Annotated in this window: 58 protein-coding genes and 3 pseudogenes (2 of these 61 only partly in view); 41 read left to right on the top strand and 20 right to left on the bottom strand. The window is 45.6% G+C overall.

Annotated elements, in window-relative coordinates:
• From MHI44_RS09635 to MHI44_RS09625, 3 genes and pseudogenes are all read right to left on the bottom strand, one after another.
• Positions 1 to 306 (bottom strand): annotated as a pseudogene (locus MHI44_RS09635) (YbaK/EbsC family protein) (it extends 145 nt beyond the left edge of the window).
• A gap of 115 nt (positions 307 to 421) precedes the next feature.
• The gene (locus tag MHI44_RS09630; protein WP_339203382.1) at positions 422 to 541 is read right to left on the bottom strand and encodes a PhrC/PhrF family phosphatase-inhibitory pheromone; all 120 of its coding nucleotides are present in this window, start codon (positions 539 to 541) and stop codon (positions 422 to 424) included.
• A pseudogene (locus tag MHI44_RS09625) lies at positions 525 to 1669 on the bottom strand (Rap family tetratricopeptide repeat protein). Before MHI44_RS09625 ends, MHI44_RS09630 begins: the two are co-directional and overlap by 17 nt.
• Before the next feature lie 2 nt (positions 1670 to 1671).
• Between MHI44_RS09625 and MHI44_RS09620 the strand changes: the two are divergent.
• The 3 genes from MHI44_RS09620 to MHI44_RS09610 are packed head-to-tail and all read left to right on the top strand — an operon-like array spanning position 1672 to position 4670.
• Positions 1672 to 1902 (top strand): hypothetical protein, encoded by a 231-nt coding sequence (locus MHI44_RS09620; protein ID WP_033883387.1) that lies wholly within the window; start codon positions 1672 to 1674, stop codon positions 1900 to 1902.
• The gene (locus MHI44_RS09615) at positions 1899 to 3254 is read left to right on the top strand and encodes a YncE family protein (RefSeq protein WP_069322965.1); all 1356 of its coding nucleotides are present in this window, start codon (positions 1899 to 1901) and stop codon (positions 3252 to 3254) included. The genes MHI44_RS09620 and MHI44_RS09615 overlap by 4 nt, the downstream gene beginning before the upstream one ends.
• A gap of 39 nt (positions 3255 to 3293) precedes the next feature.
• Complete coding sequence (locus MHI44_RS09610) at positions 3294 to 4670, top strand: YncE family protein (RefSeq protein WP_339203378.1); 1377 nt, start codon at positions 3294 to 3296, stop codon at positions 4668 to 4670.
• A 5-nt stretch (positions 4671 to 4675) separates the two neighbouring features.
• On the opposite strand, the gene albG is transcribed toward MHI44_RS09610, so the two are convergent.
• From albG to sboA, 9 genes are read right to left on the bottom strand one after another with little or no spacing between them, the layout of a single operon-like run.
• Positions 4676 to 5377 (bottom strand): antilisterial bacteriocin subtilosin biosynthesis protein AlbG, encoded by a 702-nt coding sequence (albG, locus tag MHI44_RS09605; RefSeq protein WP_339203377.1) that lies wholly within the window; start codon positions 5375 to 5377, stop codon positions 4676 to 4678.
• Complete coding sequence (locus MHI44_RS09600; protein ID WP_128740808.1) at positions 5374 to 6654, bottom strand: pitrilysin family protein; 1281 nt, start codon at positions 6652 to 6654, stop codon at positions 5374 to 5376. The genes albG and MHI44_RS09600 overlap by 4 nt, the downstream gene beginning before the upstream one ends.
• Before the next feature lie 4 nt (positions 6655 to 6658).
• Positions 6659 to 7819 carry an antilisterial bacteriocin subtilosin biosynthesis protein AlbE gene (gene albE / locus MHI44_RS09595; protein ID WP_339203535.1) on the bottom strand — a complete coding sequence of 387 codons (1161 nt, stop codon included), beginning with the start codon at positions 7817 to 7819 and terminating at the stop codon, positions 6659 to 6661.
• Positions 7809 to 9119 carry an antilisterial bacteriocin subtilosin biosynthesis protein AlbD gene (gene albD / locus MHI44_RS09590; RefSeq protein WP_038829818.1) on the bottom strand — a complete coding sequence of 437 codons (1311 nt, stop codon included), beginning with the start codon at positions 9117 to 9119 and terminating at the stop codon, positions 7809 to 7811. Before albD ends, albE begins: the two co-directional genes overlap by 11 nt.
• Positions 9112 to 9831: an ABC transporter ATP-binding protein gene (locus MHI44_RS09585; protein WP_003227564.1), complete on the bottom strand. Its 720-nt coding sequence runs from the start codon at positions 9829 to 9831 to the stop codon at positions 9112 to 9114. The genes albD and MHI44_RS09585 overlap by 8 nt, the downstream gene beginning before the upstream one ends.
• Complete coding sequence (gene albB, locus MHI44_RS09580) at positions 9828 to 9989, bottom strand: antilisterial bacteriocin subtilosin biosynthesis protein AlbB (protein ID WP_003222006.1); 162 nt, start codon at positions 9987 to 9989, stop codon at positions 9828 to 9830. The genes MHI44_RS09585 and albB overlap by 4 nt, the downstream gene beginning before the upstream one ends.
• Positions 9990 to 10001: 12 nt before the next feature.
• Positions 10002 to 11348: a subtilosin maturase AlbA gene (gene albA, locus MHI44_RS09575; protein ID WP_085185524.1), complete on the bottom strand. Its 1347-nt coding sequence runs from the start codon at positions 11346 to 11348 to the stop codon at positions 10002 to 10004.
• Positions 11349 to 11372: 24 nt separating this feature from the next.
• A complete protein-coding gene (sboX, locus tag MHI44_RS09570; RefSeq protein WP_010886632.1) occupies positions 11373 to 11525 on the bottom strand; it encodes a bacteriocin-like protein SboX in 153 nt (50 codons plus the stop codon).
• The gene (sboA, locus tag MHI44_RS09565) at positions 11482 to 11613 is read right to left on the bottom strand and encodes a subtilosin A (RefSeq protein ID WP_003222002.1); all 132 of its coding nucleotides are present in this window, start codon (positions 11611 to 11613) and stop codon (positions 11482 to 11484) included. The genes sboX and sboA overlap by 44 nt, the downstream gene beginning before the upstream one ends.
• 312 nt (positions 11614 to 11925) lie before the next feature.
• Here sboA and MHI44_RS09560 point away from each other — a divergent pair, with 312 nt between their 5' ends.
• The 4 genes from MHI44_RS09560 (at position 11926) to fnr (ending at position 16159) form a co-directional block, all read left to right on the top strand.
• Positions 11926 to 12354 carry a DUF1934 domain-containing protein gene (locus MHI44_RS09560; protein ID WP_339203374.1) on the top strand — a complete coding sequence of 143 codons (429 nt, stop codon included), beginning with the start codon at positions 11926 to 11928 and terminating at the stop codon, positions 12352 to 12354.
• Positions 12351 to 14021: an arginine--tRNA ligase gene (argS, locus tag MHI44_RS09555; protein WP_003227570.1), complete on the top strand. Its 1671-nt coding sequence runs from the start codon at positions 12351 to 12353 to the stop codon at positions 14019 to 14021. Before MHI44_RS09560 ends, argS begins: the two co-directional genes overlap by 4 nt.
• A gap of 135 nt (positions 14022 to 14156) precedes the next feature.
• Positions 14157 to 15344 (top strand): nitrate transporter NarK, encoded by a 1188-nt coding sequence (gene narK, locus MHI44_RS09550; RefSeq protein ID WP_014478287.1) that lies wholly within the window; start codon positions 14157 to 14159, stop codon positions 15342 to 15344.
• A 98-nt stretch (positions 15345 to 15442) separates the two neighbouring features.
• Positions 15443 to 16159 (top strand): fumarate/nitrate reduction transcriptional regulator Fnr, encoded by a 717-nt coding sequence (fnr, locus tag MHI44_RS09545; RefSeq protein WP_339203372.1) that lies wholly within the window; start codon positions 15443 to 15445, stop codon positions 16157 to 16159.
• Between the two features lie 31 nt (positions 16160 to 16190).
• Here the strand turns inward: fnr and MHI44_RS09540 are convergent, their stop codons facing one another.
• Positions 16191 to 16910: a YwiC-like family protein gene (locus MHI44_RS09540; protein ID WP_277710306.1), complete on the bottom strand. Its 720-nt coding sequence runs from the start codon at positions 16908 to 16910 to the stop codon at positions 16191 to 16193.
• A gap of 143 nt (positions 16911 to 17053) precedes the next feature.
• On the opposite strand from MHI44_RS09540, the gene arfM reads away from it, so the two are divergent.
• From arfM to MHI44_RS09495, 9 genes and pseudogenes are all read left to right on the top strand, one after another.
• Positions 17054 to 17530 (top strand): Crp/Fnr family transcriptional regulator ArfM, encoded by a 477-nt coding sequence (gene arfM / locus MHI44_RS09535; protein ID WP_003243032.1) that lies wholly within the window; start codon positions 17054 to 17056, stop codon positions 17528 to 17530.
• A 218-nt stretch (positions 17531 to 17748) separates the two neighbouring features.
• Positions 17749 to 21435, top strand: a complete 3687-nt coding sequence (locus tag MHI44_RS09530; RefSeq protein ID WP_153940019.1) for a nitrate reductase subunit alpha — start codon at positions 17749 to 17751, stop codon at positions 21433 to 21435.
• Positions 21425 to 22888 carry a nitrate reductase subunit beta gene (gene narH / locus MHI44_RS09525; RefSeq protein WP_015250997.1) on the top strand — a complete coding sequence of 488 codons (1464 nt, stop codon included), beginning with the start codon at positions 21425 to 21427 and terminating at the stop codon, positions 22886 to 22888. Before MHI44_RS09530 ends, narH begins: the two co-directional genes overlap by 11 nt.
• Before the next feature lie 25 nt (positions 22889 to 22913).
• Positions 22914 to 23468 (top strand): nitrate reductase molybdenum cofactor assembly chaperone, encoded by a 555-nt coding sequence (narJ, locus tag MHI44_RS09520; protein WP_015250998.1) that lies wholly within the window; start codon positions 22914 to 22916, stop codon positions 23466 to 23468.
• Entirely contained in the window at positions 23465 to 24136 is a 672-nt protein-coding gene (gene narI / locus MHI44_RS09515) for a respiratory nitrate reductase subunit gamma (RefSeq protein ID WP_029318704.1), read from the top strand. Before narJ ends, narI begins: the two co-directional genes overlap by 4 nt.
• Before the next feature lie 158 nt (positions 24137 to 24294).
• Positions 24295 to 24512 (top strand): annotated as a pseudogene (locus MHI44_RS09510) (YitT family protein); the annotation flags it as partial.
• A 130-nt stretch (positions 24513 to 24642) separates the two neighbouring features.
• On the top strand, positions 24643 to 26145 hold the full coding sequence (gene cls / locus MHI44_RS09505; protein ID WP_003227591.1) for a cardiolipin synthase: 1503 nt from the start codon (positions 24643 to 24645) through the stop codon (positions 26143 to 26145).
• Positions 26146 to 26233: 88 nt separating this feature from the next.
• Positions 26234 to 27961 (top strand): ABC transporter ATP-binding protein, encoded by a 1728-nt coding sequence (locus MHI44_RS09500; RefSeq protein WP_003227593.1) that lies wholly within the window; start codon positions 26234 to 26236, stop codon positions 27959 to 27961.
• Between the two features lie 9 nt (positions 27962 to 27970).
• Complete coding sequence (locus tag MHI44_RS09495) at positions 27971 to 28495, top strand: dihydrofolate reductase family protein (RefSeq protein WP_003227595.1); 525 nt, start codon at positions 27971 to 27973, stop codon at positions 28493 to 28495.
• 41 nt (positions 28496 to 28536) lie between these two features.
• Here MHI44_RS09495 and MHI44_RS09490 read toward each other — a convergent pair whose 3' ends face one another.
• The 3 genes from MHI44_RS09490 to cls (MHI44_RS09480) form a co-directional block, all read right to left on the bottom strand.
• A complete protein-coding gene (locus MHI44_RS09490; protein ID WP_003227597.1) occupies positions 28537 to 28809 on the bottom strand; it encodes a hypothetical protein in 273 nt (90 codons plus the stop codon).
• Positions 28810 to 28889: 80 nt separating this feature from the next.
• Positions 28890 to 29852 carry a UV DNA damage repair endonuclease UvsE gene (gene uvsE / locus MHI44_RS09485; protein ID WP_339203368.1) on the bottom strand — a complete coding sequence of 321 codons (963 nt, stop codon included), beginning with the start codon at positions 29850 to 29852 and terminating at the stop codon, positions 28890 to 28892.
• A 12-nt stretch (positions 29853 to 29864) separates the two neighbouring features.
• Positions 29865 to 31061, bottom strand: a complete 1197-nt coding sequence (cls, locus tag MHI44_RS09480; protein WP_003227602.1) for a cardiolipin synthase — start codon at positions 31059 to 31061, stop codon at positions 29865 to 29867.
• A 154-nt stretch (positions 31062 to 31215) separates the two neighbouring features.
• Here cls (MHI44_RS09480) and MHI44_RS09475 point away from each other — a divergent pair, with 154 nt between their 5' ends.
• The 4 genes from MHI44_RS09475 to pyrG all read left to right on the top strand — a co-directional run bounded on the left by MHI44_RS09475 (position 31216) and on the right by pyrG (position 37022).
• A complete protein-coding gene (locus tag MHI44_RS09475) occupies positions 31216 to 33333 on the top strand; it encodes a heterodisulfide reductase-related iron-sulfur binding cluster (RefSeq protein ID WP_038427976.1) in 2118 nt (705 codons plus the stop codon).
• Positions 33330 to 34469 (top strand): acyl-CoA dehydrogenase AcdA, encoded by a 1140-nt coding sequence (acdA, locus tag MHI44_RS09470; RefSeq protein ID WP_014478272.1) that lies wholly within the window; start codon positions 33330 to 33332, stop codon positions 34467 to 34469. The genes MHI44_RS09475 and acdA overlap by 4 nt, the downstream gene beginning before the upstream one ends.
• A gap of 182 nt (positions 34470 to 34651) precedes the next feature.
• On the top strand, positions 34652 to 35173 hold the full coding sequence (gene rpoE, locus MHI44_RS09465; RefSeq protein ID WP_003227609.1) for a DNA-directed RNA polymerase subunit delta: 522 nt from the start codon (positions 34652 to 34654) through the stop codon (positions 35171 to 35173).
• Positions 35174 to 35414: 241 nt separating this feature from the next.
• Positions 35415 to 37022 carry a CTP synthase (glutamine hydrolyzing) gene (pyrG, locus tag MHI44_RS09460; RefSeq protein WP_217024055.1) on the top strand — a complete coding sequence of 536 codons (1608 nt, stop codon included), beginning with the start codon at positions 35415 to 35417 and terminating at the stop codon, positions 37020 to 37022.
• Between the two features lie 81 nt (positions 37023 to 37103).
• Here pyrG and MHI44_RS09455 read toward each other — a convergent pair whose 3' ends face one another.
• The gene (locus tag MHI44_RS09455; RefSeq protein WP_014481199.1) at positions 37104 to 37625 is read right to left on the bottom strand and encodes a DUF2529 domain-containing protein; all 522 of its coding nucleotides are present in this window, start codon (positions 37623 to 37625) and stop codon (positions 37104 to 37106) included.
• A gap of 165 nt (positions 37626 to 37790) precedes the next feature.
• Between MHI44_RS09455 and spo0F the strand changes: the two genes are divergently transcribed.
• The 11 genes from spo0F (at position 37791) to MHI44_RS09400 (ending at position 48339) form a co-directional block, all read left to right on the top strand.
• Positions 37791 to 38165 (top strand): sporulation initiation phosphotransferase Spo0F, encoded by a 375-nt coding sequence (gene spo0F, locus MHI44_RS09450; RefSeq protein WP_003227621.1) that lies wholly within the window; start codon positions 37791 to 37793, stop codon positions 38163 to 38165.
• A gap of 180 nt (positions 38166 to 38345) precedes the next feature.
• Positions 38346 to 39203, top strand: a complete 858-nt coding sequence (locus MHI44_RS09445) for a class II fructose-bisphosphate aldolase (RefSeq protein WP_003243339.1) — start codon at positions 38346 to 38348, stop codon at positions 39201 to 39203.
• A 119-nt stretch (positions 39204 to 39322) separates the two neighbouring features.
• Positions 39323 to 39961 carry a fructose-6-phosphate aldolase gene (gene fsa / locus MHI44_RS09440; RefSeq protein WP_003227626.1) on the top strand — a complete coding sequence of 213 codons (639 nt, stop codon included), beginning with the start codon at positions 39323 to 39325 and terminating at the stop codon, positions 39959 to 39961.
• A 378-nt stretch (positions 39962 to 40339) separates the two neighbouring features.
• Entirely contained in the window at positions 40340 to 41629 is a 1290-nt protein-coding gene (locus MHI44_RS09435) for a UDP-N-acetylglucosamine 1-carboxyvinyltransferase (RefSeq protein ID WP_003227628.1), read from the top strand.
• Between the two features lie 30 nt (positions 41630 to 41659).
• Positions 41660 to 42625 (top strand): class II fructose-bisphosphatase, encoded by a 966-nt coding sequence (glpX, locus tag MHI44_RS09430; protein WP_003242962.1) that lies wholly within the window; start codon positions 41660 to 41662, stop codon positions 42623 to 42625.
• Positions 42626 to 42839: 214 nt separating this feature from the next.
• Positions 42840 to 43001: a hypothetical protein gene (locus tag MHI44_RS09425; RefSeq protein ID WP_003227632.1), complete on the top strand. Its 162-nt coding sequence runs from the start codon at positions 42840 to 42842 to the stop codon at positions 42999 to 43001.
• 30 nt (positions 43002 to 43031) lie between these two features.
• Positions 43032 to 44315: a transcription termination factor Rho gene (gene rho / locus MHI44_RS09420; RefSeq protein WP_003221939.1), complete on the top strand. Its 1284-nt coding sequence runs from the start codon at positions 43032 to 43034 to the stop codon at positions 44313 to 44315.
• Between the two features lie 119 nt (positions 44316 to 44434).
• Positions 44435 to 44635 (top strand): 50S ribosomal protein L31, encoded by a 201-nt coding sequence (gene rpmE / locus MHI44_RS09415; protein WP_003151132.1) that lies wholly within the window; start codon positions 44435 to 44437, stop codon positions 44633 to 44635.
• Between the two features lie 88 nt (positions 44636 to 44723).
• Positions 44724 to 45311, top strand: coding sequence for a thymidine kinase (locus MHI44_RS09410; RefSeq protein ID WP_024572668.1), 588 nt, complete (start codon positions 44724 to 44726; stop codon positions 45309 to 45311).
• Between the two features lie 289 nt (positions 45312 to 45600).
• Positions 45601 to 47298 carry an oxaloacetate-decarboxylating malate dehydrogenase gene (gene malS / locus MHI44_RS09405; RefSeq protein ID WP_003244309.1) on the top strand — a complete coding sequence of 566 codons (1698 nt, stop codon included), beginning with the start codon at positions 45601 to 45603 and terminating at the stop codon, positions 47296 to 47298.
• A gap of 81 nt (positions 47299 to 47379) precedes the next feature.
• A complete protein-coding gene (locus MHI44_RS09400) occupies positions 47380 to 48339 on the top strand; it encodes an AEC family transporter (RefSeq protein ID WP_003242497.1) in 960 nt (319 codons plus the stop codon).
• Between the two features lie 33 nt (positions 48340 to 48372).
• Here the strand turns inward: MHI44_RS09400 and racA are convergent, their stop codons facing one another.
• Together racA and MHI44_RS09390 are read right to left on the bottom strand one after the other, a co-directional pair.
• Positions 48373 to 48927, bottom strand: a complete 555-nt coding sequence (gene racA / locus MHI44_RS09395) for a chromosome-anchoring protein RacA (protein ID WP_015251007.1) — start codon at positions 48925 to 48927, stop codon at positions 48373 to 48375.
• A 121-nt stretch (positions 48928 to 49048) separates the two neighbouring features.
• Entirely contained in the window at positions 49049 to 49435 is a 387-nt protein-coding gene (locus tag MHI44_RS09390; protein WP_015251008.1) for a VOC family protein, read from the bottom strand.
• Between the two features lie 125 nt (positions 49436 to 49560).
• Here MHI44_RS09390 and prfA point away from each other — a divergent pair, with 125 nt between their 5' ends.
• Genes prfA through MHI44_RS09375 form a run of 3 tightly spaced genes read left to right on the top strand, consistent with a single transcriptional unit; the run spans position 49561 to position 51846 of the window.
• Complete coding sequence (gene prfA / locus MHI44_RS09385; protein ID WP_003227645.1) at positions 49561 to 50631, top strand: peptide chain release factor 1; 1071 nt, start codon at positions 49561 to 49563, stop codon at positions 50629 to 50631.
• A gap of 1 nt (position 50632) precedes the next feature.
• Positions 50633 to 51499, top strand: a complete 867-nt coding sequence (gene prmC / locus MHI44_RS09380; RefSeq protein ID WP_041850424.1) for a peptide chain release factor N(5)-glutamine methyltransferase — start codon at positions 50633 to 50635, stop codon at positions 51497 to 51499.
• A 59-nt stretch (positions 51500 to 51558) separates the two neighbouring features.
• On the top strand, positions 51559 to 51846 hold the full coding sequence (locus MHI44_RS09375; protein ID WP_003244050.1) for a DUF5316 family protein: 288 nt from the start codon (positions 51559 to 51561) through the stop codon (positions 51844 to 51846).
• 16 nt (positions 51847 to 51862) lie between these two features.
• Here MHI44_RS09375 and MHI44_RS09370 read toward each other — a convergent pair whose 3' ends face one another.
• Entirely contained in the window at positions 51863 to 52225 is a 363-nt protein-coding gene (locus MHI44_RS09370) for a UPF0715 family protein (RefSeq protein WP_014478265.1), read from the bottom strand.
• Positions 52226 to 52365: 140 nt separating this feature from the next.
• Here MHI44_RS09370 and spoIIR point away from each other — a divergent pair, with 140 nt between their 5' ends.
• From spoIIR to MHI44_RS09335, 7 genes are all read left to right on the top strand, one after another.
• Positions 52366 to 53040 (top strand): stage II sporulation protein R, encoded by a 675-nt coding sequence (spoIIR, locus tag MHI44_RS09365; RefSeq protein WP_003227654.1) that lies wholly within the window; start codon positions 52366 to 52368, stop codon positions 53038 to 53040.
• A gap of 66 nt (positions 53041 to 53106) precedes the next feature.
• Complete coding sequence (locus MHI44_RS09360) at positions 53107 to 53550, top strand: hypothetical protein (protein WP_217024057.1); 444 nt, start codon at positions 53107 to 53109, stop codon at positions 53548 to 53550.
• A gap of 156 nt (positions 53551 to 53706) precedes the next feature.
• Positions 53707 to 54747 (top strand): L-threonylcarbamoyladenylate synthase, encoded by a 1041-nt coding sequence (locus MHI44_RS09355; protein WP_217024059.1) that lies wholly within the window; start codon positions 53707 to 53709, stop codon positions 54745 to 54747.
• Between the two features lie 78 nt (positions 54748 to 54825).
• Positions 54826 to 55383, top strand: coding sequence for a manganese efflux pump MntP family protein (locus MHI44_RS09350; protein ID WP_003227661.1), 558 nt, complete (start codon positions 54826 to 54828; stop codon positions 55381 to 55383).
• A 75-nt stretch (positions 55384 to 55458) separates the two neighbouring features.
• Positions 55459 to 55911 carry a protein arginine phosphatase PrpB gene (gene prpB, locus MHI44_RS09345; protein ID WP_015384897.1) on the top strand — a complete coding sequence of 151 codons (453 nt, stop codon included), beginning with the start codon at positions 55459 to 55461 and terminating at the stop codon, positions 55909 to 55911.
• A gap of 156 nt (positions 55912 to 56067) precedes the next feature.
• Positions 56068 to 56517 (top strand): ribose 5-phosphate isomerase B, encoded by a 450-nt coding sequence (rpiB, locus tag MHI44_RS09340; protein ID WP_003221910.1) that lies wholly within the window; start codon positions 56068 to 56070, stop codon positions 56515 to 56517.
• A gap of 12 nt (positions 56518 to 56529) precedes the next feature.
• Positions 56530 to 56995 carry the 5' portion of a TIGR01440 family protein gene (locus tag MHI44_RS09335; protein WP_029318713.1) on the top strand. Its footprint extends 77 nt past the window's final position, so the window shows 466 of its 543 coding nt (coding positions 1–466); it begins with the start codon at positions 56530 to 56532; the stop codon falls past the right edge of the window.

The raw sequence follows: 56995 nt of genomic DNA, 5'->3' as shown, positions 1-56995 counted from the left end.
CATGAGCCAACCCAAATGGGCAAACACCTCCAATTTCATGGTCTGTCTGCTCCAGCACCTCATTAGGAGAGAGCATTCTTGCTTTAAAGCCAAATGTTCGCCTGAACTTTTTGTTATTAATCTTGGCATCGCCGGCTGCCACAATCAGAATCGCCTGATCTCCTTCCCCTCTGAAGGACAGGGTCTTGGCGATTCTAGTCGGGCTTACGCCGATCGTCTCAGCTGTCTGTTCAACACTGTCGCGCTCGACGTTTCGAACTCCGTCACATCATTTTCTCGATTCCACTGTGTAAAGTGGGTTCTCACACTTTACAGAGACCTGATGCATTTCCACTCTCTTCAAGATTATTGAAAAAAATCATAGCATGAATTGGGAGATTGGGTAAAGAGGGGACAAAAAAAACCGCCGATGGACGGCGGTTTAGATCATGGCGCGTTGCGCAACATCAAAATGTTCTGTTGATGAATTTGATACTTCGACTGTGATAAATACAGCACTCACAGCTAAACAAGCGAGTAATAATTTATACCTCCATTTCATATAAATTCACCCCCCTTGAATGTGCTGTCTTGCTTCTTCAACCTTTAAAAAGTAATGAGATGCTTTTTTGTAATTTTCCTGTTGATGATAATATTTAGCAACATCAAGTGCGAAGTCCTCAATATCTGCATACATCATTTTACTTTCAAGAAAAACAAAACATTTTTCTATCCGTTCCTCATCTGGTCCAGACAAGTATAAAGATTCCAAAAATTCAAACTCCGTTAGATACACGGTATCTCCCGCAGTTGCAGAATACTCTTTTCCTTTTTTATGATATTCACAGGCGTTATCAATCTTACCTAATTTAAAATAAATTTGTGTAATTAGGAAAAAAGCTTGTGGCAGTGAAGGGAGCATTTTAGATCCTTCAAATACTTGAATAGATTTTTTTACATACTCTATCGCTGATTCAAAACTGTTTTGGTTTTGCTTGCAGAGTGCTATGTTATAAAGTGTTCTTCCCATTAATTGGGGCTGCTGCTCTGTTTTTGCAAGTGTAAAGGCTTTTTGAAAATGGGCAATTGCTTTTTCGTATTGTTTTAAATCCAAAAAGTTGGCTCCGAATAAGGACTGGCATTGAATCATTCTGATATCATATGTAGTCTGTTCACTGTATATTTCGAATGCTTGACGTGCATAGTCCATGGAGACATAAGTTTGTTTCATATAATAATAGACTTCTGACATTTTGAAAAAGAATTCAGCTTTATCGATTTTATCTTTCACAAAAACCAGCTTGCTCTCAGCTTTTTTAAAGAATTGAATGGCTAATACATATTCCCGCTGATCCAGCTCATACATGCCTCTGAAGAAATTAAAATAGTACTCAAGCAGACCAGTTAAACGAGCCTGTTTTTTATCAATCTCAAGCAGCAGATCAGACAGTCTCGGCTGTTCCTCAATCCTCATTTTTTCTAACGGTTCAAGGTACTCAAGCATCAGGTTGTGCCGAAACTCCATCAGTGAATAGTACAAATGAAGGTCTTGATCTTCTTCCATTTGATCCAGCTCTTGCTTGATTTCTCGTCGCAAATATTCTGCATCGGGTATGCTAAATCGGCGTATGTACATATACCATTCGTTAATCTTTTCTCCGATGGAAGAAGAAGATATGACACCTGTCACGTTTGCAAATCCCTCCCTTCATAATTCTATATATGTCATATTTTATCATCAACATCCTTGTGAGAAGCGCAAAAAAACCGCAATTTTTTCTTTCGTTACACCGCATGTTTGGAGATATATTTTCAAAAAGAAGCGTTTACCCTCAGCAATTTGTACAAGCAAACACGTTACACTTCCATATTCTGTTATATCTGCGTGAGCAGTGTATGTCTGAAAAGGAAGTGAAGGAATGAGAAAAAACAAGCTTTCCTTTAAAGAAAAAGCAGGAGCAGAACAAGAAGAGTGCTTATGTTTTTGTGAGGGAGAAGCAAGCCGAGAAGCCATGTTTCAAGCGCCGATTGAATTACCTGAAGGGTTTGTCGTTGATCCGGCTGAAGCTGTTGCAAACGTGACGTGGAATGCAGACAGCCTTTCTTGTGTCAGTGACCGTTGCTTAATTCAAACGGGGCCAGAGCCTGATGAGGTCGGTGTTCAATTTGCAGTGCGCCTGCAGGGAACCGTTACGCTACTCGTCAGTGTCTCACCTGTGCGAAATCAATATGGACAAGGGGACGGGGCTGTTTCCGTCATTCACAATGCAGAAATCGATCAAGTCGTCTATTATTCCGATGAACCGGATGATTGCCCGGATATCAGTGACATCACGATTGAGAACCTTGTTGTTGTTCCGCCGTTTTACGGTAGTCCTTTATCGGTGACGGGGACGATTGTGCTTGTACCGGAGCCGGAACCCGTCTACGCGTTTACAGCGAATCCAAATGATCAATCAGTTTCTGTGATTGATACAAACACCCATACTGTTGTGACAACGATTGCTCTTCCGTACAATCCGGCAGGTATTGAAATTACGCCAGATAAAAGCGCTGTGTTTGTCTTACATCCCAACAATAATGTGATTTCTGTCATCGATTATGACACATTAACTGTGACAGCAACTATATTGCTGGATCAGCCGCCTCGATTGATTAGATTTATCCCTAATCATGAGTTTGCTTATGTTTTCACCGGTACTGCGGTTTATGTGATTGGAATTGATACGTTAACTGTGGATAGGTCGATTCCTGTAGAAGGGTATGATGTTGCAATCGATCCCAATGGGTTATTCGCCTATGTTCTGAATTTTGGTATAGTGCAAAAAGTGGACCTAACTACCGGTGAAGTCACAGGAACAATTGAACGAGAGCTTATCGTATCAACCATAGAAACAAATTGGCCGGAGCGGTATGCCTATGTATTAGAACAAGAATTCTTTTTTAATTATTTGACGGTTATTGATTTAAATACGTTTACCATCAGCAGCACCCAAGAGCTAGAGTATGAAGGGGAATATCGAATGTTTACGAGTGGAGCAGAGGTGTATTTATATGACGGCTTCACTGGCAATTTATATTCTGTCAGTCCAAATGGAGCAGGCGTTATAGGAAATGTTCCGCAGTCGGCAAGAGACTTTGCGTTTACCCCGAATGGCGAGTTTCTGTATGCAACTCATGTTCTAGAACAGAGCATCACTGTTTACAACACGGATGATTACTCCGTGGAGACTGTCATATCTCTTGGGGTTTCACCGGGAGCTATTGCGATTTAATCAACTATATGTTGTGCATTTCTAAAAGGACGTGAAATCATGAAAAAGAATGATCTTTCTGCTTTACAGGAAAATTGTTTCTGTTTTTGTGATGAGGAAATTAGCCGGGAAGCGCCGTTTCAAGTGCCGATAGATATCCCTGAGGGCTTCAAGGTTGATACGGCCGAAGCGTCAGCGGCTGTTACATGGAGTACAGACAATTTGTCCTGTATCAGTGAGCCTTGCTTAATCCAGACTGGGCCGGAACCAGAAGATATCGGTGTTCGATATGCTGTGAGAGTACAAGGGACCATTACGCTTCTTGTCAGTGTGTCGCCTGTGCGAAATCAATATGGACAAGGCAATGGGGCGGTTTCTGTGATTCATACTGAAGAGATTGATCAAGTTGTTTATTATGCAGCACAGTCTGGCCGCTGTCCTGATTTCAGTCAAATAACAGTGGAAGATCTGCTCACTGTACCGCCTTTCTACGGCAGTCCGCTTACGGTGACCGGGACACTTGTTTTACCGCCATCACCAGACCCTCAATCGTATGTGTTTACTGCCAATACTGGAGACAGCACGGTTTCGGTTATTGATGCAGATTTAAACACTGTTGTAAAAACAATCTCTTTTTCTGACGTGCCAACTAATCTAGGCGTTACTTTCGATAAAGCATTCACGTATGTCCTCCATGGAAATACCAACCTTGTCTCAGTGATTGATAATAAAACATTAACCATCATAAATACCATTACTGTTGGAGGAGGGCCGAGAAAGATCGAATTTGATCCAACAGATGAGTTCGCATACGTGATGGCCGCCGGATCTATATATGTGATTAACACGGCCTCTCAATCGGTCATTGATGTCATTCCGATACCCGGCGCTTTAGACTTTGCTCTTGATCCGAATGGACAGTATGTCTATACCGCTAATGGAAGCAGTTGGTCGGTTGATAAATATGATGTAAATACTGGGCAGTTGGTAGAAAGTATCATAGATACATTTGAATTTCCCAGTTTAATTGCAACTCCTTACGCTGGAAATTTTGCGTACGTATTGAATGGTGAGCTGTGGCCGAAAGGTGTAACGGAGATTAGTTTGTCACCATTAAGCAGGGGAGGGGACTTCAGCCGTTTATTTGAAACGCTGAGGACGATTGTATTTTCTCTCGATAGCACTAGAGCTTATTTTCTAGAGCCATATAGTGAACCGTTTCTCATTAATAACTTATATGTAGTTAATACGGCCAGACAGAGGATCATTGCAAACGTGTCTCTCCCCGGCGCTTTTGACCTCGCCGTAACGCCGGACAAACAGTATATTTATGCGGCACAGCCCAACGACAATGCTGTGACCGTGTACCGCACAAGTGATTATACAGCCGTGACGGTGATTCCGGTTGGCGCGGGTCCGTCTGCGATTGCGATGTAGCTATTTTATAGATCAAGAGAAGCGGTGCTGCGATAAGAGAATCGTTTATAAATAAATGATCCGATTTGCTGAATGGTAGCCAGGATAATCAGAAACAGCAGTTCACTTATAGAGAAACTGAGCATCCACCAAATCCCGGCTGCTGCCAGCGCTCCCGCAAACACTTTTCTGAACAGGCTGCCGTGCCGGAAAAGCTGCCGCAAATAAGTTCGCATGCAAAACAATAAATACAGAATCAGTAGCATCGCAAGTCCCATTGAAAGGGCAGGGGGCGTGTGAAGGCGGAAAGGGACGGCTTTAACGATTTCGAACATGCAGCCGAATATGATGACTTGGCACAACACGGCAGCCATCACGTATGTTTGGCGGACGTTTTTATAGCTGTCACGCAGCGATTTGACGTCTTCTGCATATCGGCTGCACAAGTTGTGTTGCTGAAAGTCACAGCAGCTTTGATGAGACTGTGTGAGTTTCTGAAAAGCTGCTGTCATGTTTTTCACGGAGTGGGTGACATAATGAAGATAGAGAAAAGCAGGCAGCATCAGGAGGGCAGCGGTACAAGCCAGCAGCCCGAGCCGCACAGCATCATTGTTGATCATCTGTACATATTGGGCGGCGGCTTCGGCAACGGCCTGAACCCAGCCGAAGGAATAAGCCGCCATACCTATAAGCAGCAATAAAAGGGTAAAGACAGTGTTTTTTTTCATTGTCTGATCGCCTCTTTCTGAGAAACGTGAATGATCGCTTTGTTAGAAGATGCCATTGCATCAATGAGAGACAAGAAAACCTGCGTATCCATATCTTGAATGATGTAGTACATGTCAAGAAACGAGCAATCGCACCTGTCACACTCAGCTGCCCACTCGAAGCATTTACGCACATAATCGCTGTCATAAATGATCGCGTCTGTCAAAGAATCCTTGCCGTATTGAAGCCAGGCGGCAACCTGTTCTTTCTTCTGTGTGACATAGTATGAAGCCACATCGATATAAGCTGAAGAATGGGTCCCTTGACTGTGAAGGATCAAGAAACCGCCATCCTCATAGATATAAGTCTCGGCTGACAAACGATCGATTTCTAGGCGGTACGTTTGCTGAATCTCTTGAAAAAACGGTGAATCTAATTGAAATAGAATACGAGCCGCGATATCCCAATAAAGCTTTATCGCCAACAGATCGTTTTGCCCGGGAAGTGCGCCGATCTGTAATCCGGTCCATGTATCTTCCATCCGCTCCTCATCACCCAGCACCATTTTTTGTGAGAGGGCTGGAGGGCATGCCGGGATGATTTTTCTTTCAGCATGATAATCCGGACGCTTTTCCAGCTGGAGGTGAGGAGGCAAAAGCGTTTCTGTATTTTCTGAGCCCCCAATCAAAAACAGCGTCATCCGATGGGCTTGGTAGGCAGCCTTATAGGCTTTTTGTAAATCACTGATGTCCAGCGCCTCAATATCTTCGATTCTGCCTGCGGGGAAAACGGCAGCTGGTGAGGAGGGAGAAAGCATGCTGATCAGCTGATAATGATATGAGAGCTGATGGTTAAGGTGTGCTGTTTGAATTTCGCTTGTAATCACAGCTTTTTCCTGAGCGACAATCTTCTTGTCAAATGAGTGGTTCCATAAAGCATCAAGCAGGATGGGGATCGTTTGTCTGAGCCGATCCGGTAATGAGGTAAACATGAAATTGGTATCGGTGTAGGTAGTGAATGCGTTTAAAAGCGCGCCATGCGCAAAAAAATCACTGTACAGATTGCGGCCGTTATGCCAGAAGAGAAGATGCTCTAAAAAATGCGCTGTGCCATACGGAAGCAGTGTATCACCGGATTCTGCCCGTATACATACATCCCGGCTTCCAAAATCGATTTTTACATTGCACAGCCGCAGGTGGGCGCGGGGGAATTTCAATCTGAATATTTTTAGTCCGCTGTCTGTGTATCTGATATCGGTTCGTTCATCCAGTTGTTGAAAAAAGGCTTTCTTTTCCATCTCTTCATCCCCTTACTACATGAGCTCCGATATAATTGATGGTCGCTATGAATTGCAATACATCACGGCATGTAACCGCTGAGATGCCATCCAGCAAGGCTTCTTTCGTGCAGGAGAAGCGGCGCAGGATCCCCATATAGGCCAATAGACCTTCGGGAGAATCGAATTGCAGCAGCAATTCATTGCGTAAAAACTGCTTTGCCTGTTCTAGTTCCCGCTCATCTGTATGAAAAGCTGAGACAGCTTCCAAAACGCGCGGGGGAATGTCTATCTCATGAAGCTGATCTGTACATATTGAAACAAGCAGCAAATTGTTCATGACATCGTAACGGGTGATAACGTGATAGACTGCCAGATCCTTCTCTCTGAAGTGCTTGAATAAAGCGGAATGGCCGTACTTTCCCAGTAATCCGTCTATTAGCTGTATTTTGATATAATCGCTGGCATCTTTCATCTCTCCGCAGTCAAATCCGAGTGTCAAGACGGAAGGACCTGCAGCGCTGCGTGTCTCTGTTTCAAAAACATGCCGGTTTACGGGTATTCTTTCGGACGTTACAGCGGACGTTTGCGGGGCATGTCCCCGAACATCACATGCTTGTACTTGTCCCAATATGTTCAGCTGTTTTTGCTGGGACACTAAATCAACGATAAAGTCCGTTGCGTCGAGAAACCGTTTAGGATGAATCGCCTTTATCCTGTCTCTCCGGCCAAACATGCCTGTGCCGTACATCGGGTTTCCGAAGACCTCCTCAGCCAAGCGCGCCGCCGAGTAGGAGAAAGGATCAGTGAATTTCTTTTCGATTCTCAGCAGCAGCTCATTCCTGGCCTTTTCAACTGCTTCGAATGAAAGAGAAGAAGGGAAAGACAAGTCTGCAAAAGTTTTCAGCAGGGCGTCAACATGAAGATTCCCGTTATATAATGGGTGAATCAAACGGGTCCCGCAGGTTTTCAGCTGCTGATCAAAAAAGAGATTCGCTGAGTACATGAAACGGCTGCCGGCAGCACAACCGAAAGCGTCAATAATTTGCTCCTTCAGGTATGCGGCGGCGCCGTAAAAATAAATCGTTTCTTCCTCAGGTTCCGCCGCGCTTTCGATCGGTTTCAGAAAGCTCGCGGCGATTGAAATAGTTGAAAATTGATGAGTCTTCAGCAGGTTAACTTCCAAGCCGTTCTCTTTTGCTTGTATCAAAGAAACCACCATCCTGTTTTTGCAGGTAATAGACTATGACCAGACCGGCTATCGGAATGACCGCCAAGGATACAGCGGTGCCGGCTAATGTGGCTAAGAATAGGGGAAGACAAAACAGATAAGACCGATATTTTGAGAAACCGCTCCATAGCTGCTGCTCCGTCTGCCAGCTGAAGGAGGGCCTTTTTTCATCCGCAGTTAACCTGATAAAAGCTCCCGCCAGCAGCAACTCAATGCACTGCAAAAAAGTGAGAACTGAAATCGGACGGCCGCTGATGAAACCCACAATCATCACGACAAGGAGAAATCCGCCTGCCAATAGGCCTGAATAAAAGCGATATTTCGCCCAAAACATCGTTTTCCGCTTGATCGGAAGCGTGATAAGCAGCATCCGGTCATTTTTTTCAATCGAATACAAAAGGGCGATCGGCGAGCAGATGAGCAAAAGCGCGGAAATCACGATATAAACCACTTGCTGATTGAAGATGCCGGTATTCATCATCTGGAACGAAAAGAAGCCGCTGAACGCCGCCATTACCGCGTAATTTAACAGCATCGCTTTAGAAGAGATAAATCGGTTCCATTCTCTTTTGTAAAACGAAAATTCAGATCGCCGCATAAATGAATGCATCTTGCTCTGCTGCGGAGGCGCCTGCAGAAAGACAGGAAAGTCAATGATCACCGCCCACAGCATATGCACCGCGCAAAGCGGAAGCGTGGCGGCCGGCATCAAAGCGGCGCTGATACATACACAGGCGAATATCGCCGCATGCAGCAGAAACATCAAGTTCTTCTTTTTGACGAAGTGGTTGCTTAGCACAACTCCGAAAATAATGGAGTAAACGGTAAAAAACGAAAACCTGCCGAGCCAAAACAATGTTTGCGCCCCTGACAGCGTTCCGTTTCCAAATAAGAACAGCGGTAAAATAAAAAAGAATAAAGTTCTTCTCAAACAGGTATCGACAAACAAAACGACACTCTGGGCGAGCCAAAAGCTCCGTGAAGAAATCGGCAGCAGGCAGCTCAGTTTCATATAAGATTCCTTCCATTGAGATGTCACAGAAAGAAACACCATATATGCGTTCATTAAGAGAAGCGCGAGTATGATATACGTTTTGCGCAACACCGATTCATCAATGCCGGCCTGGCGAATCAGCCCGATTTCAAACACGGCCAGAATGACAAGGCCTGCGGCAATGCGGATGGCGTCCTTTTTCCCTTGCCGGCTGTAAAGCTGTTTGAACAGCAAAGACATGATGGGGATTATGTTATTCATGGCCGATCACCTCGAAAAATTCCCGCCGCAGATCGGTCTCCTCTCCAATCGGAATGACCTTTTGGATCTGTTTGTTGTGAAGAATAGCCGCGTAATCACAAAATCTTTGCACGACATCGAGCAGATGAGAAGAAAACAAAATGGTCCCGCCTGCTTCACAGTACTCGCGCATTTTCTGATAAAAGACCTCTATCGATTCCACATCCAAACCGACGAGCGGCTCATCCAAAATAAATAGGGGAGCGCGCAGCAATAAGCCTGTCATCAATACAACCTTTTGCCTGTTCCCCAAGGACAGCTCCGAAATTCTCCTGTTGATGTATTTCGAAAAATGAAAGGCCTCGGCCAAACTGGCAAACTGCTGCTCTGAAAAATCCTTTTGATAAAGCGAATGGACGAAAGACACATAGTCCTTCGCCGTAATTTCTGTAAATAGCAGCGGATAATCGGCGGCGAAGTAACGGTGAGTCTTCAGCTGATCTGATGTTTTCTGCGGCATGCCGGCCTCCGCTTCAATTCCGCACAGTGTAAAGCGCCCGCTGAAATTGCGGTTCACGCCTGTCAGCGTATTAATCAGTGTCGTTTTTCCGGCGCCGTTTACCCCAAGCAATCCGTAAACGGCGCCTTTTTCTAAATGTAAATCTACTTGTTCTAAGATGACGTTGTCCCGTTCATACCAAACGGATACATCGTGTATATCCAAAATGCTCATCGCGAGTCAGCCTTCCGCGCGCGCATCCCGAACAGAATGGCAATGGCAATGAAAATCAGCGTAAACAGATAATCGCTTTTGACAAAATAGACGACTGCGCCGATGACAAAGATAAATGAAAGGATATACAGTAAAATTCTTCTTTGTGCTGGTGACAAATCGTTTCCCTCCTAAATAAGCTGGACCACGTCTTCTAATTGTTCATTTTTCGCCCAAGAGCAAATGTTTTTTCGGTGATATTTGTTAGAGTTCAGCCCTTTTAAGTAACAGCCTCCGCAATAGCCGCTGAACGGGCATTTGTCTTTCATGCAATGTTCACTGAACCGCGGCGCCTGCGCTTGCCACAGTTTATGGACGAGAGGGGAGTTAAAGATGCTTTCATAGGAATCATGAAAAATATTTCCCAATGAAAATTCCTTTGGAAAGAGGGCGCAAGGACGTACTTCGCCGAACGGGCTGATCACAATGGACTTCCAGCCAGCGCCGCAATTTGCCGCGCGTTTTCTCTCATAGGGAATAATCGGAATCAGATCTTTAAACTCATCAATCACATTTTGCTCGTATTCCATAAACTTGTGGTGCTGCTCGGCGTCTTTCGTTGGATGGACAATATCCCTGCCTCTTCCGAAATCATCAACCCAATTGTAAGAGAACGCCTTCGCCCCGAGATCCCGAACCTTTTGGGCCATATCGTGGATTTCCCACATGTTTTTTTCGAAGACAGACATAGCGACTCTGACAAATATACCGTGGTCACTCAACAATTTTATCGTTTTACAAGTTTGGGCAAAAGAGCCTTTTCTCCCTCTAAAGGAGTCATGGACCTCGGAATTGACACTATCTAGAGAAATGCCGACGATGATTTTTTGCTTGTAAGTCTTCAAAAGCTCCAGGCTCTCTTTTCGCATGAGTGTTCCGTTTGTTAAGACAGCGACTTTTTTGAACTTTTTACACACATAGTCAAGAATCTCATTGGCGTTTGGATGGACAAAAATTTCTCCGCCTGTGATTTCGCATGTCAATACACCGTTATCAAACAGCATATCAGCCGTTTTTTTGAATTGCTCAATCGACACGGTGCCGAGCGCTTCAGGTGAGCTTTCCAAATAACAGTGGGCGCATTTCAAATTACAGCGGTGCGTCAGTTCAAAGGTGGCGTGCAGGGGCATCGGAAATTCATTGCTTCCGCTCGTGGTGATTGTACGGCGGCTGGCCCGGTTTCCAAGCTGGATCACCTGCTTGTTCTGGAGCATGTTGAGCATGTCGTAATACCAATCTTTATGGTCTTCCGGTGATTCATCATACACTGCACATTGCTCAGCTAAAATCTGCTCAGCTGTTTTTTGGCCATCCATGCGCATGCAGAGCTCGTAAGCCGTTTTGTTGAGATCCAAATACTCAAAGTCAGAAATGGAGACATTATCGCGCAAGTAGTCGATTTCTAACACGCCGCCCTCAGGAAGCTGGTGAACTCTTACACTTTCATTAATAAATGGAAACATCTGCTCTATAAACAAAATACCATCCCCTATACATATGATTCAAATGAAAAACGGTTGTGTATGTATATCCAAGAGGTAGATTTTAGTTAAAAATTGTAATTTACTTAAAAAGGGCATAGTAGAATGACTATGCCCTTTTGGGAGATCCTTACCCCCATAGACCGAATAGACCTGTTGCACCGGCAATTTCAAAATCAGGGATAGGACCGTCCACTAGACAAGCGGCTCCGATCGAGCATGTTGCACAACCTTTGTTTTCTACAATGACAGCTTTTTTCATAATTGAATCCTCCCTTTTTTTGTTTTTCTAGCAGATCTATGTTGTACTTTTATCTTAAAACTATCAAATTACTAATTCAATACATATATTTTGAAAAAAATGTGAAAAGGAAATGATAGATTTCGGAAAAATGTAACATTTCCTAAAGGTAATTAGTGATATGATTTTCTCTTCTATATAAGGAAATGCTTTTTATGAGGTTTATCTTCAAATCTGATGAGCAATGATGGTAAGATAGAAGCAGTTGAAGTTTACAAACCGAATGATTATACTATTCAAGTCAAAGTGGAATGATGAAAAGGACGTGTCAGAATGAAGCAAGAGACACCGATAACACTCCATGTGAAGTCTGTGATCGAGGATGACGGAAACCAAGAAGTCATCGAATTCCGCACCACCGGATTTTACTATGTAAAACAAAATAAAGTGTATCTATCTTATTATGAAGAACACGACTTAGGCAAAGTCAAAACGATTGTGAAAGTAAGCGAAGGCGAAGTCCTGGTCATGAGGTCAGGCGCTGTCAAAATGAATCAGCGTTTCGTAACGAGAGCTTCCACAATTGCTAAATATAAAATGTCATTTGGTGAGCTTGAGCTGAAAACAAGCACAAAATCGATTCAATCTGATCTCGATGAAGAAAAAGGCCGTATCAGCATCGCATATGACATGCATGTCGGAGACGAGCAGGAGCATTTACATAATATGACGATCACGTATGAGGGAGGAACTCACGCATGAACATTGCGGAACAAATGAAGGACGTGCTGAAAGAAGAAATCAAAGCGGCCGTTCTGAAAGCGGGACTGGCTGAAGAAAGCCAGATTCCCAATGTTGTTTTAGAAACACCGAAAGATAAAACACACGGCGACTACTCAACGAATATGGCGATGCAGCTGGCAAGAGTGGCAAAAAAAGCGCCGCGTCAAATCGCTGAAGAGATTGTCGCCCATTTTGATAAAGGGAAGGCTTCGATTGAAAAACTGGATATCGCCGGCCCGGGTTTTATCAATTTCTATATGAACAATCAATATTTAACAAAGCTGATTCCGTCTGTACTGGAAGCAGGGGAAGCATACGGGGAAACGAACATCGGAAACGGTGAACGAGTTCAGGTAGAATTCGTATCAGCGAATCCGACGGGAGACCTTCACCTCGGGCATGCGCGCGGGGCGGCTGTCGGCGATTCCTTGTGCAACGTGCTTTCAAAAGCGGGTTACGATGTAAGCCGCGAATACTACATTAACGATGCGGGAAACCAAATCAACAATCTGGCGCTTTCTGTTGAAGTCCGTTACTTTGAAGCACTCGGATTGGAAAAACCGATGCCGGAGGATGGCTACCGCGGTGAGGATATCATTGCGATCGGAAAGCGTCTCGCTGAGGAATACGGTGATCGTTTCGTTAACGAAGAGGAAAGTGAACGCCTCGCGTTTTTCCGTGAATACGGCCTGAAATACGAGCTGGAAAAGCTTCGCAAGGACTTGGAAAACTTCCGTGTGCCGTTTGATGTGTGGTATTCAGAAACTTCACTGTACCAAAATGGAAAAATCGACAAGGCGCTTGAAGCGCTCCGCGAAAAAGGCCATGTCTATGAAGAAGACGGCGCGACTTGGTTCCGTTCCACGACGTTCGGCGATGATAAAGACCGCGTATTGATCAAGAAGGACGGCACGTACACGTACCTGCTTCCTGATATCGCGTATCATAAGGACAAGCTTGACCGCGGCTTTGATAAGCTGATCAACGTTTGGGGCGCCGATCACCACGGCTACATCCCGCGTATGAAAGCGGCAATCGAAGCGCTGGGGTATGAAAAAGGAACGCTTGAAGTAGAAATCATTCAGCTCGTTCACCTTTACAAAAACGGCGAGAAAATGAAAATGAGCAAACGGACCGGTAAAGCCGTAACGATGCGTGACCTGATTGAAGAAGTCGGCTTGGATGCCGTGCGTTACTTCTTTGCAATGCGAAGTGCAGACACCCATATGGATTTTGACTTAGATCTTGCTGTATCAACATCTAACGAAAACCCTGTGTATTATGCACAATACGCGCATGCACGTATTTGCAGCATGCTTCGCCAAGGGGAAGAGCAGGGGCTTAAACCGGCGGCAGATCTTGATTTCAGCCATATTCAATCAGAAAAAGAATACGATCTGCTGAAAACGATCGGCGGCTTCCCAGAGGCAGTGGCGGAAGCAGCGGAAAAACGAATTCCGCACCGTGTCACTAACTATATTTATGATCTGGCTTCTGCTCTGCACAGCTTCTACAACGCAGAGAAAGTCATCGACCCTGAAAATGAAGAGAAAAGCCGCGCGCGCCTGGCTTTAATGAAGGCAACGCAAATTACGCTGAACAATGCGCTTCAGCTGATCGGCGTATCGGCTCCGGAAAAAATGTAATCACGAACAAAAGGACAAAGTCTTCGGGCTTTGTCCTTTTTTTATGAGAAAAACGTGTGATGTAATTCACAATCCTGTTTGCCGAGTTTTTGTATGATAAGACTGATTATTGAATCATTGAAAGGGGCAAGCCAAATGATCAACCGTCAACACATTCAATTATCGTTACAGTCATTAAGCTTGGTGGCAGGGTTTATGGTTTGGGTGCTGATTTCATCACTCATTTCCCAAATCACATTAGATATTCATTTAAGCAAGGGTGAGATTTCTTTAGTGACCGCGATTCCTGTGATCCTCGGGTCGCTTCTCCGCATTCCTTTAGGGTATTTAACGAACAGGTTTGGCGCGCGGCTCATGTTTATGGTCAGCTTCATCCTGCTTTTATTTCCTGTATTTTGGATCAGTATCGCGGATTCTCTGTTTGATTTAATCGCAGGCGGCTTTTTCTTAGGGATCGGGGGAGCGGTGTTTTCCATTGGGGTGACCTCCCTCCCGAAATATTATCCGAAAGAAAAGCACGGTGTCGTCAATGGGATTTACGGTGCAGGAAATATCGGGACAGCCGTTACGACATTTGCAGCGCCGGTTATCGCTCAAGCCGTCGGGTGGAAATCAACCGTGCAGATGTATTTGGTTTTGCTGGCTGTCTTTGCCTTACTGCACGTTTTGTTTGGCGACAGGCATGAGAAGAAGGTCAAAGTTTCTGTTAAGACTCAAATCAAAGCCGTTTACCGAAATCATGTGCTATGGTTTCTGAGCCTGTTTTATTTTATTACGTTCGGTGCCTTTGTCGCCTTCACTATCTATCTGCCGAACTTTCTGGTGGAGCATTTTGGGCTGAATCCTGCAGATGCCGGCTTGCGGACGGCTGGCTTTATTGCGGTTTCTACGCTGCTCAGGCCTGCGGGCGGATTCCTGGCTGATAAAATGAGCCCGCTCCGCATCTTGATGTTTGTTTTTGCCGGGCTTACATTATCAGGCATTATCCTATCGTTCTCGCCGACAATCGGCCTTTATACGTTTGGATCATTAACTGTGGCCGTCTGCTCAGGCATAGGAAACGGGACTGTTTTTAAACTGGTGCCTTTCTATTTTTCGAAGCAAGCGGGGATTGCCAATGGGATTGTGTCTGCCATGGGCGGATTAGGCGGCTTTTTTCCTCCGCTCATATTGGCGAGTGTATTTCAGGCAACAGGCCAGTACGCGATCGGGTTTATGGCGCTTTCAGAGGTGGCGTTAGCCAGCTTTGTCCTTGTCATATGGATGTATTGGCAGGAAAGAATGAAAACACACACGGAGAGAAACAGCCAGAGCATCAACTAACACTGGGGCATTCACAAGATTGTTAGTTTTTTCTCGATGGGTACAAATCAATTCACGTTACAATAAACACACAACGTGACTTTCTTCGAGGTGAGCTCATGAATTTTCTCTCTGTTCGACCATCTGATAGTGATCTTATATCCAGCGATCTGCATGAACTGCTGGAATCGATCAGCACGAAAAGAAAAATGGAAAAACACACGTATTTGTTTCGAGAAGGAATGGATGCAGAAGAGCTTTATCTGATTCAATCAGGACTCATTGAAATCGGCAAGCTGACATCTGACGGAAAAGACCTGACGCTTAGAATCTGCCAAAAGCATGATATCGTCGGAGAATTAACACTTTTCACTGAAGAACCGAGGTATATGCTCAGTGCAAAAGTGCTAGAGGATGGCGAGGTGCTCGTCATTAATAAAAATAAGCTGGAAAAAGAATTAATCCAAAACGGCGCTTTGACATTTGAGCTCATGAAATGGATGAGCACGCACCTCCGGAAGATTCAGTCCAAAATCAGGGATCTGCTTCTTCATGGCAAAAAGGGGGCGCTCTATTCCACCCTTATCCGTTTATCAAACAGCTACGGAGTGGAGCGAAGCGACGGCATTCTGATTAACATTGTCCTGACAAATCAGGATTTGGCAAAGTTTTGCGCGGCTGCACGGGAAAGCGTCAATCGTATGCTCGGAGATCTCCGCAAAAAAGGGGTTATTTCGATAGACGAATCCGGAAAAATTATTTTGCACAAGCGGGACTATTTACGATGTGAGATTGAGTGTGAAAATTGCCCGCTGGAGATTTGCAATATTGACTGAAAAAAACAAGGACAGCGGTGTCCTTGTTTTTTTACCTTGTGATAAACAGGCACATGACGGCAAGAAAGAAGCAGGCATTCACGATTTCCAGAATGCCAATCGTTTTTACGGGCCAATCCCTTCCATGAAAAAACCATGCCCGCAAGCTGCTCGGGATAAAAGCGAGAAACGCCCATCCTGCTCCGAAAAGAGCGGATAAAAAGGGGAGCAGCAGGTGATATCCCCATGACCAGTATGCAAATGCCCCGTTTTTTCTCTCGCGGATCACCGATTTCACATAAAAGGAACTCCCGATAAAAAATAAAGCAGACTGCAAGAAAATAAACCAAGCCCAGCCGTCAAGGGTTCCCATCCCCAGCCAGCAGCTCGCAAACCCGCCCGAACAAAAGAACAAGACACCTGCAACATCATTCAATAAGGCTCGTTCGTTTTTTCTGCGGGCAAAATACATATGTATGAGAAACAGCGGCAGTAAAGAAACGCCCACCCAGATGAGAGGCGGCTTATGAAAGACCGAGATCATCAAAAAGCAGCAGGCGGGAAAACCGTAATAACACATCCACTTTTGATATGGTTTGCTTTGTTTCTTTTTTAAGGCAAGCGTAACGGGATAAACCGCTAAGTATAGGAAAAGCCAACCAAGGAAGAGCGGAATATGCCAAATAACGGGGCCTCCCTTGACCATGCCGAGTAAAAATGGGATCAGCAGCATCGCCCACGCCCCGTGCTGCTTCGGAATCAGCGCCTTCATCGAAATCCTCCTTTTTTCTTTCATTATAAATGCATTCACCCTCCTGATAAGTGACATTCATCATACAGGCTGTGAAATACATCACTGCTGTACAGGCTCAGTCGAGCTACACTAAAGCTATCCTTAGCACAGGAGGTTTTCCTATGAATCAGTGTGACTATTTATTATTTCTGAAACAACTTCCTATGTTTAATGAAGTGCCTCTATCCATTGTCGAAACCTTGCTGAAAAACGGCACGTTTATCCGCGGTTCATGTGATCAGTCTCCATCTTTTCTTCATTCTCAATCTGTTTATATTGTATTAAAAGGCAGTGTCCGTTTTATGGACACAAGGCTCCCTGAAGGGTCGAAAACCGTTGCGCTGTGGGAAAAAGGCGATGTGTTTCCGATTGATGAAAAAGGCGGGCTTTATTTATCGCCCTTTATCTCAGTCAATGCCACTTCAGACATTCTGATTCTCAACATCCCATATTACATATTTAAGAAAATGATGTCTTATCATCCGCAGCTGCAAATGAACTTTTTGGCTATGCTTCAGCAAAATGTTTTTTGTTCCTATCAATTATTTTTGCGGTATTTGCATACATCACAGGATGAAAACGCTGAGCCCGGTTCTTAAATAGAGCCGGTTTTTTTTGATCTTTGAATGAAAGGCAGCTAATGACCCAAGCGTTCTGCCTGAACGCAGCCTTCCTCACATCCTGTGAAAAGCCTTCCTTCTCCTTTGTGTGAACATTTTGTGAAAAAAGCAGAGTGTGTGACATAGTTCACAAGGAAACACGCTGTCTCTGTTTATAGTGAACTTAGCATCACCTGACTCGGAAGGAGTGAACTCTCATGAAGAAAAAGAAAAGGAGTCCGTTGTTTAGGAGATTGAATTATTTCTCTCCTATCGAACACCATTCAAATAAACATAGCCAAACCACCCGCGAAGATCGCGATTGGGAGAATGTATACAGAAACAGATGGCAGTACGACAAAGTCGTTCGCTCCACCCACGGCGTTAACTGTACAGGGTCTTGCAGCTGGAATATTTATGTGAAAAACGGAATTGTCACGTGGGAAGGGCAAAATTTGAATTATCCTTCAACAGGCCCGGATATGCCTGATTTTGAACCGAGAGGCTGCCCGCGGGGGGCCAGTTTTTCATGGTATATCTACAGCCCGCTGCGTGTGAAATATCCATACGTGCGCGGTGTACTGATTAATTTATGGCGGGAGGCACTGCAAGAACATCAAAATCCATTGGAAGCCTGGAAATCGATCGTCGAAAACCCTGAAAAAGCGAAGTCCTATAAACAGGCGAGAGGGAAAGGCGGTTTTGTGCGTGCTGAATGGCCGGAGGTGCTGAAGCTGATTTCAGCCTCTCTGCTGTATACAGTGATGAAATACGGGCCTGACCGAAACGTCGGTTTTTCTCCGATTCCGGCCATGTCCATGATCAGCCATGCATCAGGCTCCCGGTTTATGTCGTTAATCGGAGGCCCTATGCTCAGTTTTTATGACTGGTATGCGGATCTTCCACCAGCATCCCCGCAAATTTGGGGTGACCAGACGGACGTTCCGGAAAGCAGTGATTGGTACAATTCCGGCTATATTATCACATGGGGCTCCAACGTTCCGTTAACGAGAACGCCTGACGCGCATTTTTTGGCGGAGGCCCGCTATAAAGGCGCTAAGGTCATTTCGATCAGTCCGGATTTTGCGGAATCCTCAAAGTTCGCGGATGACTGGCTGAGTATTCGCCAAGGGACTGACGGGGCGCTTGCGATGGCGATGGGTCACGTCATTCTGCAGGAATTTTACGTGAACCAAGAAACTGAACGTTTTATTGAGTACGCGAAGCAATACACTGATTTTCCATTTCTCGTCACCCTGTCAAAAGAAAATGGCGTATACACAGCGGGACGGTTTCTGCATGCGAAGGACATCGGGCGGAAGACAAAGCATGATCAGTGGAAGCCTGCGGTTTGGGATGAACAGACAAGTTCATTTGCCATACCCCAAGGGACAATGGGCTCGCGCTGGGACGGGCAGCAGAAATGGAACCTGCACATGATTGATGAAGAAACCGGGGAACCGATTGAACCCCGTCTCTCTGTGCTGGGAATAGAGGACGAAATCGGCACGGTGCGCATCCCGTATTTTTCAAATGACGGAAACAAAGTGCTCGAGCGGGATCTTCCTATTAAAAAAATGAACCTGAACGGTGAAGAAACGTACATCACGACCGTGTTTGACTTGATACTGGCTAACTACGGCGTGAACCGGGGTATCGGCGAACGATCGGCTGTCTCCTATGATGATCCTGAGCCGTTTACGCCTGCCTGGCAGGAACAAATGACAGGAATCAAAAAAGAAGCTGTCGTTAAGATTGCCAGAGAGTTTGCCCAAAATGCGATCGATACAGACGGCCGGTCCATGATTATCGTAGGGGCCGGCATTAACCACTGGTTCAACTCCGACACGATCTACCGAGCGGTGTTAAATCTTGTTTTACTTGTAGGCGCCCAAGGCGTAAACGGCGGAGGCTGGGCCCATTACGTGGGGCAGGAAAAGCTCCGACCTGCTGAAGGGTGGCAGACGATTGCAACTGCAAAGGACTGGGAAGGCGTGCCCAAGCTGCAAAACGGCACCTCATTTTTCTACTTTGCGACAGATCAGTGGCGTTATGAGGACCAGCCGATCAGTGATTTGGCATCGCCGATTGCTGCGTCATCCCGCTACAAGCACCACGCTGATTACAATGTGCTGGCGGCACGGCTGGGGTGGCTTCCGTCTTACCCGACTTTCAATCAAAATGGTATCGATCTGTATAAAGAAGCTGAAAAAGCAGGGGCAGCAACACCTGAAGACGTTGGTGCGTACGTGGCCTCACAGCTCCAAGAGAAAAAACTGAAATTCGCGATTGAAGATCCCGATAATGAAGTGAATTTCCCAAGAAATCTCTTCGTATGGCGGGCAAATCTGATCTCAAGCTCAGGAAAAGGGCATGAATATTTTCTCAAGCATTTGTTAGGGACGACGAACGGCTTGATGAATGACGACAGCGACAGCATCCGCCCTGAAGAAATCAAATGGCGGGAGCAGGCGCCGGAAGGAAAGCTCGACTTGTTAATCAATCTTGACTTCCGAATGGCCGGTACGGCGCTGTATTCCGATATCGTGCTGCCGGCGGCGACATGGTATGAAAAACACGATCTCAGCAGCACAGATATGCATCCGTTCATTCATCCATTTGCTCCTGCGATCTCGGCTCCGTGGGAATCGAAGTCAGACTGGGATATTTTCAAGGCGCTGTCAAAAGCCGTTTCCGATCTGGCAGAAGAAGTCGATATGGAGCCCGTGAAAGAAGTGGTTGCGACGCCGCTCCTCCACGACACCATGCAGGAATTGGCCCAGCCATTCGGCAAAATCAATGACTGGAGCAAAGGCGAATGTGAAGCCATTCCGGGAAAAACGATGCCGAACATCCAAGTCGTTGAACGGGATTACAAACACATTTTTCATAAAATGACTGCACTTGGTCCGAACGTTGCTTTAAAGCCGAGCGGAACAAAAGGGATGAGCTGGTCAATAGCCGATGAATATGAATCACTCAAACAGAGATTGGGAGAAATCACCTCGGACAGTGTCGCAAAGGGATGTCCAAATATAAGTGAAGCAAAGCAGGCTGCAGAAGCGATTTTAACCCTATCATCCACTTCGAATGGAAAGGTCGCCGTCAAAGCATGGGAATCACTTGAAAACATCACGAACCTGAAGCTGAAAGACCTGGCGGAAGAACGCGAGGAAGAATGCTTTACGTTCGAACAAATTACAGCCCAGCCGAAAACGGTGATCACGTCTCCAGCGTTTTCCGGCTCTGAAAAAGGAGGGCGCAGGTATTCGCCGTTTACAACGAATGTTGAAAAATTAATTCCGTGGCGGACGCTGACAGGCAGACAATCCTATTATGTCGATCATGAACTGATGATGGAATTCGGTGAAACGATGGCGACATTCAAACCGATCCTCCAGCATCGCCCGTTTCTGAGCAAGCGGCCTGATCAAGAGGGAAAAGAAATCGTCCTCAATTATTTGACGCCGCATAATAAATGGTCTGTCCACAGCATGTATTTTGATTCTCTGCCGATGCTGACGCTGTTCCGCGGCGGGCCGACCGTGTGGATGAATAAAGATGATGCAGAGGACACGGATATCAAAGACAACGATTGGATTGAATGCTTCAACCGAAACGGCGTTGTCGTCGCGAGAGCCGTTTTGTCTCATCGGATTCCTAAAGGAATGGCGTTTATGCACCATGCCCAGGACCGCCACATCAACGTGCCCGGCACAAAGCTGACGAATAACCGCGGAGGCACCCATAACAGCCCGACAAGGATACACGTTAAGCCGACCCAGATGATCGGGGGCTATGCCCAGCTCAGCTACGGCTTTAATTATTACGGTCCAACGGGGAATCAGCGCGACCTGAACGTCGTCATCCGCAAGCTGAAGGAGGTCGATTGGCTTGAAGATTAAAGCGCAAATCGGTATGGTCATGAACTTGGATAAATGCATCGGCTGCCACACGTGCAGCGTCACCTGCAAAAACACGTGGACAAACCGTTCCGGTGCGGAATATATGTACTTCAATAATGTAGAAACAAAGCCGGGCATCGGCTACCCGAAGCAATGGGAGGACCAGGACAAATATAAAGGCGGCTGGACATTGAAAAAAGGAAAGCTCGAGCTGAAATCGGGCTCGAAAACCAATCGGCTTGCAGGCCTTTTCTATAATCCGAATCAGCCGTCGATTGATGATTACTATGAGCCCTGGAACTATGATTATGAAACATTAACGAACAGCCCGCAGAAAAAACACCAGCCAGTAGCACGCCCGAAATCGTCCTTGACGGGGGATTTCATGAATATCGAATGGGGACCGAACTGGGAGGATGATCTCGCGGGCGGCCACATAACGGGACTTGAAGATCCCAACGTACAAAAGATGGAGGAATCGATCAAAACAGAATTCGATGAGGTCTTTATGATGTATTTGCCCCGTATTTGCGAGCACTGCATCAACCCGGCGTGCGTCTCATCCTGTCCATCCGGCGCCATGTACAAACGCGAGGAGGACGGCATTGTGCTTGTGGATCAAAACGCATGCCGTTCATGGAGATATTGCGTCTCATCCTGTCCTTATAAAAAAGTCTATTTTAACTGGCAAACGAACAAAGCGGAAAAATGCACACTCTGCTTTCCGCGTTTGGAGGCGGGACTGCCAACCATCTGCTCTGAGACGTGTGTTGGCAGAATCCGCTACCTCGGCGTCATGCTGTATGACGCGGACAAAGTGGAGGAAGCGGCATCTGTTGAAAATGAAAAGGATCTCTACCATTCCCAATTGGACGTTTTTCTTGATCCGAATGATCCTGAGGTTGCCAAGCTGGCAAAAGAACAAGGCATTCCGGCTGAATGGATAGAGGCTGCGCAGCAATCGCCGATCTATAAAATGATCATTGACTGGAAGATTGCGCTGCCGCTTCACCCAGAGTACCGCACGCTGCCAATGGTGTGGTACATTCCGCCGCTCAGTCCGATTATGAATCTCTTTGAAGGAAAAGGCAGCCGGCAATCCGCAGAAGATATTTTTCCGGCTATCGACCAAATGAGAATCCCGATTGATTATTTGGCGCAGCTGTTAACAGCCGGTGATACGGATCATATTCGGTCAACGTTAAAGAAAATGTCTGTCATGCGCCAGTATATGAGAGCGAACCAGACGAATAAATCAATCGACCCGGAACTGATCTCCAGTGTCGGCTTAACAGAACAGCAAATTGAAGATATGTATCGGCTGCTTGCGATTGCCAAATATGATGACCGCTTTGTGATACCGAGCAGTCATCGAGAAGAAGTTTCAGATTTATATGCTGAACAAGGGAGCTGCGGCTTATCATTTTCAGGCGGCCCCGGCTCCTGTTTCTAACTTTTGATAAATGAGGTGTAACAAGATGAACACCACAGACCGGCAAATTACGTTCTCCGCTCTTTCCTCTCTTCTCTCTTATCCGGATGAAGAGTGGAGAGCCGAGATTCCCGATTGGAAGGCTCTTATCCATGAAATCAGCAACCGGCAAATCCGGGAGAAGCTGCTGCACTTTTTCGAAGCGTCAGCCAGCTTTTCACCGGAAGCGCTGATTGAACACTATGTCTATACATTCGACTTTGGGAAAAAAACAAATATGTATGTCACCTACTTTAACTCGGGCGAGCAAAGGGAACGCGGCGTTGAATTGCTGCATTTAAAAAACACATACGAGCAATCCGGTTTTCTGCCGACAGAGAAAGAGCTGCCTGATTATCTGCCGCTGATGCTGGAATTTGCTGCGGCTGCAGAAATTGAAGCAGCGAGAAGCGTGTTTGAGAAATATCTGTCCAATGTGAGGGAGCTGGCATCCCGTCTCGAAAAAAATGACAGTATATACGCTGAACTGCTGCACGTGCTGCTGGCCGCGCTTGAAAACATCGGCGTACGTGAAAGCGTTGAAGGGGCTGTTCAGGCATGAGCGGGCAGATCCTCTGGGGTATTATGCCATACATTGTATTGACGATCTTTATCGGCGGCCATATTTACCGCTACCAGCATGACCAATTTGGCTGGACGGCGAAATCAAGCGAGCTGTTAGAAAAGAAAAAACTCGCCGCGGGCAGCACACTTTTTCACTGGGGACTGCTGTGCGTTGTCGGCGGGCATGTCATGGGGATTCTGATCCCGGAAGGCGTGTATGCTTCCCTTGGCATTTCAGAGCATATGTATCACAAAATGGCGATTGGCGCAGGCCTGCCGGCGGGGATTGTGGCATGTACCGGACTTTTCATCCTGACGTACAGACGGCTGTTTGACAAAAGAATCCGCAAAACCAGCTCGCCATCGGATATCCTTACGCTCCTCCTGCTGCTGTTTATGATGCTGTCAGGCGTTGCGGCCACGTTTCTCAACATTGATTCGAAAGGATTTGATTACCGGACCACAGTCGGGCCGTGGTTCAGGGAAATCGTTTTGTTCAGGCCTGACGCCTCTTTGATGGAGAGTGTCCCGCTATGGTTTAAGTTTCATATTGTGATAGGATACGTCGTTTTTATCCTGTGGCCGTTTACAAGATTGGTTCATGTGTTCAGTCTGCCGCTCAAGTATCTGACCCGCAGCTACGTTGTATATCGGAAACGCTCGTGAAAATCCCCCTTGCAAGAGGGGGTTTTTTCTGCCAAGGTAATGGCTGGGCGGCCGGGAATCCTGTTGTGTTTGTATTTGGAAATAACATCAAGAATAAAACGGATTTTACTCATTTTAAACCGGCGGAACAGCAGATTATGACTCAGCCTGACTAACTCCTTATTTTCTTTCTGATCAATATCCCGTTTTATGTATTTTCTCTCATCAGAATGGGTATCAAATTTACTCTATCCACCGTATTTACAGTCACAGCGCCGCCTCTTTTTCGGCGCGTGCCGGAGTGCTGAGCGGGTTCGGCCTGCCGTTCATGTTGTAGCATCAGGCTTCACTCGGCGTTGCCAATAGTCTTGCTTTATTTCTGCAGAAACGATGCGGATGAACCCCTTGACAGTTAGTTTTTTCTAAACCTCTCCTCCTTTGGCGGAGAGGTTTTTTGCTTACAAGGTTTATCGATTAGAAAAAAGAGGTAATACAGAGGTAATTGAATCAGATTGGAGAGAATCAGGATGCTGAAAAGGAGACTGGAATTTTTCTTTTTATATATGATGCTCATCGGGGCATATGTCATTTGGTTTTTTCCGGTTTCCAGGCTTGAGTTTTACGGAGGATTGCTTTGCTATATAAGCATTATTTTGTTCAGCATCTATTCATTAATTCTTGAAAACCGCACCTCGCAGCACACGCTGCTATGGATCCATATTCTTGTCTTTTTTCCAATCGTCGGCTACGTGTTTTATCTGTTTTCGGGACAGCTTTATGTAAAGGGAAAGCTGTTTAAGACAAAACGAATGTACAACAGGGAAAAGCTCAGGAAGCTGTTTGACAAGGAGGAAACGCCCGAAGTGACAGGGCTGAAGGACAATCAAGAGAGGTTCTTTACATATTCCATCAGGGCTGCCCATATGAATATCAATACGAAAAGCAACATCAAAGTGCTGAAAAACGGCGAAGAAACCTTCCCGGACATTTTCAAAGCAATGAGAAAAGCGGAATCTTACATACATATTGAATACTACATGTTTAAATCAGACATGCTCGGACGCGGCATGATGGATATTATGATGGAGAAAGCGCGCCAGGGTGTCGAGGTGAGGTTTTTATACGATGCGGCAGGAAGCATGAAGCTGGCAAGAAGAGATATTATGAGAATGGAACAAGCGGGGGTGGACATCGTCCCGTTTTCTCCGCTGAAATACGGGTTTTTCAACCAGAAGCTGAATTTCAGAAATCACCGAAAAATCGTGATCATCGATGGGAAAACCGGTTTTGTGGGCGGATTAAATGTTGGGAAGGAATATATCAGCAGAGATCCGTACATCGGATTTTGGAGAGATACACACCTGCGGCTTGAGGGGGAAATTGTGCAAACGCTCCACGCTATCTTTATGCTGGATTGGGAATATGTCTCCAATGAAGTGCTAATTGATCAAGAGGAGTACAATACCCCGGTTCCCGTGGAAGGAGGAGGCATTTATCAAATTGTCGCGACAGGCCCTGACATGAAGGAAAGCATGAGCGACCTTTATTATGAAATGATTTCTTCAGCGCAGAAATCAATATGGATCGCCACGCCCTATTTTGTCCCCAATGAATCCATTCGCACGGCGCTAAAAGCAGCGGCGACAAAGGGGGTAGAGGTAAGGGTTATGGTGCCGGAGAAGAACGACAGCTTTTTGACCCAATACGCGTCGAGGTCCTATTTCCCGGAGCTGCTCCTTGAGGGCATTGAAGTGTACTCCTACCAAAAAGGCTTCATGCATCAAAAAGTCATGATCATTGATGGCGATCTCGCCTCCGTCGGTACCGCGAATATGGACATGCGCAGCTTTCAGCTCAACTTTGAAGTGAATGTGTTCTTCACGGATGCCGAAGCGATCCGAACCCTTGAGGCCCATTTTGAAGAGGATATGCAGGAAAGTGAAAAGCTCAGCCCTGTCGGCTTTTATAAAAGAGGCGTGGCTGACCGGACAAAAGAGTCGTTTGCCCGCCTGTTTTCAGGTGTTCTGTAAGAAAAAAGAAATCTGATCTTTCAAAACAGCCCGTGTATAGTATAATTGAGAAATATTATCAGTTATTTATACATTGGGGAAAGATAGGGTGCTGCGGCAATTTTTTTCATACTATAAACCATATAAAACGTTGTTCTTTCTCGACTTTTTCTCAGCGATCGCGGGAGGTTTAATGGAGCTGAGTTTTCCTTTGATTGTCAATTATTTTATTGATACCTTGCTGCCGGGCAGGGACTGGGGGCTGATCATCGCGACCTCAATCGGGTTATTTGCGGTGTACGCGCTCAGCTCGGCTCTTCAGTATATCGTGACCTACTGGGGACACATGCTTGGTATCAATATTGAGACTGATATGAGAAAGTCGCTTTTTGACCATTTGCAAAAGCTCTCGTTCAAATTTTACGACAACAACAAGACGGGAACGCTGATGTCGAAGCTCACGAACGATTTAATGTATATCGGTGAAGTCGCCCATCACGGTCCGGAAGACTTATTCATTGCGGTCATGACCATTCTCGGGGCGTTCGGAGTGATGCTGTTTATTAACTGGCAGCTTGCTTTATTAACGTTTATCATTATGCCGATCGTCATTTGGCTAGCGCTTTATTTCAACAAAAAAATGACCAAAGCATTTACCACGCTGAACAAGGATATCGGAGACTTCAGCGCGCGTGTAGAAAATAACATCGGCGGCATCCGGCTTGTGCAGGCGTTCGGAAATGAAGCGTTTGAAAAAGAACGCTTCGCCGTCAACAACCAGCGTTTTCGTGTCACAAAGCTTTCTTCCTACAAAATCATGGCGAAAAACGGGTCAATCAGCTATATGCTGACCCGGTTTGTCACGCTGTTTGTCCTTTTGTGCGGGACGTGGTTTGTCATTCGCGGCTCCTTATCGTACGGGGAATTTGTGGCGTTTGTGCTCCTGACAAATGTGCTGTTCAGGCCTATTGACAAAATTAATGCCATTATCGAAATGTATCCGAGGGGGATCGCGGGTTTCAAAAGCTATATGGAGCTCATGGAGACAGAGCCGGACATTCAGGATTCACCTGATGCGAGAGATGTTTCCGGCCTGAAGGGCAATATCCGCTATAAACATGTTTCGTTTGGCTATGATGACCATCACAATGTCCTCAATGACATCAACCTATCCATTCAAGCGGGGGAAACGGTGGCGTTCGTCGGTCCGTCAGGTGCTGGGAAATCAACGCTTTGCAGTCTGCTTCCGCGTTTTTATGAAGCATCGGAGGGCGACATTACGATTGACGGCATCAGTATAAAAGACATGACGCTTTCTTCGTTGCGCGGGCAGATTGGCGTCGTGCAGCAGGACGTTTTCTTATTCTCGGGCACGCTTAGAGAAAATATCGCCTACGGCCGACTAGGCGCATCAGAAGAAGACATTTGGCAAGCTGTGAAGCAGGCGCATCTGGAAGAGCTCGTCCATAACATGCCCGATGGGTTGGATACTATGATTGGCGAACGCGGCGTGAAGCTTTCCGGCGGGCAAAAACAGCGTCTGTCAATTGCAAGGATGTTCTTGAAAAATCCGTCGATCTTGATTCTCGACGAAGCCACCTCAGCCCTTGATACAGAGACGGAAGCGGCGATCCAAAAGGCGCTTCAAGAGTTGTCTGAGGGGCGCACGACGCTTGTCATCGCCCACAGGCTGGCAACAATCAAAGACGCGGACAGAATTGTAGTCGTCACAAACAACGGTATTGAAGAACAAGGCCGTCATCAAGACCTGATCGAAGCCGGAGGCCTATACAGCAGGCTGCATCAAGCGCAATTCGGGCAAATGGTGCATCGATAGGAGGAGAACATGGAAAGAAAAACTGTGCTGTACATTGCTGTTTCATTGGACGGGATGATCGCAAAAGAAGATGGAAGCATCGATTGGCTGGATGAATTTGAAGGTGAAGGTGACAACGGCTACAGTGATTTTTATCAGACTGTTGATACAGTCATTTTAGGGCGGAGCACATATGAGCACGTTAAAGTGCTAACACCGGTTTTCCCGTATCAGGATAAAACCTGCTATGTTTTTACAGGATCGCCCGACAGTTATCAAGATGAACATGTGACGTTTATCAATGAGGGAGCCAGAGCCTTCACTGCCCGTTTGAAACAGGAAAAAGGCTCAAACATCTGGATAGCTGGCGGGGCAGAGCTTGTGAATGACTTTATGAAAGAAGATGCCATCGACGAATTCATCATCACTGTTATTCCCGTCGTTTTAGGAAGCGGCATCCCGCTGTTTCACGAACTAACAAATGAAACAAAACTGCGGTTAAAAGGGACAAAACAATTTGGACAAGCGGTTCAGCTCCATTATGTAAGAGCATAAGAAAAAGGATAGACAGATGTCTATCCTTTTTTGTATGTAAGTTAGAGCGCTTCTCTCTCAGCAGGCTCGATGAGATTTTGGAATTTTTCAATGAGCTGTGATGCTTTTGTTCCTTCAACTACGATCAGATATTCCTTTTCATTATGAGCCATGCGGAACGTTTCAAGCTCAATTAAGCTTTTGATTTTGCACATCGTTTTCTTTGAATAAATATAAACCTCGTGGCTTCCGGAATGGCACATTTTATAAAGATGAATCAAATTTCTTAAAGTAAAGGCCTGTGCGGCTACTTTCAGAGACTTGATATTTTTCATGATCTTTCTCCTCCATCGATTGTTGTCTTATATAGCCTAAATTCCCAAAGCTGACAAGTCGTAAACCTATTTTTGCACATTTATGACTTCCATTGCAGCGCACCGCCCCCGATGCGTTTGACACCGCGGATGGAGCTTAATTCATCCATCAAGCGGAGAAGCGCCTTGTCTTTCTGCTTTGCTTCAATCATGAAATCAATATTAGTTCCCCATTGCCTAAAGCGTTCCAACAGTGGCAGCAAAAAGTTGGCGTCAACATAATCGGCGTGGCTGCGTATCGCTTGCTCCGATTTTGGGGAAGACAAGTGAACCTTTGGCTGAAGGCCGATCCGCTCCCACGTTTTGATCATGCGGGGCAGTGCTACATTCAGGTCGGCGTGATCGTCTGGATTGGCGTAAAAATGATGAAAGTCAAAGACAAACGGAACATCCTCCTGCTCACAGACCTGAAGCGTTTCTTCCGTTGTATATGTTTTATCATCATTTTCAAGTGTCATCCGCTCTTTGATCTCCTGCGGCAGCTGTTTTATATTTTGATGAAATTGTGCAGTGGCGGTGTTTTTATTTCCGTAAGCGCCGCCAATATGAATGTTGATAACGGAGCGATCAGCAATGCCCATGGCCTCAAGCATGCGGTAGTGATACGCCATATCTGTTACCGCATTTTTTGTGACGGATTCCTTCGGGCTCGTAAACAGAGTGAATTGATTTGGATGAAAGCTTGTTCGCAGTTGATGGGTTTTCACAAGCTCTCCAATCTCCCGAAACTCTTTTTGAAACGGTGTTACAAAATCCCACATCACGTCGGGATGCGTAGCCAGCGGCACAATCGAACTGGAAAAACGGTACAAAGGAATGCCGTGGCCGATGATATAGTGAAGGGTTCTCATCGTATTGCGCAAATTGGCTTTTGTCACAGTCAGAAGCGCTTCTTTTCTTTCAGTCTTTGAAAGCTTTGAATAACGCGCGAATGTCAATGTTTTAGCGGGAGACGCATCCCAAAGGCTCATCGCATTTGAAACGAACCCGAATCTGAAAATCATAGGAACTCTCCTTTATAAGAAATAAGATAATGCCCTGCCGAGCCATTCCGCCGGGCGCTGCCTGAATGTGCGCTTGCTGAAATCCTCCATCGTCAGCAGCTCCGACTTTTTCATATCCTCCTCAATCGTGGCATAGACTTCACTTGTAAACGCTTCGTCATCAATTTCAACATTCACCTCTTCATTTAAGAACAGGCTTCGTTTATCGAAGTTGGCTGTTCCGATAATGCTGAGATGGTCGTCTATGATGAGGGCTTTTACATGATAAAACCCTTGATAATAACGATAAATAAGGCAGCCGGCATCCAAGAGCTCCGAATAATACGTAAAAGCTGCTTCTCGTACCAGCGGATGGTCTGATTTCATCGGTACAATGATTCTCACGGATACGCCGTTTTTTCTTGCGTTAATAAGGGCCTCTTGAAGCGGTTTTGATGGAATGTAATAAGGCGTGCAAACCGTAAGGCGATTCTTCGCTTGGGCAATGTTGGCCAAGTATATGTTTTCAAGGGAATAACCGTCGGTCGCATATATCTTGTGAGAAATAGTCCCTTGCTGAAGCTTTGGCCAAACATCCGAACCCAGTTCGATTCCGGTATTTCGTTTTAGATCAGAAGCAAAAAGCGTTTGAAGATCATGTACGCCTTCTCCGATCATGCGCAGATGATAATCCTCCCAATTGCCGAACTTCGCCTTCTTTCCAAGATATTCTTCGGCGATATTAAACCCGCCGATATAACCGATTTTTCCGTCTATCACCGTAATCTTCCGGTGATTCCGTTTTTGCATGTGAAAAAAGAAAAAAGGAAAACGGGGACGATTCATCACATGGACATGGACGCCGGCATTTTTCATCGTCTGCAGCGCCGTTTTTTTAATTGCCCGGCAGCCCGCCCAATCCAGAAGCAAATAAACGGAGACGCCAGCTTGGGCTTTTGTTTTCAGCAAGGTATACATATTGTGGCTGACCTCATCATTTTTCATAATAAAAAACATCATGTGAACAGAAGAGGCGGCCTGGCGAATATCATTCATCATCCGCTCAACGAGATCAGCGCCGCAGTGGATCAATTCGATGTCACTCTTCTTTTTTGAAAAAACAGGCTCGTACGCCTTTTTTCTGTATCCGGCACGGCCCATGAAGATATCAAGCAGAATCAAGGCAAAGAAAATAACGACAATGATCATAATCACGATAAATACCTTCATACCGGCACTCCTTTCCGTAGTAAAGGTAGTGTGCCCGAACAGCAGGAATTTAATTATTGACTGAACACTCATTCATTATTTATCATAAAGATAATCTTATACAGATTCGGGGGTAGGGGATCGCGGTCTTTATCAGTAAAAAGGGGGAATTGGAATGAGCGGCTTTCTCATCGCAAATGCATTATTATTTCTGATTGTAACCGCTTACGCTGTCTATTTGTTTGTGTACTTGGTCAAAACGAGACTGGCCTACATCAAGCTCGGCCAGAAAGAACAATTTGATCAACGGTTCAAGGAACGGCTTCACGCCATATGGGTGAATGTATTCGGACAGAAAAAACTGCTCAAGGACAAGAAAAGCGGAATCATTCACGTCATGTTTTTCTACGGATTTATATTGGTTCAGTTCGGAGCAATTGACTTTATCATCAAAGGACTGGCTCCCGGCCGGAATCTGCCGCTTGGCCCGGTCTATCCCGCCTTCACCTTTTTTCAGGAAATTGTTACGTTTCTCATTTTAATTGCTGTTGGGTGGGCATTCTACAGACGTTATATCGAAAAGCTCGTGAGGCTGAAACGCGGTTTCAAAGCCGGACTCGTTCTCATTTTTATCGGAGGATTAATGCTGACCGTTCTGCTTGGGAACGGGATGAATCTGATTTGGCATGAGCATGGGCTTTCTTGGAGCGAGCCAATTGCCTCAGGTATTGCGTTTATGCTTAGCGGTGTCGGGAAAACAGGCGCGGCGGTGATTTTCTATATCGCATGGTGGATCCATCTCCTATTTTTGCTTAGCTTTTTAGTGTACGTGCCTCAGTCGAAGCATGCCCATTTAATCGCCGGCCCGGCAAACGTCTTTTTCAATCGAATGGAATCTGCCGGAAAACTTGAAAAAATTGATTTTACCGACGAAACGAAAGAAAGCTACGGAGCGGGAAAAATTGAGGATTTCAGACAGTCTCAGCTGCTTGATCTATACGCGTGTGTCGAGTGCGGCCGCTGTACCAATATGTGTCCTGCAACAGGCACCGGAAAAATGCTGTCTCCGATGGACTTGATTTTGCGTCTCAGAGACCATCTCACGGAAAAAGGCGCTGCCGTCACCTCGCGCTCCCCATGGGTGCCCGCAGCAGCGTTTCGGCATACGAGAGGCAATCAGCTGGCTGCGGCGTCAGCGGGCAGCGGATCGCAGGAAGCCGCAGCGGCGCTTGATTACAATCCAAGCTTGATCGGCGACGTCATCACAGAGGAAGAAATTTGGGCATGCACCACTTGCCGAAACTGTGAGGATCAATGCCCGGTCATGAATGAGCACGTGGATAAAATCATCGATCTCCGCCGCTACCTCGTACTGACAGAAGGAAAAATGGACAGTGACGCCCAGCGCGCAATGACAAGTATTGAGCGGCAGGGGAATCCGTGGGGACTCAACCGCAAGGAACGTGAAAATTGGCGTGACGAGGCGCCGGATGCTGAGATTCCGACTGTAAAAGAAATGAAAAAAGAAGGAAAAGAATTTGAGTACCTTTTCTGGGTAGGCTCCATGGGGTCTTACGACAACAGAAGCCAGAAAATCGCAATTTCCTTTGCCAAGCTGCTCAATCACGCGGGCGTGTCCTTCGCGATCCTTGGCAATAAAGAAAAAAATTCAGGAGACACGCCGCGCCGCCTCGGAAATGAATTTTTGTTCCAAGAGCTGGCTGAGAAGAATATTTCTGAATTTGAAAAAAATGATGTCAAAAAAATCGTTACGATCGATCCCCATGCATACAATTTATTTAAAAATGAATATCCGGATTTCGGATTTGAAGGCGAGGTTTATCATCATACAGAAGTGCTGGCCGAGCTTGTGAAAAACGGAAAATTAAGACCTCAGCACCCGCTTCATGAGACGATTACCTTCCATGATTCGTGCTATTTGGGCCGGTACAATGAAGTCTATGATCCGCCGAGAGAGATTTTGAAAGCCATTCCGGGCGTGCAGCTTGTTGAAATGGAGAGAAACCGGGAAACCGGCATGTGCTGCGGAGCTGGCGGGGGATTAATGTGGATGGAGGAAGAAACAGGCAACAGGATTAACGTCGCCAGGACAGAGCAAGCGCTCGCAGTCAACCCATCGGTGATCAGTTCCGGCTGTCCGTACTGTCTCACAATGCTTGGGGACGGCACAAAGGCGAAGGAAGCTGAAGACCAAGTCAAAACGTATGACATAGTCGAGCTTCTGGCTCAATCCGTTTTAGGCGCTGATCTGAAAATGGGGGAGAAGCAATGAATTTTTCATTATCAGAAGAACATGAGATGATACGAAAATTGGTGCGCGATTTTGCGAAGCATGAGGTGGCCCCGACAGCGGCAGAACGGGACGAACAAGAACGCTTCGATCGCGAGCTGTTTCGGGAAATGGCAAATCTGGGGCTGACGGGAATTCCATGGCCTGAAGATTACGGCGGAATCGGAAGTGACTATTTGGCCTACGTCATCGCGGTGGAGGAGCTGTCAAAAGTGTGCGCATCCACCGGTGTGACGCTTTCCGCCCATATCTCTCTTTGCAGCTGGCCGCTGTTTGCCTTTGGGACGGAGGAGCAGAAGACAGAGTACTTAACACAGCTGGCCCTCGGAGAGAAAATCGGCGCATTCGCATTGACCGAAGCAGGGTCTGGCTCTGACGCCGGCAGCATGAAAACAACTGCTGAACGAATCGGCGATGACTATGTGTTAAATGGTTCCAAAGTGTTTATCACAAACGGCGGTGTTGCTGATATTTACATTGTTTTTGCCGTCACCGATCCCGAGAAAAAGAAAAAAGGCATTACCGCTTTTATAGTAGAAAAGGATTTTGAAGGATTTTTTACAGGCAAGAAAGAAAAGAAGCTGGGCATCCGTTCTTCACCGACAACGGAAATCATGTTCGAAGATTGTGTAGTGCCCGCATCAAAGCGTCTCGGAGAAGAAGGAGAAGGCTTCAAAATCGCGATGAAGACGCTTGACGGAGGCAGAAACGGCATAGCTGCACAAGCTGTAGGCATCGCCCAAGGAGCGCTTGATGCGGCGCTTCAATATGCAAAAGAGCGAAAGCAATTCGGAAAATCGATCGCCGAGCAGCAGGGCATCGCTTTTAAACTCGCGGATATGGCGACAATGATAGAAGCTTCAAGGCTACTGACCTATCAGGCTGCATGGTTAGAATCATCGGGCCTTCCATATGGAAAAGCTTCCGCCATGTCCAAACTGATGGCTGGGGATACGGCGATGAAGGTAACGACCGAAGCCGTGCAGATTTTCGGCGGCTACGGTTATACAAAAGATTATCCGGTAGAACGCTATATGCGTGATGCAAAAATCACGCAAATCTATGAAGGCACCCAAGAAATTCAAAGACTGGTCATCTCCAGAATGCTCGCGGATTAACGGAAAACATCTCTCAGTCGGATCACTCTTGTAAAATTATTTAAATTAACGCTGTTAAGGGTAGCATATTCTGTTTTATTTTGTTTATAATGAGAGGTATGGTTTGTATAAGAACGATACAAAATCGCTTTCATTATTGATAAAACAGATACATATAAGTAATAGAAAGGGAGTGTCCGACCTTGGGTATCAAACAATATTCACAGGAAGAGCTAAAGGAAATGGCTTTAGTTGAAATCGCTCACGAATTATTTGAAGAACATAAAAAACCAGTTCCTTTTCAGGAGCTTTTAAATGAAATCGCATCTTTGCTCGGCGTGAAAAAAGAAGAGCTTGGAGACCGCATTGCTCAATTTTATACAGATTTAAACATTGACGGCCGCTTCCTAGCGCTTTCTGACCAGACGTGGGGGCTTCGCAGCTGGTATCCGTATGATCAGCTTGATGAAGAAACTCAGCCGACAGTCAAGGCGAAAAAGAAAAAAGCGAAGAAAGCAGTCGAAGAAGATCTTGATCTTGACGAGTTTGAAGAGATCGACGAAGACGACCTTGATTTGGATGAAGTTGAGGAAGAACTCGATCTTGAAGCTGACGATTTTGACGATGAAGATCTTGATGAAGACGACGATGATCTTGAGATCGAAGAAGATATTATTGATGAAGATGATGAAGACTATGATGATGAAGAAGAGGAAATTAAATAGTATCAGATTTCATCTTCAAAACGATCTTGACTTTCATAGTCGAACTATGTAGTATGTATTTTGGGCTCTTCAAAAACGAAGAGAGAACATAGTACGTTATGCTCCCTTTCAAGAAATTGAAAGGGAGCTTTCTTATTTTCACCCCTCATTTTTCTTATAAATCATTTAAAAGGCTAAATGATTTTTTATAAAATAGTACATTTTAAAAATGTAGCTAAGAGCGAAGAGAGGAGCAAACGAAATGACGAAATATATTTTTGTAACCGGGGGAGTTGTATCCTCACTTGGAAAGGGTATTGTAGCAGCTTCATTAGGGCGTTTGCTGAAAAACCGCGGACTGAACGTGACGATTCAAAAATTCGATCCATACATCAACGTTGACCCGGGAACAATGAGCCCGTACCAGCACGGTGAAGTATTCGTAACGGATGACGGCGCTGAAACAGACTTGGACCTTGGTCACTATGAGCGTTTTATCGACATTAACCTGAATAAATTCAGCAACGTGACAACAGGTAAAATCTATTCAACAGTTCTTAAAAAAGAACGCCGCGGAGATTACCTTGGCGGAACCGTACAGGTCATTCCGCACATCACAAACGAATTGAAAGACCGTGTTTACCGCGCAGGGAAAGAGACAAACGCAGATGTTGTCATTACAGAAATCGGCGGTACTGTCGGAGACATCGAATCACTGCCATTCCTTGAAGCGATCCGCCAAATGAAGAGCGACATCGGCCGTGAAAACGTAATGTACATCCACTGTACGCTCGTACCTTACATTAAAGCTGCTGGCGAATTAAAAACAAAACCGACACAGCACAGCGTAAAAGAATTGCGCAGCTTGGGCATTCAGCCAAACATCATCGTCGTTCGTACAGAAATGCCGATTTCTCAAGATATGAAAGATAAAATCGCGCTTTTCTGCGACATCGATACAAAAGCGGTTATTGAATGTGAAGATGCGGACAACCTTTACTCCATTCCGCTGGAGCTTCAAAAACAAGGGCTTGATAAGCTTGTTTGCGAGCACATGAAATTGGCATGCAAAGAAGCGGAAATGTCCGAGTGGAAAGAGCTTGTTAACAAAGTCAGCAACCTGTCTCAAACGATTACAATCGGCCTTGTCGGCAAATACGTTGAGCTTCCTGACGCATACATTTCTGTTGTCGAGTCTCTCCGCCATGCGGGCTATGCGTTTGACACAGATGTAAAAGTGAAGTGGATCAACGCGGAAGAAGTGACAGAAAACAATATCGCAGAACTCACAAGCGGAACAGACGGCATCATTGTGCCGGGCGGATTCGGAGACCGCGGTGTTGAAGGCAAAATCGTCGCGACAAAATACGCGCGCGAAAATAACATTCCGTTCTTGGGCATTTGCTTGGGCATGCAGGTGGCGTCTATTGAATACGCACGAAACGTATTGGGCTTAAAAGGCGCCCACTCAGCGGAAATTGATCCGTCAACTCAATACCCGATCATTGATCTTCTTCCTGAACAAAAGGATGTTGAGGATCTCGGAGGAACGCTTCGTCTCGGCCTTTACCCTTGTAAGCTTGAAGAAGGCACGAAAGCCTTTGAAGTGTATCAGGATGAAGTGGTGTACGAGCGCCACCGCCACCGCTATGAGTTTAACAATGAATTCAGACAGCAAATGGAAGAGCAAGGCTTCGTATTCTCAGGCACAAGCCCTGATGGACGCCTTGTTGAAATCATCGAGCTGAAAGAACACCCTTGGTTCGTGGCTTCTCAGTTCCACCCAGAGTTCAAGTCAAGACCGACAAGACCTCAGCCTCTATTCAAAGGCTTTATCGGAGCGTCTGTCGAAGCTGCAAATCAGAAGTAATAAAAAAGACTTGCCGTTTGTCAAAAGCGGGCAAGTCTTTTTTATTTGTTTCCGGCAAGTTCCAGCATGTACAATAAGATATTATGCATACTCTTGCAGAATTTCTTTTAGTGTAAACGATAAAGCGTGATAGACATACAGTGCAGTCATTAAAGAGGGAAACCCGTAACGGGTGCCGTCTTCATCAGGAACAAGCGGCATTTTTAATTTAGAATCAATATGCACATCACAATACTGTTCTATTCCAGCACTGTCTTTGGCTGCGGGCGATACGCATACGACTCCCGCACCTTTTTCATAAAGCTCTTTTGCGAGGGCCTGTTCTTCGGCTGTGCCCGTCCCTGAGCAAAACATCAGCACCCTGTCGCTTTCTGTCACTTCCTCAGCGCTTTCTGGAAAGGCTTTGACAGATGGGAAGGGTTCTTTGCTTTCGGTGGCCTCAAAAAAGACGCCCTGAAGCTCATTTGCTCCGTATAAATAAATGGAATGCCCGCTGATCACCGCTTGAGCAAGCAGCCGCGCCCCATCTTCAATCGCGTCAGATTCCTTATCCTGAATGCGGGAAAAAATACCTGTTAACTGCGTCGTGAATATTTTCAACATAAGTGAATCCTCCTTTATAACGTACAATATCAGTATACAACAAAAGAGAAAATGCTCAGAAAATGTCGTAAAGTAGACTATTATAATTAAAGGAAATAGGAAAATCAAACAGAATACATACAATACTGCTTACTTTTGACGAAAATCATAATATTGGGGTGTAAAATGATGAATGAAAAAATTTTAATCGTTGATGATCAATACGGCATTCGTATTTTGCTAAATGAAGTGTTCAATAAAGAAGGCTACCAGACGTTTCAGGCTGCGAACGGCCTGCAGGCGCTTGACATTGTGACAAAAGAACGGCCCGACCTTGTGCTTTTGGACATGAAAATTCCCGGCATGGACGGAATCGAAATCTTAAAACGGATGAAGGTCATTGACGAAAACATCCGGGTCATTATCATGACGGCATACGGAGAGCTCGACATGATCCAGGAATCGAAGGAATTGGGCGCTCTGACGCACTTTGCCAAGCCGTTTGACATCGACGAAATCAGAGACGCCGTCAAAAAATATCTGCCCCTGAAGTCTAACTGACAAAAAGAAGAAACAAATGAATCATGTCATTATGTTGCCGATTTGTCGAAAAGTTGGTATCCTAGTTATGGAGAAAAAGCGATCTGAGTATTTACATATGACAGCAATATATGGGTCATGCTAGGGTGGAAAGCTTTTTTCGCTAGAAGACAATCAGGCTACATAAGGAGGACATTCGACATGCCTTTAGTTTCTATGACGGAAATGTTGAATACAGCTAAAGAAAAAGGGTACGCTGTAGGACAATTTAACTTAAACAACCTTGAGTTTACTCAAGCGATTTTACAAGCAGCTGAAGAAGAAAAATCTCCAGTGATCCTTGGTGTTTCCGAAGGTGCGGGACGCTACATGGGCGGCTTCAAAACAGTCGTTGCTATGGTAAAAGCACTTATGGAAGAGTACAAAGTGACAGTTCCTGTTGCGATTCACTTAGACCACGGTTCAAGCTTTGAATCTTGTGCGAAAGCGATTCATGCAGGTTTCACATCTGTAATGATCGACGCTTCTCACCATCCATTTGAAGAAAACGTAGCAACAACTGCTAAAGTTGTTGAGCTTGCTCATTTCCACGGAGTATCTGTAGAAGCTGAGCTTGGAACAGTAGGCGGACAAGAAGATGACGTTATCGCTGAAGGCGTAATCTACGCTGATCCTAAAGAGTGCCAAGAGCTTGTTGAGCGCACTGGCATCGACTGCCTTGCACCTGCATTAGGTTCTGTTCACGGCCCTTACAAAGGTGAGCCAAACCTTGGCTTCAAAGAAATGGAAGAGATCGGAAAATCAACTGGTCTTCCGCTAGTTCTTCACGGCGGTACTGGAATTCCGACTGCTGACATCAAAAAATCAATTTCACTTGGTACAGCTAAAATCAACGTGAATACTGAAAACCAAATTTCTTCTGCAAAAGCTGTTCGCGAAACATTGGCAGCTAAGCCTGACGAGTACGATCCACGTAAATACCTTGGACCAGCTCGTGAAGCGATCAAAGAAACAGTTATCGGTAAAATGCGTGAATTTGGTTCTTCAAACCAAGCTTAATTCAATTGGAACTTTTTATAGCCGCCTGACAGCTTGACAGGCGGTTTTCCGTCTATCTTTAGAAAGCGCAATCATATTCGCAGTTCAGAAAATTTCTTAATCAGGGAGGCTTTTTGAAAATGTTATTCTTTGTTGATACAGCCAATATCGATGAAATTAGAGAAGCGAATGAATTAGGAATTCTCGCCGGTGTAACGACGAATCCTAGTTTAGTAGCAAAGGAAGCTAACGTATCATTCCACGACCGTCTTCGCGAGATCACAGACGTCGTGAAAGGGTCTGTAAGCGCAGAGGTTATTTCTTTGAAAGCTGAGGAAATGATCGAGGAAGGAAAAGAACTGGCGAAGATCGCTCCGAACATTACGGTGAAAATCCCAATGACGTCTGACGGTTTAAAAGCGGTAAGAGCACTTACTGACTTAGGCATCAAAACAAACGTTACATTGATCTTCAATGCCAACCAGGCGCTTCTTGCTGCCAGAGCGGGGGCAACATATGTATCTCCATTCCTGGGACGTTTAGATGACATCGGCCACAACGGGCTTGACCTGATTTCAGAAGTTAAACAGATTTTTGACATTCACGGCCTTGACACGCAAATCATTGCAGCGTCAATCCGCCATCCGCAGCACGTGACAGAAGCTGCTCTTAGAGGGGCTCATATCGGCACAATGCCGCTGAAAGTCATTCATGCGCTCACTAAACACCCGTTAACAGACAAAGGAATCGAACAATTCCTGGCAGACTGGAACAAATAATGAAAGGGGCGGCAAACAGCTTTATGCCTGTTTGCCGCGGCCTTTGTATTTCACCGACCTGATACAGCGGATCTTCAGATGCTGACGCCGCTTTACAGAGAAGGAATCATTGGGCTGCAGAAGCTGATATCGGAATGAAGGGTATGCGTACTGCTTTTGCCGGATGACGACGATGTCTCTCGAGCCGGCGGGTCTCTGTGCATCTTTTGAAACCTGTACCCCCCAAAGCTTCGCTATTTTCTTCCTGATATTTTACAATGTGTTGTATTCTTTCTCTTCGAATTGGCTAGATTTTGGACATGAGCTTTATTTGCAGAGACAGAATAAAATGACATTTTATTTAGCTCCGCAGCTATCTTCTTATGGAAGGAGACTATCATGGAAAAGTTGAATATTGCCGGCGGTGACTCGTTAAACGGTACAGTACATATCAGCGGCGCTAAAAACAGCGCTGTTGCGTTAATACCTGCAACCATTTTGGCAAATTCCGAGGTGACAATTGAAGGGCTTCCAGAGATTTCAGATATTGAAACGCTGCGTGACCTGTTAAAGGAAATCGGCGGCAACGTGCATTTTGAGAATGGGGAAATGGTTGTTGACCCTACGTCGATGATCAGCATGCCGCTTCCTAATGGGAAAGTAAAAAAGCTTCGCGCGTCATATTATTTAATGGGGGCGATGCTTGGCCGCTTCAAGCAGGCGGTCATTGGATTGCCTGGCGGCTGTCACTTAGGGCCCCGTCCGATTGATCAGCATATCAAAGGCTTTGAAGCACTCGGAGCTGAAGTAACCAATGAACAAGGCGCCATTTATTTGCGAGCTGAAAGGCTGAGAGGCGCACGGATTTATTTAGATGTCGTAAGCGTTGGGGCAACGATTAACATTATGCTCGCCGCTGTTTTGGCAGAAGGGAAAACGATCATCGAAAACGCTGCCAAGGAGCCTGAGATCATTGACGTCGCGACATTGCTTACCAGCATGGGCGCCAAAATCAAAGGTGCGGGCACCAATGTGATTCGAATCGACGGCGTGAAGGAACTGCACGGCTGCAAGCATACGATCATTCCGGACAGAATTGAGGCCGGGACATTTATGATTGCAGGGGCTGCAATGGGCAAGGAAGTCATTATCGATAACGTCATTCCCACTCATCTAGAGTCGTTAACGGCAAAGCTGAGAGAAATGGGCTATCATATCGAAACAAGCGACGACCAGCTTCTCATTGTCGGCGGGCAGAAGAACTTAAAGCCGGTTGACGTCAAAACCCTCGTATACCCGGGGTTTCCGACTGATTTACAGCAGCCGATGACGGCGCTCCTGACAAGGGCGAAAGGGACGAGTGTCGTCACAGACACCATCTACTCGGCAAGATTCAAGCACATTGATGAGCTGAGACGAATGGGTGCCAATATGAAAGTAGAAGGCAGATCTGCCATCATCACAGGTCCTGTCGAGCTTCAAGGCGCAAAAGTGAAGGCAAGTGATCTGCGTGCCGGAGCCTGCTTGGTGGTAGCCGGACTGATGGCTGATGGCGTCACGGAAATTACGGGACTGGAGCATATTGACCGCGGATACAGCAGCCTTGAGAAGAAGCTTGAGGGGCTTGGAGCGACAATTTGGCGTGAAAGAATGACTGACGAAGAAATAGAACAGCTTCAAAATTCATAATGGTTTCTTGTGAGAGGAGATCGTGTTGAAATGGAAAGAAGTTTATCAATGGAATTGGTACGTGTGACAGAAGCTGCGGCATTGGCATCAGCAAGATGGATGGGCCGGGGAAAAAAAGATGAGGCTGATGAAGCGGCAACAAGTGCAATGAGAGACGTTTTTGATACAGTGCCGATGAAAGGGACCGTTGTAATCGGTGAAGGGGAAATGGACGAAGCGCCAATGCTGTATATCGGGGAAAAACTCGGAAACGGGTACGGACCTCGCGTTGATGTCGCAGTTGACCCTCTTGAAGGCACAAACATCTTAGCAAGCGGCGGCTGGAACGCGCTGACGGTTATCGCGGTCGCAGACCATGGCACGCTTCTGAATGCTCCTGACATGTATATGCAAAAAATCGCAGTCGGTCCGGAAGCGGTGGGCTGCATTGACATCGAAGCACCTGTCATTGACAACCTTAAAGCGGTGGCAAAAGCGAAAAACAAGGACGTTGAGGACGTCGTTGCCACAATTTTAAACCGTGAAAGACACGCAAAAATCATTTCCGAGCTTCGTGAGGCCGGCGCCAGAATCAAATTGATCAATGACGGCGATGTCGCAGGCGCCATCAACACGGCTTTCGACCACACGGGCGTTGATATCCTGTTCGGATCAGGCGGCGCTCCTGAGGGTGTGCTTTCCGCTGTTGCGCTAAAAGCACTCGGCGGAGAAATCATTGGTAAACTTCTTCCGCAAAGCGAAGAAGAAATCACTCGCTGTCACAAAATGGGCCTTGATTTAAGCAAAGTCCTTCGCATGGAAGACCTTGTGAAGGGTGATGACGCGATTTTTGCAGCTACAGGGGTTACTGACGGCGAGCTGTTAAAAGGAGTTCAATTCAAAGGCTCTGTCGGTACAACTGAAAGCTTAGTTATCCGTGCAAAATCGGGCACTGTTCGTTTCGTTGACGGCAGACACAGCTTGAAAAAGAAACCAAATCTTGTAATCCGTCCATAACAAACAGAAAAAGCGGGTGTGAGCCCGCTTTAACTTTTGCAGAAAAGCGTCAACTCTATCAATTCCGTGTCAAAACCTTATTTCAGTTGAATAATTTTTTGAAATAAGGTAAAAATAAAGAGTGCTGCGAATTTTACTGCGTAATACCTTCTTTTAAGCACTAGGAAAGTTTCAATTTCTACCGCATACAGACGATATAAGTATTGATCTTCTCATGTTTTTGTCCTCGCTTCCTTCAAAACTCATTAAGACAATCCTTTTAACAAAAGCGCCGATCATGGGTGGAAGTGTTACCGATAGAAGTTCCTTTATGTTAAAAAAAGAATGTGCTTTGGCGGATGTTGTGCAAAAGCAGCAGATGACATGTTCAGAGTAAGATATTGACTATGAAAAGCGTGGTGTTTTTATGAAAGACGTATCTATTTCCTCTTTGGAAAATATGAAATTGAAAGAGCTTTATGAACTTGCAAGACATTATAAAATCTCCTATTACAGCAAACTGACAAAAAAAGAACTCATTTTCGCCATTCTGAAAGCGAATGCAGAACAGGAAGATCTGCTGTTTATGGAAGGCGTTCTCGAGATCATCCAGTCTGAAGGTTTCGGATTCCTGAGACCGATCAACTACTCTCCAAGCTCAGAAGACATTTACATCTCAGCTTCACAAATCCGCCGTTTCGATTTGCGGAACGGAGACAAAGTATCTGGCAAGGTTCGCCCGCCAAAAGAAAATGAGCGTTACTATGGACTTTTGCACGTTGAAGCAGTAAATGGGGATGATCCCGAATCTGCAAAAGAGCGTGTGCATTTCCCGGCTCTTACGCCACTTTACCCGGATCGTCAAATGGTGCTTGAAACAAAGCCGAACTTCTTGTCTACAAGAATTATGGACATGATGGCGCCGGTTGGATTTGGGCAGCGCGGATTGATTGTTGCGCCGCCGAAAGCCGGAAAAACGATGCTGCTGAAGGAAATTGCCAACAGCATTACAGCGAACCAGCCTGAAGCTGAGCTGATCGTGCTTTTAATTGACGAAAGACCTGAGGAAGTAACCGATATCGAGCGCTCTGTAGCTGGGGATGTCGTCAGCTCAACGTTTGATGAAGTGCCGGAAAACCATATCAAAGTGGCCGAGCTTGTGCTTGAACGTGCAATGCGTCTCGTGGAACACAAAAAAGACGTCATTATCCTGATGGACAGCATCACACGGCTTGCCCGCGCCTACAACTTAGTGATTCCGCCAAGCGGAAGAACGCTTTCCGGGGGGATTGACCCAGCGGCGTTCCACCGTCCGAAACGCTTCTTCGGGGCTGCGAGAAATATCGAAGAGGGCGGCAGCTTAACCATCCTTGCTACGGCTCTGGTCGATACAGGTTCACGTATGGATGATGTCATTTATGAAGAATTCAAGGGAACAGGCAACATGGAGCTCCATCTTGACCGCTCTCTTGCCGAGCGCCGCATCTTCCCTGCCATCGATATCCGCCGTTCAGGAACGCGCAAAGAAGAGCTGCTTGTGCCTAAAGAGCATCTTGATCGTTTATGGTCTATCCGCAAAACGATGTCTGATTCACCTGATTTCGCAGAAAAGTTCATGAGAAAAATGAAAAAAACCAAAACAAACCAGGAATTTTTCGATATTCTCAATCAAGAATGGAAACAGGCAAATCTATCATCTGCAAGAAGGTAAATTGTATTTGCAAAAGAAGTAAATCACTGATATAATTTTCTCATATGCGTTTCGGACAAATGCTCCGAAATAATAACTCTGTTTCCACACGGGATTCAGGGCGGAAGGAGATGGATACAATGAAAGCAGGAATTCATCCTAATTTCAAAAAAGCAACAGTTAAATGCGCTTGCGGAAATGAATTTGAAACAGGCTCAGTAAAAGAAGAGGTACGCGTTGAGATTTGCTCTGAATGCCACCCATTCTACACTGGCCGTCAAAAATTCGCTTCTGCTGATGGTCGTGTTGATCGCTTTAACAAAAAATACGGTCTTAAGTAATAATAGATTTCTCAACAGGCAAGCAGCAGTCTTGCCTGTTTTTTATATTGTCTAAAACACAGCTGGCAGAGAGAGGGGAGCGAAGCCTATGTACATAATGAAACAAAGCGGGTGGCTTGAGCTGATTTGCGGCAGCATGTTCTCGGGGAAATCTGAAGAGCTGATCAGAAGAGTGAAGAGAGCGACTTACGCCAAGCAGGAAGTCAGGGTATTTAAGCCTGTAATTGATAACCGATACAGCGAAGCTGCTGTTGTCTCCCATAATGGAACATCGATGACGAGCTATGCCATTTCGTCTGCTGCGGACATTTGGGATCACATCAGTGAAAGTACAGATGTGGTTGCGGTTGATGAAGTGCAGTTTTTTGATCAGGAAATTGTTGAGGTTTTATCATCTCTTGCCGATAAAGGCTACCGTGTGATAGCAGCAGGCCTTGATATGGATTTTAGGGGAGAGCCGTTCGGTGTCGTCCCGAATATCATGGCGATTGCGGAAAGTGTGACAAAGCTGCAAGCCGTCTGTTCTGTTTGCGGATCACCGGCGAGCAGAACACAGCGCCTCATTGACGGCAAACCTGCTTCTTACGATGATCCGGTCATTTTGGTTGGTGCATCTGAATCATATGAAGCAAGATGCAGACATCATCACGAAGTCCCAGGTAAATCTAAAAAATAGTCCAAAACATGGGTATAAAGATAGAATGCACCGGCTAAAAACACCGGTGTTTTTTTTATATTCTGATAATATTCAATTAAAAAATTTAAATAAGTATATTAAAAAATTAAGTAATTTTCTTCTCTTGAATTTTGATTTTGACAGGCATACAATAGCTTACGTAATGTAAATAGTTTTGAGACATTGTTCGAATAATTGTCACAAAGTCGCATAAAGATCATGATCGGTCATATTTTAGATGGGTTATTACTTAACTTGGTTAACTATTTCAAGAAAGAAGGAGATTTGCTTGAATAACATAAAAAAAACGAAAGAAGGCCACTTAGAAACAACTCTTAGAGGAAAAGAAGTTTTATCTATTCCTACTTTAAATAAAGGCGTTGCTTTTTCACTAGAAGAAAGACAAGAACTCGGCTTAGAAGGGCTTCTGCCGCCAACTGTACTTTCTCTTGATCAACAAGCACAACGCGCGTACGAGCAATTCCAAGCGCAGCCTGACCGCCTTCGTCAAAATGTTTACTTAAGTGATCTTGCAAACCGTAACGAAGTTCTTTTCTATAAATTGCTGAAAAACCATCTTCGCGAAATGCTTCCTGTTGTGTACACGCCAACAGTTGGTGAAGCGATTCAGGAATACAGCCATGAATATAGAAGACCTCAAGGAATCTACTTGTCAATCGATAACATTGACGGTATTGAAAAAGCGTTTGAAAACCTTCATGCGACAGCAGGCGATATTGATCTTATCGTTGCTACTGACTCCGAAAGCATTCTCGGTATCGGTGACTGGGGTGTAGGCGGTATTAATATCGCAATCGGTAAATTGGCTGTTTACACTGCTGCAGCTGGTATTGACCCTAGCCGTGTTATCCCGGTTGTGCTTGATGTCGGTACGAACAACGAAAAACTTCTAAACGATCCTTTATATATTGGTAACAAGCATGAACGTGTTCAAGGTGAACGCTACGAAGCTTTCATTGACGCTTATGTAAAAGCTGCATTGAAATTCTTCCCTAAAGCGCTTCTTCACTGGGAAGACCTTGGCAACAAAAATGCACGCAACATCATGAAAAAATACAATCATGAAATCCTGACATTTAATGATGATATTCAAGGTACTGGCGCGATTACACTTGCAGGTGTGCTTGCCGCTATGAAGAAAACCGGCGCTTCTATTAAAGATCAGCGTGTTGTTATCTTCGGTGCTGGTTCTGCTGGTATCGGTATTGCTGACCAAATCCGTGACACAATGGTGCTAGCCGGATTATCTGAAGAAGAAGCTAACAAACGTTTCTACACACTTGATTACAGAGGCTTGCTGACTGAAGACATCGAAGGCATCCTTGATTTCCAAAAACCTTACCTTCGCAATGCGGATGAAGTGAAAGACTGGAAGCGCGATGAAAAAGGTCAAATTCCATTCGATGAAGTGGTTCGTCAAGCGAAACCAACAATCTTGATTGGTACTTCAGGGGTTTCAGGTGCATTCACAGAGGAAATTGTAAAAGAAATGGCATCTCACGTAGACCGTCCGGTTATCATGCCGATGTCTAACCCGACTCACCTTGCTGAAGCTGTTCCTGAAGATCTGTTCAAATGGACTGACGGAAAAGTGCTTATTGCAACAGGAAGCCCATTTGACAATGTAGAATACAACGGTGTTTCTTATGAAATCGGACAATCTAACAACGCATTCGCGTTCCCTGGTCTTGGACTTGGTTCAATTGTAGCTGAAGCGCGTATCATTACACCTGCTATGTTTGCTGCAACTGCTGATGCGATTGCTGAAATGGTTGATCTTGAAACACCTGGAGCAGGATTGCTTCCAAGCATTGATAAGCTTCAAGAGGTTTCTATCCAAGTTGCGATTGCCGTTGCTGAAGCAGCAATTAAAGACGGCGTGGCAAATCGTCAGCCTGAAGATGTGAAACAAGCGGTACTTGATGCAATGTGGACACCTGAATACAAAAAAGTCATCGCGAAATAATTAGCGAGTAAATTTTTCTGTCCGAGGGAAAGCTTTTTGTAAAGCTAAAGTATACGGACATAGGATTTGGAGGAGAATATTTTGAGCATCTTAGATATCTTAATCCTCCTGGCGCCGATCTTCTTTGTTATCGTGCTGGGTTGGTTTGCAGGACATTTTGGAAGTTATGATGCCAAGTCGGCAAAAGGGGTAAGTACGTTAGTAACGAAATACGCACTTCCAGCTCACTTTATCGCTGGTATTTTGACAACTTCCAGAAGTGAATTTTTATCACAAGTACCTTTAATGATTTCTTTAATTATTGGGATTGTTGGTTTCTATATCATCATTCTTTTGGTTTGCAGATTTATTTTCAAGTATGATTTAACGAACTCATCTGTATTTTCTTTGAACTCTGCACAGCCGACATTCGCATTTATGGGTATCCCGGTATTGGGAAGCTTATTCGGAGCGAATGAAGTTGCGATTCCGATCGCGGTCACAGGTATCGTGGTTAACGCGATCCTTGATCCGCTCGCGATCATTATCGCTACTGTTGGTGAGTCTTCTAAGAAAAACGAAGAGAGTGGCGACAGCTTCTGGAAGATGACAGGAAAATCAATCCTGCATGGTCTTTGTGAGCCGCTTGCAGCTGCTCCGTTAATCAGTATGATTTTAGTGCTGGTTTTCAATTTCACTCTTCCTGAGCTGGGTGTTAAAATGCTTGATCAGCTTGGAAGCACAACATCTGGTGTTGCTCTCTTTGCTGTCGGTGTTACCGTTGGTATTCGTAAAATTAAACTCAGTATGCCGGCTATCGGTATTGCGTTACTAAAAGTTGCGGTTCAGCCTGCGTTAATGTTCCTGATTGCTCTTGCTATCGGACTTCCAGCTGACCAAACAACAAAAGCAATCCTTCTTGTTGCATTCCCTGGTTCTGCCGTTGCAGCCATGATTGCGACTCGTTTCGAGAAACAAGAAGAAGAAACTGCAACTGCGTTTGTGGTCAGTGCGATTCTGTCATTGATTTCACTTCCAATCATTATCGCGCTTACTGCGTAACAAAAAAAGCTCCCTTTACGGGAGCTTTTTGCTTTAGGTTTGAAATTTGAACAGTGACAGCAGCGGTTTTTTTCTTGTTTTGGTTTTTTCAGAAGCAGCAGCAGTCTCGGGGATCGGCTGAGCGGTGAATTCTTTCATTTGTGAGGTCAGTGATTGCAGATCTGCAAGAATATCATCGATTTCTCTGCGGTGCTGAAGCAGCTGGTAAGATACACCTTCATCGGCTTTTTGTTTCAGCTGGCGTTCCAGTTCCGACATCCTTGCCATCAATTCGCTTTCGTCCTGCCTTTGCTGTAAAAGGGTGTCCAGCTTTTGTTCAAGCTGCTCGATTCTTCGTTCTGTGTCGCTACTTGTTTTTTGGACAAGGAAACCTGTGCGCTTTTTAGCGCTTTTCGGCAGATGAATATCCTGAATCGCCGTGCCTTCAGAGATTTGTTTTTGAACGGATTTTAGAACCTTCACGTCTTCTGCCGTGAACGAATAGTGTCCGAGCTCATTGCGTTCGGCCGGAAGATTCAGCTGCTTCACCCACCGCTGCACCGTTTTTGCGGAGACGCCGAGTTCACTTGCTACCATATTTGTATTCATGATCCCATACCTCCTTTTAAGCTAGGTATTCGACCATAGAATGCGGTTCCCTTCCCGTTAGACAAAACAAGAAAAGATTCGGCAAAGAAAGTGGGTATCTCCTTTTTTTCTTCAAAAACTGTTATTGTTCATACAGTTCTAATGGAAGCTGGTCAGGATCAAAAAAGAAGGTGAAACGCTTGCCGGTCAGCGGATCTGTTCTGATTGGCTCTGTTTCGATTCCTTTTTCATGAAGCTCCTGAACCGCCTTATCCAAGCTGACGACTGTAAAGGCGAGGTGACGCAGGCCTGCGGCTTCAGGCCGGGTTTGTCGTTCGGGCGGATCGGGAAACGAGAACAGCTCAATGACATACGAGCCGTTAAGCGACAAATCAAGCTTATAGGAGCCGCGCTCTTCGCGGTACGTTTCTTGAATCACCTGAAAACCAAGCTTATGTACGTAGAAAGCTTTCGACTTTTCGTAATCTGAACATATGATTGCAATATGATGTATGGATTTCAGCAACATCATCCCTCCTCGAATTCCAGTATAGCAGAGGGGGCTTTTCCAGCTGGGATTGAAATGCTTTTGACTGGGGTTAATCACTATACTATAATGAGAATGTTACGCACAGGAAAACAGAGGTGAAGACCGTGTTAGACCGTTTAAAATCAATTGAAGAACGATACGAAAAATTAAATGAGCTTTTGAGCGATCCAGAAGTAGTCAACGATCCGAAAAAGCTAAGAGAATATTCAAAAGAGCAATCTGATATACAAGAAACAGTTGACGTATATAGACAATACAGAGATGCGTCAGAACAGCTGGCTGATGCAAAAGCGATGCTTGAAGAGAAGCTGGACGCTGAGATGCGCGATATGGTGAAGGAAGAGATTTCTGAACTTCAGAAGGAAACGGAAACACTGTCAGAACGGCTGAAAGTGCTCTTGATCCCGAAAGATCCTAATGATGATAAAAACGTTATTATGGAGATCCGCGGAGCCGCGGGAGGCGAGGAAGCCGCTTTATTCGCGGGCAATCTGTACAGAATGTATTCCCGTTATGCTGAGCTTCAGGGCTGGAAAACAGAGGTCATGGAAGCGAATGTAACCGGAACGGGCGGCTACAAAGAGATCATCTTTATGATTACAGGAAGCGGCGCGTATTCTAAACTCAAATATGAAAACGGCGCCCACCGCGTACAGCGTGTTCCGGAAACAGAATCAGGCGGACGCATCCATACATCCACTGCAACAGTGGCATGTCTTCCTGAGGCAGAAGAGGTAGAGGTTGACATCCATGAGAAGGATATCCGTGTCGATACGTTTGCTTCAAGCGGACCGGGCGGACAAAGCGTTAACACAACAATGTCTGCAGTTCGTCTGACTCACTTGCCGACAGGTGTAGTTGTATCATGCCAGGATGAAAAATCTCAAATTAAGAACAAAGAAAAAGCAATGAAGGTTCTCCGTGCCAGAATCTATGATAAATTTCAGCAGGAAGCCCAGGCTGAATATGATCAAACACGGAAATCAGCAGTCGGATCTGGTGACCGCTCTGAACGTATCCGCACATACAACTTCCCGCAAAACCGTGTGACGGATCACAGAATCGGTTTGACGATTCAAAAGCTTGATCAGATTCTTGAAGGAAAACTTGACGAAGTGGTTGAAGCGCTGATTGTTGAAGATCAGGCAAGCAAGCTTCAGCAGTCGGAAGGTTAAGATGAAGACGATATTCGAAGCCCTGAAATGGGCTTCTTCTTATTTAACCGAAGCGGGAAGAGAAGAAAATGCTGCCGAGCTCCTATTGCTTTATGATACCGGAATGGAGAGAAGCAAGCTGCTCGCAAGCTTACAGGAACCGATTGGTGAAGACGAGCTGTATCGCTTTAAGCGTCACGTTGAGATGCATAAAGAGGGCGTGCCGGTTCAATACATTATAGGAAAAGAGTTTTTTTATGGACGGGAATTTATGGTGAATGATGATGTGCTGATCCCGCGGCCGGAAACTGAAGAAGTTGTCTTTCATTTGCTTGAAAAATATCGGAGTGTCTTTTCTGAAGACGGCAAGCTCGAAGTTGTTGACGTTGGTACAGGGAGCGGCGCAATAGCCGTCACGCTTGCGCTTGAAAACCAAAACTTTTCTGTGTCGGCGGTCGATATTTCGAAAGAGGCGCTGCAAGTCGCCTCTGCCAATGCAGAAAAACTCGGAGCAAATGTGCGCTTTTATCAGGGCGATCTGCTTGAGCCTTTTATTAAGGCGGGAAAAAAAGCGGATATCATTGTCTCAAACCCGCCATATATTTCAGAGGAAGAAATGGCTGATCTATCGGAAATTGTCCGTTTTCATGAGCCGCTGCACGCACTCACCGATGGCGGAGACGGGCTGAAATTTTATAAGCGGTTTATGGAAGACATTCCGCTTGTTATGAAGGATAAAGTATTTGTCGTTTTTGAAATCGGCTGGAAACAGGGAGCGGCGGTCAAAGACCTGATCCTCAAGGCGTTTAAGGGGGCGGAAGTGGAAGTGCTGAAAGATATTAATGGAAAAGACAGAACCATATGCGCTCTGATTCATAAAAATAAATAAGCAGCTTGCTGGCGAGTGAATGGATCAAGCTGTTTAACACCAGCAAAGGGGATGTAAACATGAAAAAGGCCCTGACAGCAGGAATCCTGCTCATTGCGATTGAGAGCATGATTGGCACCATTTTTCCGCAGGCTCTTTCATATGAAGCGATTTTTGGCGTTGCGTCTCTCGTTTTAGTGGGGCTCGCGATCATTACATCGGGTTTGGCTGTAAGCGGAAGCGATCAGCGGGCAAACTACCATTCAGAAACCAAAGAAGGCCGTACATCTCGCATGAAAATGGCGGCCGCTTTCTTTGTTGCGGCGATACCTTCCATTCTATGTTATTTACTGACGATTTTGTTTTAATAAAAAAGGAAGCCTCTTAGGCTTCCTTTTTTTGCAGTAAAACAGAATCCCATATCCAATAGATAAGAGCTGTTAATACAGCGAAAAGATAAAAGGCTGTATTTTGAAACAGAGATTGTCCCGAAGGCTGAAGCACGCCGAAAATGATCGCGTTGGCAATAAAAGCAGCGGCAAGGTAATACAGCAGATACAAAGGGCTGAAACGTTTCGGCTTTTTATTCATCATGATTTGAAGCGGCAGTGCGAAGATCAAATAAGGAAACAGAAAATAAAATGCCATTGTGATGAGAGCGGCAATGATAAATGAATGAATATAAATTACTGAATAAAGAACGGACATCGTGAATGCTGATAACAGCACTGTATAATTGTATTTCATCTTAAACCTCCTAAAACACTATCGTACCATAAATAAGATTAACAGCTTGCTAGATTTTTTTCACCCTGCACGTTTATCCCAGGCTCTCCTTGTCCATAATAGGGCTAGAAACAAAGCACGGAGAGGAACGGTGGGGACCGATGAAAAAAACAGTAATCATTTGTATATATATCTTTCTTTTATTATCCGGAGCGCTCGTAGGGCTGGCAAAAGAAGAGACGGCACAAAAATCGGAAAATCAGCCGGTGGTCATACCTGATCAGGCGATTCGTTTGAGAATACTGGCAAACAGCGATAGTGATCAAGACCAGCAATTAAAACGTCATATAAGAGACGCGGTGAATAAAGAAATCACAACTTGGGTAAAGGATATTACTTCTATTGAAGAAGCGCGTCGCGTGATTCGTTCAAAGCTGCCTGAAATCAAAGCAATTGCAAAGGAAACAATGGAGAAAGAAGGAGCGAATCAGTCGATATCCGTTGATTTTGACAAAATCTCGTTTCCGACAAAGCTTTACGGCAACATGGTATATCCCGCTGGTGAGTATGAAGCGATTTTGATTACGCTTGGAAACGGAGACGGCGCCAACTGGTGGTGTGTGCTGTTCCCGCCCCTCTGCTTTCTTGATTTTTCTAACGGGGAAGCCGTCAAAGAACAAGAAGATAAAGAAGCCTCAAAAAAGCAGACTGAAAAAGTGCTTGAGGACGTAACCGCTAAAGCGGAAAAAGCCAAAAAAGAAGAGAACGAAGAAAAAGAAGACGGCACAGAAGTGAAATTCTTTTTAGTCGAATGGATTTCCGACCTTTTTTCCTAATCATCTGGTCTAAAAATAGATTTGCCTCATAGATTGGAAGAAAGAACGCAAAAACGGGGTGAACGGATGTTTTATCAACTGCGGGTGGCAAGGGAAAAAGACGGAGATGTGCTCGAGGCATTTTTAAAACATGCAAAAACCAGCTATGAAGGCGTGAAAGAAGGCTTCACTCAATTTCTTATGCTGGAGGACAGTGAGAAAAACATTGCCGGATGCCTCGGTATTGAAAAAATAAGCTGTGACCAGGGGCTGCTGCGATCACTTGTCATATCGGACAAGCTTCACCAAGGCCACATCGTCACGCTTTTTCAAAGCATGGAGGTGCTGTGCGAAAAGCATCAGATCAAAACCGTGTACCTAGTAGCAAATCAGCATTCCTCTGCGGATTTTCTGACGGCCATGGGTTTTGAAAGAGCTGAGAGTGTACCGGAGGAGCTGTTTTCTTCTGATCACTTCTGTGAATCGCGGCAAACAGAAGGGGCCGTTTTGATGAAAAAAGCGTCTGGATAAGTGCAGTTTATACACATACTTATCCACTTCTTTATTAGCGTTGTCCACAATTTGTGGATAACGCTTGTTTTATTACAGGACATCTTTTATACTTTCAAAAGGATTACACGCGTAAAACAATCGTTTTATTGTTGTGAATAAGGAGTTTGGTCAGAAATGAAAACGAAAAGATGGTTTGTGGATGTAACTGACGAGTTATCCACAAATGATCCACAAATTGCACAAGCAGCCGCTTTGCTCCGAGAAAATGAGGTCGTTGCCTTTCCGACAGAAACAGTATATGGCCTAGGCGCAAACGCAAAAAATACGGATGCTGTCAAAAAAATATATGAGGCGAAAGGGCGGCCGAGCGATAATCCCCTGATTGTCCACATTGCGGATATCAGCCAGCTTGAGGATTTAACGGGCTCAGCGCCGGAAAAGGCGAAAACATTGATGAAACGGTTTTGGCCGGGAGCACTTACGCTCATTCTGCCTTGCAAACCTGGTGCGCTTTCACCTCGTGTAACGGCAGGTCTTGAAACGGTTGCCATTAGAATGCCGGATCACCCGCTTGCCCTTGCATTAATTCGCGAATCGGGACTGCCGATTGCAGCACCGAGCGCCAATCTATCAGGCAAGCCAAGTCCCACAAAAGCGGAGCATGTGGCTCACGACTTGGATGGCCGCATAGCCGGCATTATGGATGGAGGCCCTACCGGAATCGGGGTCGAATCAACCGTGCTTTCATGTGCGGACGACATCCCTGTTCTTCTGCGTCCGGGCGGCATTACGAAGGAACAAATTGAATCGGTGATCGGGCCGATCCATGTGGATAAAGGGCTCAGCGACCAAAACGAGAAGCCGATTTCTCCAGGGATGAAATATACACATTATGCGCCGACAGCGCCGCTTACCATTTGCGAAGGCAGCCCAGAGCGCATTCAGCACCTCATTCAAGAATATCAACAGGGCGGAAGACGGGTCGGCGTCCTGACGACAGAAGAAAACGCGGGCGTTTATTCCGCTGATTATGTAAAGAGCTGCGGAAGACGGGCTCAGCTTGAGACTGTTGCGGCAGGGCTGTATGATGCTTTGCGCAGCTTTGATGAGAATAAGGTGGATTTCATTATTGCGGAATCCTTTCCGGACACGGGTGTCGGTCTCGCTATTATGAACAGGCTGATGAAAGCCGCCGGAGGAAGAGTGATTCGCTGAAAGCAGTCAGATGTTCTAACCCTTTTTGGACACGCATAGGCTAAAAAAGCGGGGCGTGTCCAAGGGGGTTATTTATGTATGTCGGATTTGTTTATAGGCGAACTGATTACATTAAGCATCATGGCGTTTGCTTTAGGGATGGATGCTTTTTCTGTCGGCCTTGGAATGGGCATGGTCAAACTTAGAAAGAAGCAGATATTCTATATTGGTTTCATCATCGGCCTCTTTCACGTCATCATGCCTCTCGCAGGGATGGCGGCCGGTAACATGCTGTCAGGGCTCCTCGGCGTGTTAGCGGTTTATATCGGTGGGGCGCTGCTTTTTGTTCTTGGGGTTCAAATGCTTATGGCCTCTTTTAAACAGTCAGAAGAACGATTCATGTCACCGGCAGGGCCGGGCTTATTGCTGTTTGCCATCGGCGTCAGCCTTGACAGCTTTTCCGTCGGCTTGAGCTTGGGGATATACGGCTCGCATCCGCTCCTCACAATTACCCTGTTCGGGCTGTTCAGCATGATGTTGACATGGCTGGGCCTGCTGGTCGGAAAACAAGTGCAGTCATGGCTTGGCACATACAGCGAAGCGCTCGGGGGCATCATATTAATCGTGTTTGGATTAAAGCTGCTTTTGCCAATTTAATATACCAATAAAAGAAACGAAGTCGCCGTTTCTTTTTTCTTCATATATAATAGAGAAAAATAAGGGGTGACTGACATGGATATTATTTTTGTCTGTACTGGAAATACGTGCCGCAGCCCAATGGCTGAGGCGCTTTTTAAATCAATTGCAGAAATGGAAGGGCTGAATGTCAATGTCCGCTCGGCAGGCGTGTTTGCTTCACCTAATGGGAAAGCGACGCCTCATGCAGTCGAAGCGCTGTTTGAAAAACACATTGCCCTTAATCATGTGTCTTCTCCATTAACTGAAGAACATATGGAGTCGGCTGATTTGGTTCTGGCTATGACCCATCAGCACAAGCAGATCATTGCCAGCCAATTTGGACGTTATCGTGATAAAGTGTTTACGTTAAAAGAATATGTCACAGGCAGCCATGGTGATGTCATCGATCCGTTCGGCGGCTCAATTGACATCTATAAACAAACGCGAGATGAGCTTGAAGAGCTTCTTCGGCAGCTGGCAAAACAGCTGAAAAAAGACCGCAGATAAGTTGTCAGAAAATCTGTAAACAGGTCATTTGCAAATCCTGCGTGAAGGAGTAGAATATAGTGAAAAGCACATCATATGGTGTGAATCAAAGAGCGGACAGGCTGCGCGGTCAATAAAGCGGGCGGGCCGCATCACACACGCTGGGAGGAAAAGCAGATGAAAGTAGCCATTGCATCGGATCATGGCGGCGTTCACATTCGAAATGAAATCAAAGAGTTAATGGACGAATTGCAAATTGAATATATTGATATGGGCTGTGACTGCGGCAGCGGCTCTGTCGATTATCCGGATTATGCTTTTCCGGTGGCCGAAAAAGTGGTTAGCGGCGAAGTTGACAGAGGCATTTTAATTTGCGGGACAGGTATCGGCATGAGCATTTCCGCTAATAAAGTAAAAGGGATTCGCTGCGCGCTGGCGCACGATACCTTCAGCGCGAAGGCGACGAGGGAGCATAATGACACAAACATCCTTGCGATGGGTGAACGGGTGATCGGACCTGGTTTGGCTCGGGAAATCGCAAAAATCTGGCTGACTACTGAGTTTACCGGGGGAAGGCACCAAACGCGTATTGGAAAAATCTCAGATTATGAAGAGAAAAACCTGTAGGGGTGCTGTTTAATGAATGAGTTGAAACAAACGTGGAAGACGATGCTGTCTGAGTTTCAGGACCAAGCAGAATTGAAACAAGATCAGCTCTTCGTCCTTGGATGCAGCACGAGCGAAGTGGCCGGCAGCCGGATCGGCACATCGGGCAGTGTAGATATCGCTGAAAGCATCTACAGCGGACTTGCCGAGCTTCGGGAAAAAACGGGAATCCATCTGGCGTTCCAATGCTGCGAGCATTTGAACAGAGCGCTTGTCGTCGAAGCAGAAACAGCCAAGCTGTTCAGGCTTCCAACCGTTTCTGCCGTGCCCGTTCCAAAAGCGGGCGGAGCGATGGCGTCTTATGCGTTTAAGCAGATGAAGTCTCCTGTTCTTGTTGAAGCCATTCAGGCTGACGCCGGAATTGATATAGGCGATACGTTTATCGGCATGCATCTGAAGCCGGTGGCTGTCCCTGTGCGTGTCTCTCAAAACAGCCTCG

Source organism: Bacillus sp. FSL K6-1366 (assembly GCF_037976695.1).
Taxonomy (GTDB): Bacteria; Bacillota; Bacilli; order Bacillales; family Bacillaceae; genus Bacillus; species Bacillus subtilis.
This window is presented reverse-complemented; position numbering and strand designations above follow the sequence as displayed.

What these genes read in the sequence shown, in the direction of transcription:
- MHI44_RS09610 (WP_339203378.1), top strand. Translation starts at nt 3,294, where the DNA reads ATGAAAAAGAATGATCTTTCTGCTTTACAGGAAAATTGTTTCTGTTTT.
- MHI44_RS09425 (WP_003227632.1), top strand. Translation starts at nt 42,840, where the DNA reads ATGTTTTTGTCCTCGCTTCCTTCAAAACTCATTAAGACAATCCTTTTA.
- MHI44_RS09530 (WP_153940019.1), top strand. Translation starts at nt 17,749, where the DNA reads ATGAAGAAAAAGAAAAGGAGTCCGTTGTTTAGGAGATTGAATTATTTC.
- MHI44_RS09475 (WP_038427976.1), top strand. Translation starts at nt 31,216, where the DNA reads ATGAGCGGCTTTCTCATCGCAAATGCATTATTATTTCTGATTGTAACC.
- uvsE (WP_339203368.1), bottom strand. Translation starts at nt 29,852, where the DNA reads ATGATTTTCAGATTCGGGTTCGTTTCAAATGCGATGAGCCTTTGGGAT.
- MHI44_RS09370 (WP_014478265.1), bottom strand. Translation starts at nt 52,225, where the DNA reads ATGAAATACAATTATACAGTGCTGTTATCAGCATTCACGATGTCCGTT.
- racA (WP_015251007.1), bottom strand. Translation starts at nt 48,927, where the DNA reads ATGAATACAAATATGGTAGCAAGTGAACTCGGCGTCTCCGCAAAAACG.
- narK (WP_014478287.1), top strand. Translation starts at nt 14,157, where the DNA reads ATGATCAACCGTCAACACATTCAATTATCGTTACAGTCATTAAGCTTG.
- spo0F (WP_003227621.1), top strand. Translation starts at nt 37,791, where the DNA reads ATGATGAATGAAAAAATTTTAATCGTTGATGATCAATACGGCATTCGT.
- prpB (WP_015384897.1), top strand. Translation starts at nt 55,459, where the DNA reads ATGGATATTATTTTTGTCTGTACTGGAAATACGTGCCGCAGCCCAATG.
- fnr (WP_339203372.1), top strand. Translation starts at nt 15,443, where the DNA reads ATGAATTTTCTCTCTGTTCGACCATCTGATAGTGATCTTATATCCAGC.
- MHI44_RS09455 (WP_014481199.1), bottom strand. Translation starts at nt 37,625, where the DNA reads ATGTTGAAAATATTCACGACGCAGTTAACAGGTATTTTTTCCCGCATT.
- MHI44_RS09435 (WP_003227628.1), top strand. Translation starts at nt 40,340, where the DNA reads ATGGAAAAGTTGAATATTGCCGGCGGTGACTCGTTAAACGGTACAGTA.
- MHI44_RS09360 (WP_217024057.1), top strand. Translation starts at nt 53,107, where the DNA reads ATGTTTTATCAACTGCGGGTGGCAAGGGAAAAAGACGGAGATGTGCTC.
- sboA (WP_003222002.1), bottom strand. Translation starts at nt 11,613, where the DNA reads ATGAAAAAAGCTGTCATTGTAGAAAACAAAGGTTGTGCAACATGCTCG.
- rpmE (WP_003151132.1), top strand. Translation starts at nt 44,435, where the DNA reads ATGAAAGCAGGAATTCATCCTAATTTCAAAAAAGCAACAGTTAAATGC.
- MHI44_RS09355 (WP_217024059.1), top strand. Translation starts at nt 53,707, where the DNA reads ATGAAAACGAAAAGATGGTTTGTGGATGTAACTGACGAGTTATCCACA.
- fsa (WP_003227626.1), top strand. Translation starts at nt 39,323, where the DNA reads ATGTTATTCTTTGTTGATACAGCCAATATCGATGAAATTAGAGAAGCG.
- MHI44_RS09390 (WP_015251008.1), bottom strand. Translation starts at nt 49,435, where the DNA reads ATGTTGCTGAAATCCATACATCATATTGCAATCATATGTTCAGATTAC.
- MHI44_RS09495 (WP_003227595.1), top strand. Translation starts at nt 27,971, where the DNA reads ATGGAAAGAAAAACTGTGCTGTACATTGCTGTTTCATTGGACGGGATG.
- MHI44_RS09540 (WP_277710306.1), bottom strand. Translation starts at nt 16,910, where the DNA reads ATGAAGGCGCTGATTCCGAAGCAGCACGGGGCGTGGGCGATGCTGCTG.
- albG (WP_339203377.1), bottom strand. Translation starts at nt 5,377, where the DNA reads ATGAAAAAAAACACTGTCTTTACCCTTTTATTGCTGCTTATAGGTATG.
- spoIIR (WP_003227654.1), top strand. Translation starts at nt 52,366, where the DNA reads ATGAAAAAAACAGTAATCATTTGTATATATATCTTTCTTTTATTATCC.
- albD (WP_038829818.1), bottom strand. Translation starts at nt 9,119, where the DNA reads ATGAATAACATAATCCCCATCATGTCTTTGCTGTTCAAACAGCTTTAC.
- rho (WP_003221939.1), top strand. Translation starts at nt 43,032, where the DNA reads ATGAAAGACGTATCTATTTCCTCTTTGGAAAATATGAAATTGAAAGAG.
- pyrG (WP_217024055.1), top strand. Translation starts at nt 35,415, where the DNA reads ATGACGAAATATATTTTTGTAACCGGGGGAGTTGTATCCTCACTTGGA.
- MHI44_RS09445 (WP_003243339.1), top strand. Translation starts at nt 38,346, where the DNA reads ATGCCTTTAGTTTCTATGACGGAAATGTTGAATACAGCTAAAGAAAAA.
- MHI44_RS09630 (WP_339203382.1), bottom strand. Translation starts at nt 541, where the DNA reads ATGAAATGGAGGTATAAATTATTACTCGCTTGTTTAGCTGTGAGTGCT.
- MHI44_RS09585 (WP_003227564.1), bottom strand. Translation starts at nt 9,831, where the DNA reads ATGAGCATTTTGGATATACACGATGTATCCGTTTGGTATGAACGGGAC.
- cls (WP_003227591.1), top strand. Translation starts at nt 24,643, where the DNA reads ATGCTGAAAAGGAGACTGGAATTTTTCTTTTTATATATGATGCTCATC.
- MHI44_RS09350 (WP_003227661.1), top strand. Translation starts at nt 54,826, where the DNA reads ATGTCGGATTTGTTTATAGGCGAACTGATTACATTAAGCATCATGGCG.
- MHI44_RS09410 (WP_024572668.1), top strand. Translation starts at nt 44,724, where the DNA reads ATGTACATAATGAAACAAAGCGGGTGGCTTGAGCTGATTTGCGGCAGC.
- narI (WP_029318704.1), top strand. Translation starts at nt 23,465, where the DNA reads ATGAGCGGGCAGATCCTCTGGGGTATTATGCCATACATTGTATTGACG.
- acdA (WP_014478272.1), top strand. Translation starts at nt 33,330, where the DNA reads ATGAATTTTTCATTATCAGAAGAACATGAGATGATACGAAAATTGGTG.
- glpX (WP_003242962.1), top strand. Translation starts at nt 41,660, where the DNA reads ATGGAAAGAAGTTTATCAATGGAATTGGTACGTGTGACAGAAGCTGCG.
- MHI44_RS09490 (WP_003227597.1), bottom strand. Translation starts at nt 28,809, where the DNA reads ATGAAAAATATCAAGTCTCTGAAAGTAGCCGCACAGGCCTTTACTTTA.
- MHI44_RS09560 (WP_339203374.1), top strand. Translation starts at nt 11,926, where the DNA reads ATGAAGCAAGAGACACCGATAACACTCCATGTGAAGTCTGTGATCGAG.
- narJ (WP_015250998.1), top strand. Translation starts at nt 22,914, where the DNA reads ATGAACACCACAGACCGGCAAATTACGTTCTCCGCTCTTTCCTCTCTT.
- prmC (WP_041850424.1), top strand. Translation starts at nt 50,633, where the DNA reads ATGAAGACGATATTCGAAGCCCTGAAATGGGCTTCTTCTTATTTAACC.
- MHI44_RS09615 (WP_069322965.1), top strand. Translation starts at nt 1,899, where the DNA reads ATGAGAAAAAACAAGCTTTCCTTTAAAGAAAAAGCAGGAGCAGAACAA.
- argS (WP_003227570.1), top strand. Translation starts at nt 12,351, where the DNA reads ATGAACATTGCGGAACAAATGAAGGACGTGCTGAAAGAAGAAATCAAA.
- arfM (WP_003243032.1), top strand. Translation starts at nt 17,054, where the DNA reads ATGAATCAGTGTGACTATTTATTATTTCTGAAACAACTTCCTATGTTT.
- MHI44_RS09600 (WP_128740808.1), bottom strand. Translation starts at nt 6,654, where the DNA reads ATGGAAAAGAAAGCCTTTTTTCAACAACTGGATGAACGAACCGATATC.
- MHI44_RS09375 (WP_003244050.1), top strand. Translation starts at nt 51,559, where the DNA reads ATGAAAAAGGCCCTGACAGCAGGAATCCTGCTCATTGCGATTGAGAGC.
- rpiB (WP_003221910.1), top strand. Translation starts at nt 56,068, where the DNA reads ATGAAAGTAGCCATTGCATCGGATCATGGCGGCGTTCACATTCGAAAT.
- cls (WP_003227602.1), bottom strand. Translation starts at nt 31,061, where the DNA reads ATGAAGGTATTTATCGTGATTATGATCATTGTCGTTATTTTCTTTGCC.